Genomic DNA, 57,671 nt, shown 5'->3' with positions numbered 1-57,671 from the left:
AAGGGTAATGAGAAAAATCTTTATCCTGTAATACGGTCTACATCATTTCCAACAGAGTTAGAGGACGGACGTAAGCTATTGTATAAAGATCATACAGCAGAAACTCGAATTTTCTATGCAGTCGATCAAGGCGCCTCGTTTTCGCTTATTGATGAAGAAACATTGAAAAATGAAGAAAAAACGTTTAAGGAAATCGAAGAAGCTGCTTTATTTAACGTAAGGTCATTAAAAAATCCAATGAAACAAGATGAAGTAGCAGGGAATATCTTTTATTTCTTAAACAATGATGATGGCTATGATGCTAGCCGCATTTTAAATGAAACATTACTTAAAGAAATGAAAACGAAAGTATCAGGAGACCTAGCTGTAGCAGTTCCTCACCAAGATGTATTAATTTTTGCAGATATTCGTAATGAAGTTGGATACGATATTCTTGCGCAGATGGTTTTTCAATTTTTCTCAGAAGGACGTGTACCAATAACAGCACTACCGTTTATGTACGAGAATGAGGACCTTGAACCTATTTTTATTTTGGCACAAAGAAAACCTAAAGGGTCGACAAAAAAATAAAACAAATTCGAAGGATATAATAGAAGTTAAATGAGGCTGTCTCAAGAGCGTAGTGTTAGGCACCTCCATTTAGAAAGAATAGGCCAATAGGTTTGCTCTTTCTCTTTAAGATAATGGAGGAACTTAAACACATGTGAGGCTGCCTTATTTTTTGTATGGAAGCCTTATCCATGAAAGTGAATATTTCTGATATACTTTGTGATGGTAATGAAAAAGTGACCCGTTCTATTGAACGAATCTATAAATCTAAGTTGAAAAGGTGATGACATTGAATAAAAGACTACCAAAGTTATTTTCAACGCTTAAAGGATGGTTATTTCCTACAAATGAAGAAAAGGACATGAGCCGATATGAAAATGATCAAATTCATAATGAAAATGAAATGGGTAGGAAAGTACCTATAACAAAAAATCCAGAGGCGAAAGTGATTCATCAGTATCCAAAACAAGGAGCTTTTCGTTTTCCTCTTATTGAAGATGATGAGGATGTCGTTGAAGACATAGATCAGCGAGCGCGTCGAAACGTTCGATCGATGAACGAGTATAAAACAAAGCAACAAGAGGAGAAGGTAGAGGTTAAAAACTTAACAAAAAATCAAGATACGAATGATAGTGAAAAGGTTCATTCTAATAAAGAGAAGGAGAAGGAAAAAGCGAAATTTCAAGGTGTAGATTTTAAACCACAAGAAACCCCTTCACCAATTTATGGTTATCAAAAAACGATCAAACAAACTAAGATCGATGAAGCTGAGAATGAAGCGCAACGCATTTTATATCAATATGATCGCAAAGAACATGACGACCCGTTACCTTATAAAGATGTGGCTTCCGCATCAAATATGGAAAATGATAAAAAAGTAGATGATGAGCATGAGGCAATGCCTGAAGAAACAGAGATTCAACAAGATAGGCAAAATGAACGAGAATACTTGAATGATTCGTATAACGAACCTAATGATGAGGAAGAATTACATAATGAAGAAAGTAATATAAAAGTAGAAAATACTCAAAGTCTTTTAAAAGAAAATAAACATCTGAATGAACAAAGTGAACTACAAGACGATAACGAACAAACAGAGCCTCTAGAGGAACAATCAGAACGTCAATATGAACAAACTGAATTACAAGAGGATCATGAACAAACTGAATTACAAGAGGATCATGAACAAACTGAATTACAAGAGGATCATGAACAAAGTAAAAATAAGCATATTGAAAATAGACAGTTGTCCTCACACCAGAACAAACATAAAAGTAATATAGTAAAGAAGGAAACAAAAAATCATAACAAACCAGTTACACCATACAATGTGTTAATGCTGCCTAGCGACAAGAGGAAACAAGAAAAGCGTACGAAAGTTAAAGAGGACCAATACGAGGCACCGGGTATACACTTACTTGATATTCCTCCAAGAAAAGAGCAAGGGGATGACGAATGGCTTCATCAACAAGCAGAAAAGCTGAATGAAACTTTTGAATACTTTCACATTCGCGCCAGTGTTGTTCATTACACAAAAGGGCCCTCAGTTACAAGGTTTGAAATCCAGCCTGAACCAGGGGTGAAGGTAAGTAAGATCACAAACTTAACAGATGACTTAAAACTAAGCCTTGCAGCAAAAGAAATTCGTATTGAAGCACCGATTCCTGGTAAAACAACAGTAGGTATTGAAGTACCGAATGCTAAATCTGAGCCTGTTTTTTTACGAGAGATATTACATTCACCGGTTTTTCAAAAAGCTGAATCCCCTTTAACGGTTGCATTAGGAATGGATATTTCAGGCGAGGCTGTTGTTACAGACTTACAAAAGATGCCCCATGGGTTAATTGCTGGTGCGACTGGTTCTGGTAAAAGTGTATGTGTCAATTCTATATTAGTAAGCTTACTGTATAACGCAACTCCAAAGGATGTTCGTCTATTACTCATCGACCCTAAGATGGTGGAGTTAGCGCCGTACAATAATGTTCCCCATTTAGCTGCTCCAGTTATTAATGACCCAAAACAAGCAACTGAAGGATTGAAGTGGGCTGTTGAAGAAATGGAGCGTCGTTACGAGCAATTAGCTCAAACAGGTGCAAGGGATATTGGAAGGTACAATGAGAAAATGAAGCAACAAGGAAAAGAAGATGAAACACTCCCATACATCGTTATTATTGTAGATGAATTAGCGGATTTAATGATGGTATCGCCTTCTGATGTAGAAAGTGCAATATGTAGAATTGCTCAAAAAGCAAGAGCATGTGGCATTCACTTGTTAGTCGCAACGCAAAGACCGTCGGTTGATGTTATTACTGGATTGATTAAAGCGAACATCCCAACAAGAATTGCATTTTCGGTGTCTTCACAGGCTGATTCTAGAACGATCCTTGATAGTGGCGGAGCAGAACGGTTACTCGGTAGGGGAGACATGCTTCTATTAGAAAATGGTTCATCCAAACCTGTAAGGTTGCAAGGAACATTTGTTACCGACGATGAGATCGATCGTGTTACTGAATTTGTAAAAAAAGATGGGCAATCTAATTTTCTATTTAAAAAAGAAGATTTACAACAACAGGTTGATGAAGAAGATAGTGATGACATGTTTGATGAAGTATGTGAATTTGTTGTTGAACAGCAAGCAGCGTCAACTTCCTTGTTGCAACGGCATTTTAGAATGGGTTATAACCGTGCCGCGAGACTCATTGATCTACTTGAGGCAAAAGGTATCGTTTCACCTGCAAAAGGGAGTAAGCCAAGAGATGTTTATTTGACAAAATCAGAGATGAACGAAAAAAAAATGACAAAAGGGGAAATTTAGACTACAAAGATCCCAAGATTTTATATACAATGATGTTGTTAGGATAAATTTCATAAATGAAGAAGGGCAAAAAGATTTCATGTTTTGCTCAGGTGTAAAAAGATTCATAGTATGGAGATCTGCCATTCTACGTTCCATTTAGATGCGGTCGTTTTTCCATACTGGCAAGATGATGTTGAACTTTAAAAACCTTAGGAGGGATGTTTTATGCAACAAGTTCCTTTGGAAAACCTGGTTCACCATGTATCACCAGAATGGATTCACCTGTTAACAGAACAAGAAAGAACACAATGGATTGTACTTCGTAATGGCATTGCTCAAGTTGACCAAACAGATTTGGCAGAAATTATGGAAGCGGTCATTGAAGAAAACCGTGCAAGCCCTTTTTACCAATAACAAACAATGAAGAAAATGTCTTAGGTGCACAAGGAGCATTTGAAATGGTTACAATGAAAGAGATTAAATTAAAATTAGAGGGGAAAATTAACCGTCTCACAAATAAAACATTTAAATTTGATGAACGAGTTGGAGAAGGTTGGTTTTCAGCTGTTTATTTTCTGAAAACGAAAAAAATCGCAGAAAGATTCAAAAAAGATAACATTGTGACGATGCAATTTTTCCAAAAAAAGCATGCTGTTTTATGTGGAACGGATGAAGTGATTGCTCTCATTCATACGTTTGCAGAAAACCCTGAAGAGTTAGAGATTCATTCATTAAGAGATGGCGATAAAATCGAACCTCATGAAACCGTGCTAACGATTCGTGGCCCTTACCAGAATTTTGGCTTTTTAGAGGGAATCATTGATGGGATTTTAGGTCGTCGTACGTCAGTTGCAACAAATGTTTACAAAGTAGTAAAAGCGGCAAAATCATCAGGAAAAGAAAAGCCAGTTATTTTTATGGGCGATCGTGATGATCACTTTACACAGCAAGCTGGAGACGGTTATGCTGCATTTATCGGAGGATCACAAGCACAAGCTACTCATGCGATGAATGAATGGTGGGGAAAAAGAGGAATCGGCACGATGCCTCATGCATTAATCCAATTGTTTGAAGGCGATGTTGTTGAAGCGTCACGTGCTTATCATGAAACATTTCCAGAAGATGATTTAATCGCTCTTGTGGACTATAATAATGATGTCATAACTGATTCATTAAAAGTTGCTAGAGACTTTGGTGATACGTTAAAAGGTGTACGTGTCGATACGTCCAAAAACCTTGTCGATCAATATTTCACAAGGAACCCTGAATTACTAGGTACATTTGACCCTCGAGGGGTAAACCCTCCACTGTTATTTGCATTACGTAAAGCACTTGATGATGAAGGCTTTCAACATGTAAAGATTGTCGTTTCAGGTGGGTTTGATGCTGAGCGTATTGAAACCTATGAGAAATTAAATGTACCTGTTGATATGTATGGTGTAGGAAGCAGTTTGTTAAATATTCATATCGGCTTTACAGGTGATAACGTTCTTTTAAATGATAAAGAGGAAGCAAAGACAGGAAGAAAATATCGTGAAAACCCAAAACTAGAACGAATTGAATATACAGAATAAGATCAAAAGCAAGGGTCTGATATTCTAATTAAAAATACAGTCGACCTTTTATACTCAAAGTGACTTGTGTTTTATAGAATATCGGCCCTTTTATCTATATTACGTAAGATGCAGCAAGACCCAACATCGTTTGGGAAAAGAGGTGATGGTTCATGAAAGATGGAAAGGCTACGTTTATTATTGACTTTGAAAAAATGAAGGAAAAAAAGCAAATAGATGCTGAAAATTCATTACTTGACGTATATGATGAGCTTTTTCAATATATTGAGAAGAAAGCGAATTTACGAGAAAAGGTTCGAGCGAAGCATATTTTCTCATATAAAGCAGGTATCCCAAAAAGTGAAGTGATGGACCCTGATATGCATATGCATTTTGAGCATTGGTTTGCCTTTGATTATGTAACAGTATTTGGTTCAAGAATGTTTGATTTGTTTATTCGAGACAAAAAGGACAAAATGTCAAAATCGATGCTGGAACTTAGCGGCTTTTTATTATTAATGTCACTAGAGCCTGTACGATTAAAAAAAGTTGAAAAAAGCGTTATCATATATGATTCATTGTTAAAAAATGAAACGAAGGAAGCTACTCCGTTTATTTTCCCTGCTGAAGGAGAAGCTGGAGAACTTGTCTTAATGCGAACAGTGCAAGTTGGATATAAGCAAATGAAGATCGGTCCAACGATTCGCCTAAACGATGAGGGGCAACAAAAAATCCTAAAAGATTTTCATATTGATGAGCATACAAATATTCTCAACCAAAGAAAGCATCTAAAAGAATATGGGATTGATTATTTACGTAATAAAAAGACATAATGAGTAATAATAGATAAAAAGAGGTTATTTTTTTGTTAAAAGAGGTATAGTTTATACAAAATCTCCTTCTTTTGCCCAGGGTAAAGAGTGTGATAGCTTCACTGAATAATTTTTGCTATAATAACCTAGTATGTTTAATAGGTATTCTAAGGATGGCTTGAATGAACGTTGTTTTAGCCATTCGCAATTTTCAAAGCTTAGGCATATACTTTATTGATAACCATCATGAGTGATCCATGAAAATGGTGCCCTCAGAACCAATGGATTTGTGGAGGTTCAACAAATGACAGTTTATCACTTTATAGGAATTAAAGGATCAGGAATGAGCGCACTTGCGCAAATATTAAGCGATATGCAATTTGATGTTCAAGGGTCTGATGTGGAAAAAGTCTTTTTCACACAAAAGCCGCTTGAGAAAAAGGGCATTCCATTGCTACCGTTTAAAAAGGAGAATATAAGAGAGAATCAAACGATTATCGCTTCTCCAGCTTACAATGAAGAAAATGAAGAAATTCGTGAGGCAAATGATCAAAATATTAAAGTTCATCAATACCCAACTTTTCTAGGTGAGTTTATCCAACAATTTACGAGCATTGCTGTTACAGGATCTCACGGAAAAACCTCAACAACAGGTTTAATGGCACATGTGCTACAAGATGCCAAGCCTACCTCTTACTTGATAGGGGATGGTACCGGTAAAGGTGAAAAAGAAAGTGAATATTTTGTATTTGAAGCTTGTGAGTACAGGCGACACTTCCTTCATTACAACCCAGATTATGCAATTATGACGAACATCGATTTTGACCATCCGGATTATTTTAAAGATGTGAATGATGTTTTTCAAGCATTTCAAGAAATGGCTATGCAAGTAAATAAAGCAATTATTGCTTGTGGAGATGATGAGTATTTACAAAAGCTCAATGCTCAAGTTCCTGTTTTATATTACGGGCTAAATGAAGATAATGACTTTTATGCAAAGGATATAAAAACAGATGAAGAAGGTACACATTTCGATGTGTATGTAAGAAGCTCCTTTTACGGAAACTTTACAATTCCAGGCTATGGAACACATAATGTTATGAACGCGTTAGCAGTAATTGCATTATGTCATTATGAACAAGTGGAATTAGAGGTTGTTCAGAAACAGTTAAACACATTTGAAGGGGTAAAACGTCGGTTTAGTGAAAAAGAATTTGGAAGTCAAGTGTTAATTGATGACTATGCTCATCATCCAACTGAGATTTCTGCAACGATTGAATCGGCAAAACAGAAGTACCCTAATAAAGAAGTTGTTGCTATTTTTCAACCACACACGTTTACAAGGACAAAAACATTTTTAGATGAGTTTGCCGAGAGTTTAAAATTAGCAGACCGCGTTTATTTATGTGATATTTTCTCCTCGGCTCGTGAACAAAGTGGTGACTTAACGATTGATGATCTCATTGAAAGAGTTCCTGGATCTGAACTTATTAAAGAGGAAACAATTCAGCACTTATTAAAGCATGAAAATGCTGTATTACTTTTCATGGGTGCTGGAGACGTTCAGAAGTTCCAGGCAGCGTACGAACAATCAGTTGAAAAAGAAGGTGCCTAAGCACCTTTGATAAGATACAAGAAGCCGGTATGAATGATTGTTCATACCGGCTTTCTTGTCGTTTATTTCAAGTTTTCAGGGTTTAATGGCATTAAGTCATTAACGACGAACCTTCCGTTCTCTCGAATTAATTCGCCATCAAAGTAAATGTTCCCTCCACCATATTCAGGGCGCTGAATATTAACAATATCCCAATGGATTGCAGAGTCATTCCCGTTGTAGGCATTTTCATAAGCTTGACCTGGTGTGAAGTGGAAGCTTCCATCAATTTTTTCATCAAAAAGAATGTCTTGCATTGGATGTAAAATAAAAGGATTAACGCCAATTGCAAATTCGCCAATAAAACGTGCTCCTTCATCCGTATCAAAAATCTCATTAATTTTTTCTGTGTTATTTGCAGTTGCTTCTACGATCTTACCGTTCTCAAATGTTAGCTGAATATTTTCGAATGTAAAGCCTTGATATGGTGAAGCTGTATTATATGTGATTGTGCCGTTTACAGAGTCCTTTACTGGAGCGGAATATACCTCTCCATCAGGAATGTTTAGTCGACCTGCACATTTAATAGCAGGGATATCTTTAATGGAGAATGTAAGGTCAGTTCCTTCACCTGTAATTCGAACTTCATTTGTCTTGTTCATTCTTGTGACTAAAGCATCCATTGCTTTGTCCATTTTGCTATAATCTAAATTACAAACGTTAAAATAGAAGTCTTCAAATCCAACTGTGCTCATTTTTGCTAGCTGTGCCATTGAAGAGCTAGGATAACGAAGTACTACCCACTTCGTATTTGGAACACGGATTTCACGGTGTACTTTTGTTCCGACTGTTTTTTGGTGAAGGCTCATTTTATCAGCTGGTACGTCTGATAATTCATTAATGTTATCACCTGCTCGTAGGCCAATATAAGCGTCCATTTCTTTCATAACATTTGCTTCAAATTGAGCGGTAAGCTGTTGTTGTTCTTCAGATGCACCCATTAAGAGTGTACGGTTTACTTCATGTTCTTTTAGGGAAACAAAAGGAATACCACCAGCTTCATAGGCAGATTCAACTAAAGCGTTCACTAGTTCCTTTTGTACACCGAAATTTTCGATAAGAATTTTTTCACCTTTTTGCAGGTCAACAGAATAATTAATTAAATTCTTGGCTAATGTTTGAATACGTGGATCTCTCATGAAGAATCCTCCTTCGATATGTACTGATTTCATTTATTATTGTACACGCGTTTTTGAGGTGAGGCTAGTACAAGCCTTTTAGCCAATTACCTCTAATTCTTGAAGGGACGAGATAGAATATTCTAAAAACATCAGATAAAAAGGAATTTTGCTGAATGATGTAGAAGAGGTTGGGTAGGTGAATGGTTGAGCATGAGTTGTAAGCGTTGTTCTCAAAAAAAGAATTATTGAGATAAAGGTGAAACGATTCAAACTAATACAAATTCGTAAACAAGAAAAGCAAAAAACCTTTCACCAATAATCATAAATTGTTAAAGTTAAGAGGAGGTAGATCAATCATGGAATGGCTTTTATACGTTAGTGTAGCAATCATCGCAGTCGCATTTGCTTTTCTCGTCTTTTATTTAATTCAAACGCTTATATCTATGCGAAAAACGATTGAAAATATTGGTTCAACAGTAGATGGGCTTCAAAAGCAAGTTGAAGATTTGTCAGAGGAATCGACACAACTATTACATAAGACGAATCGTTTAGCAGATGATATACAACAGAAATCAGATTCTTTGAATACGGTGTTTTTAGCTGCAAAAGATTTAGGAGACTCATTACAAAGAGTAAATCATTCTGTTAGGAAAGTATCAGATGCAGTTTCTAGTAAAGCAAATAACCAATCTGAACAGATGGCTCAAGCTGTACAATGGGGGAATGTTGCCTTAAACTTATGGGAGAAGTGGAAAATAAAAAAATCTGAAACTGAAAAACGTCAAGCTAGAGAAACTAATAATGAGAAGGAGGAATTATAATGAGTGAACAAAATCAAGGTGTAAACACAAAGGACTTTTTAATCGGAAGTTTAGTTGGTGGGATTATCGGAGCATCAACAGCCCTTTTACTAGCTCCAAAATCAGGTAGAGAGCTTCGTCATGATCTAAATGAACAAGCGAAGGTTGCAAAGGAGAGAACAGCTGATTGGACGACACAAGCTGTTGAGAAAGGGAATGAATTTGCTTCAACCGCTAGAGAGAATACGTCTCAGATTGCAAGGCAAGTATCAGATCAATCGATTTCGCTTATTGACAAAGTAAAAGACGTTGCAAGTTCTGTTCGTAAAGATGTTGAAGAGTTAACTGAAAGTGCTGATGACCTTGCAAGTGACCTTGAAGGGGTTAGTCAGGAAATTGCTGATTCTGTAAAAAAAGAAGTAGAGGATTTACAACGCTCTGTTGAACAATTAGTAAAAGAAGTAGAAGAGAAAGAAAAACAAAGAGCACAACAAACAACAGAAACTGAAGAAGGTTAAAGGAGACGTTTGTATGGGCATCAAGAAAATAGAGTCAATTGATCAATTTGATGAACTTTATAATGAAAAGACTGCTTACTTTTTTTTGAAAAACAGTACAACATGTCCAATTAGTCATGAGGGTTACAAAGAAGTTGAAAAGTTTTCAGCTGACCATGAAGACCTTCCTGTTTATTATTTAAATGTACAGGATTCACGAGAGCTATCTAATCACATTGCTGAGAAATTTGGAGTGAAACATGAATCTCCACAAGTGTTATTATTTGATGATGGAGATGTCATATGGCATGACTCACATTGGAACATTACGAAGAAAAGTTTAACAAATGCATGGGCCAATAAATAAAGAAAAGCAGCTGGTAATCACCAGCTGCTTTTTATCTTAGTTCCCTTGCCTCACTGGAAGTAGACGCTACTACCTTTCACGTCTAGACACAAGGGCGACATCTGTTCATGTAACACTTCGTTTGTATTCACGGTAAAATTTATAAATCTACCCATTTTAATGTTAACGTATCTCCTTGAATAATGGGGGAGGAAAACGTTGTTTCATGGTTGTTTCTTAAAATAACGGGCTTTTTATTTCTTTCCTTTGGACGTTCAACATCCACTTTAGCAAAGATATCTTGGTAGATGAATGATACATCTTCTTTTTCCACAACATGAAGCTCATCGCTATTGAATACTGTTGAGTGATCTGAAAGCTTCTCACCATTACGGTACACATTGAATTTCGCTTTTTTTAATGTGACCGCCTTTTCATTGAAGGTAACGGCGATTTCTTTATACATTTGCCAATCAAATTGTGCGAAAACATCTTGTAATTGTAACGATTCAGAACCACTTTGTTCATACGAAACATGGTCACCATCTTTAATTTTTGAATCTAGTGTTGCAATATGACCATTGATTAATAACTCGGCTCCAGGTTTTGTTACATGAACTTCTTCCCTATCAATAAAAAGCTTCCATGATGTCGTTTGAAACTCGTGTTCGTCTTGTTGTAATGAATAAAGCAGTTCGGATAAAGTTTGCGGTATTCGGTATTCAATTTGATCACGATCTTTGACTTCACTTTCCATAAAAGATACTTCACCGTTAATTCGAACAATTGGTTCTATTTTTACTTGCTCATCATTGACTGTTACCGTTATATGATCCGTATGTTCAATAAGATATTTCACAGTCGCGATTGCATTTTTGCCATCTTGTCCTTTTTCAACTGTAATTTCATCATTATGGGAAAGGAGCTCATCTAATTTAGCAGGCTGCCCATTTCTTTTTATGATTGGCGGAGTTCCGTGATCTCCTGGAATCGAAACAACTTTGCCATTTAATTTTACCATCATTGCCATCCCGGGTTTCCCATAAAGCTTAGTCAGTTCGAGTCCACTAGATATTAATGCATCTCCAATTGTTAACTGCTTAATGTCAAAGAGACGAATGTCTTGTTCATTTACTTTCACACTTACATATTCAACAGGACTTTCTTTTGCAGCAATTGCAATCCCAATCGGTGTTACAAGCTCAGGTGTTTCTTCCCACTCTTTTTCAAATTGAAGACCTTTAATTGCGTCAATACCTCGAACAGCAACGCGGTTTTCTGGTAAGGAAAGTTTTTCTGCAAGTAATGTTGTTAGACTTGGCGTTAAACTGCCTCCCCCAACAAGCATTACAGCCTTCGGTGGTTTGTTATTTAAAGAGATGATTTCATGACTGATTTTTTCTGCTAACCGATCTACCGCGCTTTGAATGGTAGCAACGACATCAGTTTTTTCATATTTTGATTCGAAGCCAAGAATATCTGTAATTGTGACTGTATCTTTAGTCATTAAATCTCTTTTAAAAATTTCAGCGTCTGGGAAGTCTAATAAATAGTGGTCACTAATCGCTTCAGTGATTTCATCACCTGCGACAGGGACCATGCCATATGCAGTTACTGTACCGAGTTCTGTAATGGCGATATCTGATGTTCCAGCTCCTATGTCAACTAAAGCAACGTTTAATCGGCGCATTGACGGCGGGATTAGAACATTAATAGCAGCTATTGGCTCAAGAGTTAATGCTTCTAGCTCTAATTCGGCGCGTTTTAAAGCAGAGATTAATGATTCTACGACAACTTTTGGAAGGAAAGTAGCAATAACCTCGGCAGAAGCTGCCTCACCTTGGTGGTCAATTAAACTTCCGATTTGTTCACCATCTAAGCGGTAATCAATGACTGAATACCCAACACAATAATCAGTGACTTGTTTATCTGACTCAGAATACGTTTGAGCTAATTTAAATTGCGCCTTTTGGACAGCACTAAGTTCTAAATGTAAGACTGACTCTTTGTCAAATATCGGATTACCTGATATATTCATTTCTGCTTTTGCCCGTTTTGTTTTTAAGGAACGGCCAGCAGCGGCTACACATACTTTTTTTAGTGGTCCGTGGCTTTTTTCAAGTTTACTTTTTACTTGATTAATAACAGATGAAACAGCTACTATATTATGGATTTGTCCATCTAGCATTGACCGCTCATTATGTTCGAGGCGTTCAACATCAACGACGTGATAATGATCGTCTTTTTTATGTAAAATAAGTCCAACAACAGAGCGTGTCCCAATGTCTAATGCGAAAATAGATTGTTCTTTTGTGCGATGCAAACGACATCACCTCATTCAAAAATAGTCATTTATCTAAATTTATTATACAGCAATTGGATAAGTTTTTGAGGAAAAATGTCGGATTGTTATTAGAATAGTCTCTATACAACCCATCACGCGCTTTAATGCTTAAAAGCGTTTAATTAATGAAGAAAAAGTGGTGACAATCTAAAGATGATCGTATATAATAGTCGGTAACTGAAAAATGAATAAACAGACTGAGTAGCAGAGAGGAGTTTTTTGAATGGGTAATGATCAGTTAGAAGAGTTGAGAGACCAGTTGGATAATGTGAACCTCCAATTGGTAGAGCTTATTAATGAGCGAGCTAGGCTAGCGCAAGAAATAGGGAGAGTGAAGAGTGCACAAGGTCTGAATCGATTTGATCCAGTTAGAGAAAGGAAAATGCTTGATCTTATAGCTGCAAATAATCGAGGGCCTTTTGAAACATCCACCCTTCAACATATTTTTAAACAAATCTTTAAAGCAAGCTTAGAACTGCAAGAAGATGACCACCGTAAAGCATTACTTGTATCACGTAAAAAGCACCCGGATAATACAATTGTTAAGGTAAATCAAGAAACAGTTGGGGATGGGAAACAGCGACTCATTGCAGGTCCATGTTCTGTTGAAAGCTATGAACAAGTTGAAGAAGTTGCAAAAGCTCTTAAAAAGCAAGGTGTGAAATTCTTACGTGGAGGAGCATTTAAACCTCGGACATCACCTTATGATTTCCAAGGGTTAGGTGAGGAAGGCTTAAAAATATTAAAAGATGTCGGCCAGAAATATAATCTTGCGGTAATCAGTGAAATTGTTAGTCCTCATGATATTGAAATGGCATTACAATATGTAGATGTTATTCAAATTGGGGCAAGAAATATGCAAAACTTTGAATTATTAAAAGCTGCAGGAAGTGTAGATAAACCAGTCTTATTAAAGAGAGGTTTATCAGCAACGATTGAAGAATTTATAAATGCAGCAGAGTATATTCACTCTAAAGGGAACGGAAATATTATGCTTTGTGAACGAGGAATTCGCACATATGAAAAAGCAACTCGTAACACGCTGGATATTTCAGCGGTACCAATCTTAAAGCAAGAAACACATTTACCAGTTTGGGTTGATGTTACCCACTCAACAGGGCGTAGAGATTTATTACTGCCTACAGCGAAAGCGGCGTTAGCTATTGGAGCTGATGGTGTCATGGCAGAAGTACATCCAGACCCAGCAGTTGCGTTATCAGATTCAGCCCAGCAAATGGATATTCCTCAATTTGAAGAATTCATTACCAACCTTGCTGATTCAGGGTTATATAATAAAGAAAACGTAGCTATAACGAAATAAAGAGATTGTGACGAGAGTGTTCAAACATAGGACACTCTCGTCTTTCCTTTTTTAAGGATAAGAAAGTATAAAATTTTTGTCCTGGATAGTTGTCTAGCTCAGCGACGAACAATGCACCTTCGAATATGCGTTGAGCTGTGCCGACGGATAAGCAACCGAGAGAGACTTGTAGAGGAAGGCACAACGAGCACATCACGAGTAAGCTACGAGTTGTCTCGACGGACAGGACGTCCTAATGCCGCGCATGCCACAGGACGTGGCGTATGCGAGGTGGACGGACAGGACGTCCTAATGCCGCGCATGCCACAGGACGTGGCGTATTGCGCGGTGGACGGATACACTGCGAAGCAATACTAGCAGAGGAAGAGGCAGTTTTCATGGTCGATAAGCGAGGGCGCTTGCGCTTTTCTTAATACACGTCATATAAATAAATTGGTACTGTATGAAATTACTCTCTATTTGCCTAGAATAGAGAATATAGAATAGGTTTATTCTATAAGTAATGGCTTTTATTGTATAAAACTTCACGTACTAAGCCGATAATCAAGGAAAAAATAGGTCTTTTTTCGATAAAAAACGAGATTTTTCATGATATGCTCAAATCGTTGGGGCAAAATGCCGATATAATTAAAGAATTTGCGCCCCTTCTTAAAGTGTCGTATCATATCATTACGTTATGAAAGTATGAAAGCTAACAGTTGTTAATATATGAAGGAGGAGCAATAGATCAATGAATATTACAATTTACGATGTAGCACGAGAAGCTGGGGTGTCAATGGCGACAGTTTCCCGCGTAGTAAATGGGAACCCTAATGTAAAGCCAACAACTCGAAAACGAGTCTTAGAAGCGATTGAACGATTAGGATATCGTCCAAATGCTGTAGCTAGGGGATTAGCTAGTAAACGTACAACGACAGTTGGAGTCATCATCCCCGACATATCAAGCATCTTCTTTTCAGAGCTGGCACGAGGAATAGAAGACATTGCAACAATGTACAAGTATAACATTATTTTATGTAATTCTGACCAAAACAAAGAAAAGGAAATACACTTAATAAATACGTTGTTGGAAAAGCAAGTAGACGGCATTGTGTTTATGGGTGGGGAGATTACGGAAGAACATAAAGAGACATTTGAAAGGTCACCAGTTCCTATTGTGTTATCTGCAACAATGGATGATGCAAAGACTTTGCCATCAGTAAATATTAATTATGAACAAGCTACTTTTGATGCGATAACTGCACTTATTGAAGAAGGACATAAAGATATTGCCATGCTCTCAGGCACGTTAGAAGATCCAGTGAATGGTTATCAAAAATTTGCAGGATATAAGAGAGCATTAGAAAGTGCAGGTTTATCAATGAATGATGATTATGTTGTTATTGGCGATTACACGTATGATTCTGGTTTGGAAGCGATGGGGAACTTACTAAGCTTAAACAATAGGCCAACCGCGATCTTTGCATCGACTGATGAAATGGCATTAGGTGTCATTCATGGTGCACAAGATGCAGGTTATCATGTACCAAATGATTTTGAAATCATCGGTTTTGATAATACACGCTTAGCAACGATGGTTCGCCCAACATTAACCTCTGTCGTTCAACCGATGTATGACATTGGTGCTGTCTCTATGCGTTTATTAACGAAGCTGATGAACAAAGAAGAGGTTGAAGAGCACGCTGTTTTATTACCTCACCGAATCGAATATCGCCAATCAACAAAGATTGAACAATAAATAGAAACAAACGCTGTTTTGTACTATCAAAATAAAGGTTGATAGGATAACGACGAATATGGCTTTAATTCCACAAGAAGTGGTGACTTCTGTTTTGTCCAAAGGGTATGGATGTTCTTAGCAGAAGTTCCTTAAATCTGGCGATAAGCCAAGTTTTGTTTACACTATCGCTTTTTAAGAAATTGCGGATGATAGTATAACAGCAACTAAGCCTTTCGCCATTTAGATCTGGCGATAAGCCAAGTTTTGTTTACAGGGTTAGGGAGAGGATTATGAAGAAACTAGATTTGTTAACACCTATTGGTATTTTTATTGGACTTACCAGTATATTTGCTGCGGTATATATGAATGCAATTGAAGGCGGAGGAAGTATTGTTTTTCTTTTTCAATGGTCATCAATTTTTATTGTTTTAGGGGGGCTTTCGGCTGCAATTTTAGTAAACTTTTCTAATCATGATTTGAAGCTACTGCCGAAAGTTTTCAAAGAAAGCTTTAAAACAAGTAATAATAACTTAGAAGACTTGATCGGAAATTTTGTAGACTTGTCTACTAAAGCTCGTAGAGAAGGTTTATTAGCATTAGAGGCAGGAATCGAAGAGGTAGATGACCCTTTTATTGAAAAGGGGGTTCTTCTTGCTGTTGATGGAATTGAGCCAGATACTATTAAAGATATAATGATGGCCGAAGTTGTTGCAATGGAAGAGCGTCATCGTAAAGGGAGGCTTATTATTGAAAAAGCCGGAGAATACGCACCTGCTTGGGGAATGATTGGAACACTCGTAGGACTTGTTTTAATGCTGCAAAATTTAAATGATCCTTCAACACTTGGTCCAAATATGGCAGTTGCATTATTAACGACACTTTACGGGACGTTGTTAGCTAACTTAGTCTTTATACCAATGTCCAATAAACTAGCAAATAGTACGGAAGATGAAGTGTTTATTAAGCAGATTATTGTAGAAGGTGTTATTGGTGTACAATCTGGCCAAAATCCTAAAATTCTTCAAGAAAAATTAAGTGCTTTTCTCCCAAGCCAAAAGAAAGGTGAGGAAGAGGAAGAGGAGTCAGGAGAGAATTTAAATGTATAGAAGAAAACAAGGACGAACAGAAAAAGGTGCACCAAAATGGATGGTCACTTTTTCTGATATGATGACGCTCATTCTCGTTTTTTTCATACTTCTCTTTTCCATGTCCGTAGTAGATGCAAATAAATTTAGAGCTATTGCAGACTCGTTCCAAGAGCGAGCAATGTTTGAATTTTACCCGTCTCTTATACCTTTTGAAAACCCTGCAGAAGATCGGGATATAAAAGATGATCCTTTTGAGAAAGAAGCAGATCCTTTTGAGACCCACCTTGAACTTGAGGAAGAAGAAGTGGACCAACAACTTGATCAATTATTAGAAGAGGTACTAGAGTACTTAGAAGCCAATCAATTAACTGAAGAAGTTTCAGCAACGAGGGATGATCGCGGTGTTGTTCTAGTATTGCAAGAGCAAACATTATTTGAAACTGCTCGTGCTAACATTATTTCTGATGCTGAACCGTTCTTAGGGAAAGTAGGAACACTTTTAGAGACGATACCAAATGTTGTAAAGGTTGAAGGACATACAGATAGTAGACCAATTAATACAGCACAATATCCGTCAAACTGGGAGTTGTCTGGAGCTAGAGCAAGTAGTGTTATACGTTTTCTTGTAAATAACCATGATTTAGAACCAGGGCGTTTTATTTCTGTCGGTTACGGTGATACAAGACCAATAGCACCAAATACAACACAAGAGAACCTACAGCAAAACCGTCGAGTTGTTGTCGTTATCTCTGATCCTTCTTATCATGAAGGAGACTTATATTAATCTGTCGATTTCCGGGGGAATCTCCCGGATTTTCTTTTTATACATAACATGATCAATTCATACAGAATATGGCTTGTAGAGGAAGAGACAACAAACTTTGTCAGCACCATTAAATAAGATGAAGAAAGGGGAATAAAATATGAAAATTGGAATTATCGGTGCAATGAAAGAAGAGATTCAATATTTTAAAGAGCAAACAATTGATTTAAGAACTGAAGTTATTGGAAAGAAAGAGTTCCTTGTCGGGAGCTGGCAAGATCATGAAGTTGTAATTAGCCAAAGTGGTGTAGGCAAAGTAAATGGCGCAATTACGAGTCAAATGATGATTGATGTGTTTAAAGTAGAGGCGATTATTTTTACCGGTGTAGCAGGTGCCATGAATCCATCGCTTGAAATAGGTGATGTTGTTATTTCAACAAGTTGTCAGCAACATGATATAGATGCTAGTTCTTTAGGATTTGCGAAAGGGACAATCCCGATGTCAGGTGGTCCTTCTGATTTTGTTGCAGATGAAAATTTAGTTGGAAAAGCATATGAAAGTGCTAAAGAAGTATTAAAGGAAAAAAATAAAGTAATCAAAGGGAAAATTTTAAGTGGGGACCAATTTATATCAAATAAAGAAGAAGTGCGCGAGTTAAGAGATATGTTTCATGGGGATTGTGTAGAGATGGAAGGCGCAGCTGTTGCTCACGTTTCATATACAAGTAATATTCCGTATGTTATCATTCGTTCAATATCAGATAAAGCAAATGGTGATGCACCATCAAACTTTGAAAGCTTTGTCACTGAATCAGCAAAGAAATCAGCAGAAATCGTAGAAAGAGTCATTTCAAGCATTCAGCCTTAGTGAGAGTCTAACGATAAAAGCTCATTTAAAAGAAGAGGACAACTAATGGTTGTCCTCTTTTGTTTACTCGTTGTTAATCGGAAAGATTTTGACCAAGAAGTGTGGGATTCCACGTATTAAGTATGAACTGACTTTTTTACATTATGAATGTTTCTTCGGTTATAGTGAAATGATTATAAGTGCGCTTCATTAATAGGCTTTAACCCATTTTTTAGTGTACGTTCATTCTTTTTATTGATTTCCTCTTTGCGAGGAATATTCGGATATATGTTCCGATCGTCGTACCACGTTTTTGGTAAATCATAAAGTGCATCTTTTTGCCAACGATTTATCCATTCACTTGGAATAGGTTGCTTTGTTAAATGAGTCTGTTCAGTCATTGCTAGCCATATTAGTGACCAAGCTCTCGGTACAACTCTCCATATATCATAACCACCACCGCCTACAGCAATCCATCTTCCTTCACAATACTCATGGGCTAAATCATGAGCAAGCTTTGGAATTTCGTGATAAATGTTCATCGTACCACACAGATGTGTAAGAGGGTCAAAATGGTGGGCGTCAGCACCATTTTGAGTCAAAATAACATCAGGGTTAAAGTATTCAATAATTGAACGAAAAGCCTTTTCATATGAAGCTAAGAAGGAGTCATCTTCAGTAAATGCTTCTAATGGAATATTAAATGAATAGCCGTGGCCCTCTCCATGTCCACGTTCATTGACATTGCCCGTACCTGGAAATAAAAACCGTCCATTTTCATGAAGAGATAATGTACATACATTGGGGTCATCATAAAATGCCCATTGTACACCATCGCCATGGTGAGCATCTGTATCAATATATAGTACTCGTGCTTTATATTTATTTCGTATATACTGAATCGCTATGGAACTATCATTATATACACAAAAGCCAGATGCTTTTCCGCGGAAGCCGTGATGAAGGCCTCCGCCTAAATTTAAAGCGTGTTTGTATCCATGTTCAAAGATAAAGTCAACAGCAGTTAACGTTCCCCCTACTAGCCAAGCAGCTGCATCATGCATGTTCGAAAAGGAAGGTGTATCTTCTGTACCAATTCCATAAGTTGTCGCAAATGAAGAGCGGTGCTTACCATTACTTGCTTCTTTTACCGCTTCAACATATTCACGGTCGTGAACAAGTAGGAGTTCTTGATCGGATGCTTTTCGAGCTGGAAACATCGACTGCTCCTGTAACGCACCAATTTCTTTTAATAAATCATTAGTAATGACTAATCGTTTTTGGTTGAATGGATGATTTTCGTTAAACTTATATGCGAGTTGTTCTGGAGAATAAATATAAACAGCTTCATTACTCATGATTTCAACTCCATATCGATTGGCCATACAACATCATATTGTTCATTAGTCAGTTCTTTGGATAACAAACGTAAATCCATTGTTTGGAGCCGGAAGACTAATATTTTTTTATTAGGATCTTTCGCAGGGTAGACGAGGGCACTTTGAATATTGATATTGTGTTTTTTTATAATTGATGCAATATCACTAAGCATTCCTTTTTTATTAGGCACTTTTACTTCTAACCTTGAAGTGGGTTGATCCGCTCCAGTTAGTGTAACAAGTGTTTGGAGCAGGTCTGTTTCTGTAATAATTCCAATAAGCTTTCCTGCATCTTCAATGGGAAGGCAGCTTATTTGGTGTTCAATCATTGTATTTGCAGCTTCTTCAACAAAATCATAAGGAAGAGCGGTCAATACATCACTTATCATGACCTTTTCAACAGATGTTAAGAGAAGTGATTCATTATTTTCTTGGAAAATGGACGGACTGGCTTCTTTTAAGTCTCGATCAGATATAATACCGATTATTTCATCACTTTCATTAACTATCGGAAGGTGTCTAATCCGGTGCTGTTTCATTAAATTTAGTGCTGCTTGAATGGAAGTATTTTTTTGTATATAGATCACATCTTTTTGCATGATATCTTGAATGATCATGAATATAACTCCTTCCTTTTATATGGTGGAAAGTAACTGCGCGATTCATATACTGTTTTGTTTATTTCTTTAAAACATATATTTGTGTTTAAAACGGACTCGGTTAAATTCATGAACAGCTTCTGGACCAACTCTTTTTCCGATCCTTGCCATCAAACAATTAGCAGGGTGCGAACAGATTTCTGGATCATCGGTTGCATACCATTCTAGTCCACCTGATTTCATGACTTTTTCCATGACATCACGATATTGCCATACGGTAAGACCAGTTCCCTTTAAGTCCCAATGCCAATAATATTCGGTCGTGATGATGATGTAATCTTCCATTGTGTCATCCATCATAGAAACTTTTAGAAGGTGCTTTGCTAGTTTGTAACCACGGTAATTTGCAGAAACTTCAATAGCACCAAGTTCTAACAAATTGTCTAATTGGACTTCTGACCATCTTTCTAGGGGATCAGGGAATAAATATATCGCATAACCTATAATTTTATTGTTTTCTCTTGCTATAATAATTCTACTTTCAGGCAACTCTGCTACTTTTAATAAGGCTTCCTTTTGTTTTTTTGGTGGACGAAAAGCGACGAGACCTTCATCAAATTCATGTGAAGCTAATTCCTCTTTTTGAATGGGACCTTCAACTATAAATTTTTCTTCTTTCACTAAAATTTGTAAAGATTTGTAATTTTTTTTATGGTTCATGCGCATTCCACCTTCGTCAATCTTAAAAAATGCATTTTGAAAAAAGAAGTTGTAGTATCACTATAACATAATTAAGAAAATTCAGAGAAGGGGAGACGAGTAAAGATGTGATTAATCATGAAAAAAGACATGAATCTTTTTGATCCATGTCTTCTTTAAATAAATTATTCATTATTTTCTTCTTCATCGTCACCGTTCTCATCATCGTCACCGTTCTCATCATCGTCTTCATCGTCTTCATCATCTTCGTCTTCGTCTTCCTCATCGTCATTATCGTTATCATTGTCGTTTTCATCTTCTTCGTTACCATTATTGTTGTCACTGTCATCTTCTTCATCTTCATCTTCATCTTCGTCTTCGTCTTCACGTGTTCCGTTATCATTGCCAGACCCTTGATCATTCTCATCATCTCTATCTTGTTCAGGATCTTCATAAGTGCCGATAACGACTTGTTCGCTAGGTGCTGATTCTCTGCCGGCCACATCAACTGATGTGACATAGTAAGCTCCTGTGTTTCCAGAATAGTTTAATGGTTCATCCCAAATAACACTGTCTACTAAGCTGAAGGTTGCTCCTTCAGATGGAGAATAGTAGACACGGTAACCGATGACATCTCCTTCATGATGCTCATCCCAAAGAATTGAGTTATCTGATACCGCTAATGATGTTAGTGGATCTGGTGTTTTTTCATTGTCAGGTGCATCTTCGTCAGGTATCAAAGTATCCCAACTATCTGGAATGTACTCTGATATATCTCCATCTTCAGCAAAGTCGAAGTATTCCTCTTTAACTGAAATTCCTTCTTTCGTAAATTCTGCTGGAGTAGTCTCTAATGCTTTATATAAGCTGTCGTCCACTCTAACATAATTGACTCGTTCAAGGCTATCATCAACTTCAGTTGGAACAAATTGTGAGTTAAATAAGTCTTCTGTTACTAAGCCTGCTTCACGGCATAGGTCAGATGGTAATTTACCCGAAATTCCACAAATCGATTGACGAACAATCCCACCAGGTGATTCAAATCGCTTTGAAGGTGCAATTAATTCTTGGTCAATGTCATAAATCGCATTTGCCAGTCGTGCCCACAACATTTGCGTACGTTGTCCATAGCTGTATCCATGAGCATTTTCAATTCGATCGTTATTATCATAACCGATCCAAATACTTAATGTTACGTTAGGGTTTAAGCCGACAAACCAATAATCCCAAGGACCACCTGTTGTCCCTGTTTTACCTGCCCAATCAGCTGAAAAGTTTAATTGACTAGGAAGGCCAGAGGCGGTACCAGGAGAACGTAATACATCTCTCATCATATCGATCATTAAGTAGGCAGTTTGTGGAGTAAATACTTCAAACTCTTCTGGTTCATGTTCATAAAGTAATTCTCCATTTGAGTCTTCAATTCGTTCGATCATATAACTATCAACGCGATTTCCTCCATTACCAAATAAAGAAAAAGCATTTGTATTTCTTTCTATCGACATTGCTAAAGTACCTAGCGTTGTTGCTTCATATGGTTCATTTCCACCAAAATAACGTTCGAATCCCATATTAATTAACGCTTCTTGTGCAACCCCGTGCTCTACTTTTCTAAACTCTCTAACTGCAGGCGTATTTCTTGAACGCTGTAGTGCCTCTCGAGCAGTCATTAGTCCTAAATAACGATTATCAAAGTTTGTAACAGGTTGTCCGTGAGGATATTCTGTCGGAACGTCTGGGGTAATAAAACCCGGCTGAATTGCTCCAGTTTCAAACCCGACACCATATGTTAATAATGGTTTCATTGTTGAACCAGTTTGTCGAGTTGACTGTGTGGCGATATTATAATTTAATTTTTCATAGTCGCGCCCTGCTACAAAACTAATAATTTTTCCAGTGTGGTTTTCTTGTAAAACAGAAGAAGCTTCTTCTAGATAAGTGATTGTTTCTTCTTCACCTTCATCGTTTGTAATGGTTTTTTCTTTGGTGCGACCAAAGTATTCATATTCTGCAACGACTTGGTTGTGTGCATCGTAAATGTCTTTATTAATCGTCGTGTGAATACGGTATCCATCTCTGTGTAATGAACGGTGAGCTTCTTCACGATAACGGTTTATAAGCAGTTGTCTTTGATCATCATCTTCAATTTCTTCAATGTTTATCTCATCTTGTTCTATCAATACATACATTAACTTATTTATTGCACGTCTTCTTACTTCATCAGTAATAAAAGGATACTCATCTAAACTAGAAGGTTGTGGTTCAGCTAAGTTTTCACGAATGTCATAAGCTAGTGCTTCTTCTAGTTCTTCATCAGTAATATAACCTCCTGAGTGCATACGATTTAAAACCGTTTGCATTCGGTTCAATCCTGCATCAAAGCTTTCTTTTTGTACACCTTGGGATGTAAATGGTGTATAAGCAAAGGGGCTTTGAGGTAGACCGGCTATAAAAGCAGATTGTGCAATATTTAACTCAGAAACATCTACATCAAAGATTCCTTGAGCTGCAGATTGAGCACCTGCTATTTGCCTTCCAGATGCATTTCGTCCAAATGGAACGACGTTTAAGTATGCTTCAAGTATCTCATTTTTTTCAAAGAAGTTTTCAAGTCTCATTGCTAGTAATATTTCTGCTGCTTTTCGGTCATGGGTCACTTCACTCGTTAAAATTTGGTTTTTAATAAGTTGCTGTGTGAGTGTACTACCACCCGTTTGTGTTGATGCATTAGAAAAGTCTTGATAGACTGCTCGTAATAAGGCTTTCGGCACGATTCCGTCATGCTCAAAAAAATATTCGTCTTCTGTTGCAATGACAGCGTTAATTAGATGTTCAGAAACATCTTCTAGACCGACTTCACGTCTTTCTAAAGGACTAGGTAAGTCACCTAAATAGATTTCATCTGCAAAGAAGATTTCTGTTGCTTCTTCATAGTCATATATGTCACGTTTCATGTCATCATAGCTTCGGATAGGTTCATCTTTAACTAGTGATGCGAAATAACCTGCTCCAGCACCACCTACAAAAAATAGAGCCATGAGTCCGAGAATAGAAAATATTAAAAATAAGTTCCAAAATACACCAGAGGTCACTCTGACGCCCTTCAAAACAGTTTGCGACTCTTTTCTTTCTATCAATTTACGAAATGAATATTTCTGATCACTCATATTTTAAAACCCTCCTAAAAAGTCATGAATATTATAGCATACAAAAAGTCCGAATATATATATGAACGTGTAAAATCTTAAACAGAAGTTGACAATAAATATAAGAATATGATAAAAATGTGTAATGATAAGTGTTCTTGGTCTAGAGAAAGTATTAATAACTGATTTTAAACAAATAAATAAGGTCACTAGACGTTGAATTGGAAAAAGTAGTTTTCGTCTCACTGTCTCAGAGAATCGGTGGATGCTGCGAACCGGAACAAAGACGTAAAATGAATTACTTCCTTGGAGTCTTTTCCTGTCATAAATCATTTAATTTATGCTGGAACGCGAAATGAGGCGTTATTCATCGAGCCGGGAATATTTTTATTCCAATCAGGGTGGTACCGCGATCAACTCGTCCCTACTTTTAGGGAACGAGTTTTTTGTTTTTCATTAATTTAATATTTAAATATGAGGTGACGAAAGATGGCATTATTAGAAGATTTACAATACCGTGGGTTAGTCAATCAAATGACAGATGAAGAAGGGTTAACAGAGTTACTCGAAAAGGAATCCGTCACACTATATTGCGGATTCGATCCAACCGGAGATAGCTTACACATCGGCCACTTATTAACGATCTTAACGCTAAGACGCTTTCAATTAGCTGGTCATAAACCACTTGCATTAGTTGGTGGTGCAACAGGACTTATTGGCGACCCAAGTGGTAAGAAAGCGGAGCGGACGTTAAATGAGGAAAATACGGTTGAAGAATTTAGTAACAAAATCAAAGGACAGCTTTCTCGCTTTTTAGACTTTGATGGAAATAGTGGAGCGAAACTTGTTAATAACTACGAGTGGATTGGTTCAATGTCAGTCATTGATTTCCTTCGCGATGTCGGGAAAAACTTTGGGTTAAATTACATGCTGGCGAAAGATTCTGTAGAATCTCGAATTACTTCTGGTATTTCATTTACCGAATTCAGCTACATGATCCTACAATCCTACGATTTTTATGAACTATACAAAAATGAAGGATGTAAGCTTCAAATTGGCGGCAGTGACCAATGGGGGAATATTACTGCAGGACTAGAGCTCATCCGTAAAATGTATGGTGAAGAAGAGGATGAAAAGGAAAAAGCATTCGGATTTACGATTCCCCTTGTAACAAAAGCAGATGGTACGAAATTTGGTAAAACTGAAGGAGGTGCTATCTGGCTCGATCCAGAAAAAACGTCACCATATGAGTTCTACCAATTCTTAATTAATACAGATGATCAAGATGTCATTAAGTTTTTGAGATACTTCACATTCTTATCAAAAGATGAAATTGACGCATTAGAAGTTGAATTACAAGAGCGTCCGCATGAACGAGCAGCTCAGAAAAAATTAGCAGAAGAACTAACAAAATTTGTTCACGATGAAAAAGCATTAGAACAAGCAGAAAACATTTCTTCTGCATTGTTTGGTGGAGGAGATTTGAAGAGCCTTTCGGCAGACGAAGTACTTCAAGGTTTTAAAGACGTTCCTTCTCATACGGTTGAAGAAGAGGGGAAAGGTCTTATTGACCTACTTGTTGAAGCAAACATTTCACCCTCAAAACGTCAAGCTCGTGAAGATATTAAAAATGGTGCAGTATATATTAATGGGGATCGTTGCCAAGAAATGGATAAAACAATTAGTAGTGACGATAAAATCGATGGTAAGTTTACAATTATTCGTCGTGGAAAGAAAAAGTTTTTCTTAATTCGTTACGCAAATTAAATATTATTATGTTCGTAGCCCGAAGTAACAGTTGTAGTTACTTCGGTTTTTTTTGTTGTGAAACGGTGAATATGGAATAGGAAATGGAACTTAAGCGTTCATGGAGCCTGTGGAGGAGAAAATAATTATGAATGTTGTTATGAAGCGTTCGTGGAACTGTAGATGGTGAAACAGATGTAGGTAGGCGCCATAATGAGTTGCAGAGCTCATGTAGGTGAAAAATGAATAAAGATCACTATGAAGTGTTTATGAAGCACGTAAAATTCATCACAAAAGGATGTGATTTAGACAATCGATATTTGAAAATATGAGAACATAAAAAACCACAGCCATAATGACTGTGGTTTTCGTAATCAACCTATTAACGAGAGTAGTACTCAACGATAAGCTGTTCGCTGATTTCAGCAGGTAATTCACTACGCTCAGGAAGGCGAGTGTAAGTACCTTCTAATTTCTCAGCATCGAACTCTAAGTAACCAGGAACGAAGTCTGTAACTTCTACAGATTCTTTCACGATATCAAGGTTACGAGATTTTTCGCGGATACCGATAACTTGACCAGGTTTAACACGGTAAGATGGAATGTCAACACGTCCTCCGTCTACAGTTACGTGACCGTGGTTAACAAGCTGACGAGCTTGACGACGAGTACGTGCAAGACCTAAACGGTAAACAAGGTTGTCTAGACGAGACTCAAGAAGGATCATGAAGTTTTCACCATGGATACCTTCACGGTTACCAGCTTCTTCGAACAAACGACGGAATTGACGTTCGTTCATTCCGTACATGTGACGAAGCTTTTGCTTCTCTTGAAGTTGTAGTCCGTACTCAGACATTTTTTTACGTTGATTTGGACCATGTTCTCCTGGTCCATAAGGGCGCTTTTGAAGCTCTTTTCCAGTTCCGCTAAGAGAAATTCCTAGACGGCGGGAAAGCTTCCAGCTTGGTCCTGTATAGCGAGCCATAATTAGCTCCTCCTTTATTATTTATATTCTGTGAAAATAAATAACAGTGGTAATCCCAATCATATAGTCATTTTATTTTCATGCACCCTCGCCTCGACAGCTAGAGGTTACACGGTACACCTCGTATATAACGGGAATAAAATGAACAATATGCTGTTTACCTTGGCTGTCTTATTTGCACAAAGAATAGTGTATAATTTTTTGTAATAGAAGTCAAGGGCATTGTGAAAAATGCATCTTAGGAGTCATCGTGTAAAAAAACTCACCAGTTGGTGAGTCTTTCGATTAATTATTTCGTTAAGTAATTTTGTAACGTAGAAACAAATAGTTCTAATCCTTTTTCATCAACTTCTGAAAAGCGGTTCTTTGATGGACTATCAATATCTAGCACTCCGTATAGGGTGTCGTTAACAATAATTGGAACAACGATCTCAGAGTTTGAAGCGGCATCACAAGCGATATGACCAGGGAATTGATGCACATCTTCCACACGTAGTGTTTCTTTATTTTGAGCAACGGTACCACATACACCTTTTCCTGATTTAATTCTTACGCATGCTGGTAACCCCTGAAAAGGCCCTAGGATAAGCTCTTCTTCTTTCCATAAATAGAATCCTACCCAGTTGACATCATTTAAAAATTGGTTAAGAAGAGCAGAGGCATTACTTAAGTTAGCGACATTATCTGTTTCTCCCTCTAATAGTGCAGCAAGTTGCTTTGATAAAAACTTGTATTGTTCTTCTAGCGAGCCTTTGTATTGTTCAACTTGAAACATTTTCATTCCCCCATTATTTTTTATATAGCTTGCTTTCATAAATAGTTATGTGAAACTCGAATAAACCAACGGAGACGACTCCACCATTAAAAATAGCAAAGAAGACACCATGAAAGCGAACAAAGTGAAGCTTTCATGGATGTCGCACTTGTGCCCAGAGGTGCAAAGAAGACACCATGAAAGCGAACGAAGAGAAGCTTAAAAGGATGTCGCACTTGTGCCCAGAGGTGCAAAGAAGACACCATGAAAGCTAAAAACGTCGACCTGGAACAAAATTCGAATGTTTCACATCCTTATAAAAGCAACAATTTTTTATGAATCCTTTTCCTAAAAGATTATAAAAATTTACTATTTCCCTTATTGAAGATGAATTATATCATGGTTTATAAAATATTTAAAAAATCAAAACTTATGTCGATAAATTTATAAAGGAATTTTCGCACTTTCTGATGAATTTACATAGTAAATGACGTTATGTTGAACAAGAAAGAATAATATCTTGAAAGGTGGTGGATTCTCGTGAAAAAACAAGCATCAAAAGAAAAGATGATGAACGCAGCAATTGAACTATTCAATGTCAATGGTTATAGCGGAACGTCAGTTCGCGATATTGCAAATAAAGCAGAAGCAAATGTCGCATTAATCTCTTATTACTTCGGTAGTAAAAAAGGGTTGTTAGAACATTTAATGACTAGCTTTCTTGAAGGGTACCTTTCATCAATAGAGACTCAAGTACATATGGCTAAATCAAAAGAAAGTGAAGTTTATGATTGTTTGCTGCAAGCAATATGGGACGGTATGGTCTATCAACAGGAGAACCTCCACCTTGCTCGTTTTGTTCATCGTGAAATTACCTTAGACTCAACATTGATTCGAGAATTAATGACAACGTATTTAGCTAAAGAAAAACATTTATTTCAAACGTTAATGAAAATTGGTTATGAGAATGGAGAAATTGCACAATTACCAAGCTCATATTTTGTTTTACAACTCCGTGGAATGATGACGATGCCATTTTTACATCCGCAATATATTCGAGAAGTGTACCATCTTATGCCTCATGATACGAACTTCTTAGATGAATACTTTACGGAATTAGCAAGGTGGGTAGCTTCTCATTTCAAAGAAGAAGTTAAGAATTAATAAATAGATTGACGTAAGATTTCCCACCCTTGTCCAAGCCCATTCGAGCTGTGAGCATCTGAGCCATATACTAAGGGAATGTTTAATGCTTTTGCTTCTTTTATCCATCGTTCGGGAGGGTAGGGTTCTTTACAATAAGGCTTTATAATGCCTGCACCATTTACATCAAGAGTTAGATTGTAATCCTTCATTTTATTTAATGTTTTATTCATGTATTTTGAGTCATCAAATTGACGAGGGAATAGCTCTTGGAATTTCCTTACAAGTGTTATATGGCCAATTCTTTTTGGTTTGTATTTACCTAAATCACAAGAAATTGATTTTTCAATCGTATCGTAATAAAGTTCGTAAACGTCTTTTGTAGACCCGAGTGATTTTTGTAAGTGGTGAAATGAGTGCTCATCAAAATCTAAGCAAACGTAATTGACACTTGTGATTTTCAAAAAATGCACGGATAAAATGCTGTCATCGAGGTGCTGCCCCCATTCGTTTAGGAAATCTGTAATTTCCTCTTCGAACCCTTCGATATAATCGACTTCTAACCCGACGTTAATTTTTATTTGCCCATCATATTTGTCTTTTAACTCGTTTAGGTCTTTTATGTAAGAGTCGAGATGTCTTTTATCCATGGCACTGTCTTTATCTGGTACTGGATCAGAAAAGCTTTTTGGAAGTGGTGCATGTTCTGTAAATGTCATTTCAGTGTAGCCAAGCTGCAATGCTTTTTCGACGTATTTTTTTAGTGTGTCATTTGACCCGTGTGGACAATAAGGTGTATGAATATGCCCGTCATATATACTCATATTTATCAACTCCAATGAAAAAAGATTCAAAAATCCTAAGAAAATTGAAAGAAAAATCATCCAAAGATGCTCTTTCCATGATATTATAAAGGGGAAGAAATTTATCAAATTTAGATAATTTTTGTATTTTCCTTAGGGAATTTGTATATTGAATGAAATGATGATATTTTTCAAGAGAAAACGATCACTGTCGTTTTCTTTCACGTTTTTTTATAACAAAAAAGGGAATAAGCACAAAACAAATTAGTGGAGGAGGCCTCATATGTATGCTTATATTATATATGGATTAATTGTAGTTTTTGTATGTATCGTTGTTTATGGGGCGTGGTCACGGAAGCGAATCTATAAACAAGTCGACCGCATTGAAAATAAAAAGGTTCAATTAATGAACAGACCAGTTACAGAGGAATTATCAAAGATAAAAGGGTTAAAAATGTCGGGTGAAACGGAAGAACGTTTTGAACAGTGGCGTTCTAAATGGGATGAGATTATTACTGTCCAGCTCCCAAATATTGAAGAAAAGTTATTTGATATTGAAGAGCTCGGAAATAAATACCGCTTTGGTAAGGCCAAGTCAGTAATTATATCGGTTGAGAAAGATCTTGAACGTATTGAAAAGCATATCGACGAAATGGTTGCCGAAGTTGACCAACTCATACATAGTGAAGAACAAAACCGTGAGAATATCCATAAAGTGAAGGACTTATATGACGAGACAAAAAAGAAATTATGGGTACAAAAAGGTACGCTTGGAAATGCAAGTCAAGTCATCGAAAAGAATTTAAAATGTATGCAAGATGAGTTTACACAGTTTGAACAACATATGGAAGAAGGAAACTACTTTCAAGCAAAAGAAATTCTTGTAAGTCTTGAATCAACATTAAATGAAGCGGTTGAGTCGATGGATGAAATTCCGCAATATCTCGTACTCGTTGAAAAAGAATTACCGAAACAAGTTCAAGAATTAGAAAACGGATTAGAAGAGATGGAAGAGGATGGATATGTATTGGAGCATTTCTCCTTTTCATGGCAAATAAAAGAAATGAAAAGGCGATTATTTGCTTTACTACCTCTTATAGAAAGCCTAAAACTAACTGAAGTAAAAGAGCCAGTAGAAGCGATTCAAAATGAGATTGATGAAATTTACGAAAAGCTTGAACACGAGGTATTATCACGCAATTTTGTTGAGAATGAAATTGCTGAACTTGAAGTGTTGACTGAACAATTGCCACATCAGTTTCAGGAACTAAGAACAGATACTGAAACGGTAAAATTAAATTATCGCCTTCCAGAAGACGAAGATAAAAAACAGTTAAAAATGGAAAAACAATTAAAGGATCTTTTGAGCCAGTTTAGTGTCATTAAAGACGCTGCAGAAGAAAAGAAGCAATCCTTTACGTCACTTCGAAAAATGATTCAAACTTTTAGAGAAGATGCGAATGCATTTGAAATAGAATTAAAGGAAGCGAAAGAAGGGCTTAACCACTTAAGAAGTGATGAAAGAAAAGCTTCTGATATGATCGGTGAATTACGGAACGAACTATTGACTGCCCAAAAAAAATTACACAAAAGTAATTTACCGGGTGTTCCAGAAAGCTTACTTTACAAAATGGATGAAGCCGAAAAATTACTTGGCCAAGCTTCTAATAAATTAAATGAAATACCTTTATCACTTGACGATGTATTAAATAAAGTGAATGAAGCGAAGGAACAAGTGAAAAATTGTGTAGAAAAGCTTTATGCAACGATGGACGATGCGAACTTAGCAGAACAAGTTATCCAATATGGGAATCGTTATCGTAGTCAAAATAATGATTTAAATATAAAACTCCTTCAAGCAGAAGATAAGTTTAGACAATATCAATATGATGAAGCGTTAGAGATTGCATTACATGCTGTTGAGCCTGTGGACCCTGATGTACTAAAAAAAGTTACAGGTAAAAAAGAACTTCAAGAAACTTATTAGTGAAGGAGATTATAGAGTTGAAGAAGAAAGTATTAGTATTATCAAGTGTACTTATTTTATGTGCAACTGTTTGGTCATTTTTACTCCTAACGGTTTTACAACCAAGTGAAAAGCAAGTGTCTTTTGATAGAGAAAATAATAATGGAATCACGGATATAGTTAATAAGGAAAATGAATCTATTGCCGTTGATGAGAGTGAACATTCTCAGGAAAATAATAATAAAGAGAATGAACGTAATAATTACGAGTTCATTCGTTTAGATGATATAGGGAAACGGGGGATTCATAAAGGAGATTTTGATCACATTGCTCCAGATAAACTCATCTCTGTAGATGTATTACTAGAAGAAGTTCTAGCCTTAGCTGAAAGTGATTAAATGAATAGGATATAAGAAAGGCTGACACAAAGGACACTTAATAGGTGACTTTGAATGTCAGTCTTTTTTTATATTATCAGGTTTTAAAATTGTTTAGAGCGTATTACAACACAGAGAGCATGAGCAGATGTCGTACTTGTGCCAATAGGGGCAAGCGTCCGCTTTGGGCAATTCATTAAATCAACAACGAATGTGGATTCACGAATAAACTATGTGCTGTGCCGACGGATACACAACCTAGAATGGTAGGTACAACGAGTAATTCCGAAATGAACAGGCTAAAAACTGGATATTTATGTTAAAATAGCTGCAGGTTAGCGTTAGGAGAGGGCGGAAATTGACTGTTTTTTTCTTTTACTTAATATTAAATAGCTTATTTTGTGTAGTTCTTACTTATGTTCATGAAACAGGCCATTATATCATGGGCCGATATATAGGTATACCAAAAGACAAATTGAACATTGAAATGAAAAAATTCCCACCTCATGTTGCCATTAAAAAAGAAGGTGAGTTCATATCACCCGTGCGGTATGAACAATATATAGAGGCTTATTTTGAGTACGATCCTGAAGGTTACTATTCATATCGTTTTATTAATGCTGGCTTCGCTTCAGAATTTGTATTTATTGTTATCCTATTTCTAATTTTTAACCTTGTTCTTGAGATACCAGTACTCAGTATCTCATTAATTTTGACATCATTAGTTGTGTATATTGTATATTTGGTAATCAGTATCGTCATGACAGTAAAAACTAAAAATCCGTGGGGAGACTTTGGAGCTATGTGGAGGATATCGAAACCGCTTTCATTTTGTATCATCACTTTATTTATAATCATGAAATCCATACTTCTTATATATTCAATTTCAAATGTTTAATAACTGATATAAGTTAGTTGAGAATTTAATTAAAGAAGAAATTGTTTACGCTATATTAAACGAACTATTGATTATAAAAGGGACGAAGAGCAGTCTTCGTCCCTTTTTCTATGCGATTTATACTGTGGTTTTGGTTGTGAATGTTGTTTAGTATTTGAATTTATCAGTGTCTCTTTAATAAATGGTTTTTATTTATTTTTCTTTCTTGGAAAGAAAATAACCAATAAGCGCACCGATCAAAGCAGGGATAATCCATGCAATACCCATCTCACCTAACGGCAAGCTTACAATGAATTCAGAAAGGTTCGCAAACGTTTCTGTATTGCTTAAGCCATCTGGAATACTAACGATTGCAGCACCGATTACAGCACCTTTGAATACACGAGAGTCTTCATTGAAAGTATTCTTAAAAATCGTCAGAACAATGAGTACGATTGCTACAGGATAAATCATGATTAGCATTGGCAATGAGAATTGAAGAAGTTGCGTTAATCCCATATTCGCCATTAATAAACTGAATAAAGAAATGACCCCAATTGTTACTGTATAAGGGAAGCGAGGTGCGACTCGCTGAATATATTCACCAAAGGCAGATGTGAGCCCTACAGAAGTTGTCAAACAAGCAATTGTAATTACGAATGACAGAAGAAGTAGCCCTATAGTACCTAATAGTTGATCAGCAATTCCAGTTAAAATAACTCCACCATTTGCTTGATAACCAACAGTTTCAACACTTGTAGATCCTAAGAATGCAAGGGATAAGTATACGAGCGCTAAGCCAATTCCTGCAATGACACCAACTTGAATCGCTTTTTTTGTTGTCTCCTCAGTTGAAGTGATACCACGCTCTTTCATACGAGCAATAACAACGATACCAAATACAAGAGCAGCAATGGCATCCATTGTAAAGTAACCTTCTTGGAACCCAGTAAAAAATGCAAATTGTTCATATCCACCAACTGGTGACTCTGGGGATCCTAAGGGGGAAATGATTCCTGTAAAAGCTAATACCCCTAACAAAATAACAAGAAGTGGTGTTAACCCTTTACCGATACGTCCAACTAATTTCGATGGATTTAAACTAAGCCAGAAAGTAAGACTAAAGAAAATGAGGGTAAAAATAAATAATGATAACGTAGATGCTCCGTTTGTTAAATATGGCAATAACCCAATTTCATATGCAACAGACCCTGTTCTAGGAATTCCAAATAAAGGTCCGATTGCCAAATAAACAACTAATGGAAAGATAATTGCAAATAATGGTCCTACTCGTTCAGAAACTTTCTTAAGATCTCCACCAGATTTTGCAATTGCAATAATTGCAAGGATCGGTAGCCCCACACCTGTAACTAAAAATCCGATTGTTGCTGACCAGACGGAAGTTCCAGCTTCTTGTCCAAGCGCAGGAGGGAAAATGAGGTTTCCAGCACCTAAAAATAACGCAAACATCATAAAGCCAATCGCTAATGTTTCGTTTCTAGATAATGTCTTATTGTTCATCGTGATGCCTCCCTATCACACTGTAGTCTGTTTATCATGGTGAAATAAAATGTGAAACAGGGTGTGTAAGCGCTTTCCGGAATGGCTAAAAGTATGAATACGCATTTACATGTACACGTTAACGTTCTTATTTATTTCCCATGATGAACTGTTTGGTTCGAGATTTTATTTTCTTTTAAAAATATTGTCGAATTGAATTCTACCATAGAAATAAAGATTGTAAAGAGTGAAAATTATAAGAAAATAATTCTTTTCAGAAAACTCCTTACTATAACAAGAAAGTTAAATTTATTGAAGATTTTTCTCATTGCCATATTGTTTTTAATTATGGTAAGATAGATTGTTGCAGAGATAGAGATATTAAGGGATTTAAAGGAGCTTTTGCGATGATATATTTCGATAATAGTGCGACGACAAAACCTTTCGAGGAAGTCGTTGAAACATATACAAAAGTGGCAACAGAATATTTTGGTAACCCTTCATCCCTTCACCCGCTAGGGAAATCGGCAGAACGATTGTTAGTTCAATCGCGTGATCGCATGGCCAAGCTATTACAAGTGAAACCTAGTGAAGTATTGTTTACTTCAGGTGGAACTGAAGGTAATAACCTAAGCATTAAAGGAACGGCCAAGCAATTAAAAAACAGGGGTAATCATTTAATAACGACGAATGTTGAACACGCTTCAAGCATAGAGGCGTTTCGCCAACTTGAAAGAGAAGGATTTCGTGTTACTTATTTGAAAGCAGATCATACTGGGAAGGTCAGTAAGGAACAAGTAGCAAGTGCAATAACTGATGAAACAATTTTAGTCTCAATGATTCATGTAAATAACGAATTAGGAAGCATTCAGCCGATTGAAGAAATTGGTGAAGTATTAAAGAAATATCCAAAAATTATTTTTCATGTTGATCATGTTCAAGGAGTAGGAAAAGTCCCGTTAAATTTCTCGCATTCACTTATCGACTTATGTACATTATCAGCTCATAAATTCCATGGAATGAAAGGGACTGGATTATTATATATTCGTGATGGAGTCACAGTTTCTCCATTATTATCAGGAGGAAGTCAAGAGCGGGGCTTTCGTGCAGGAACAGAAAACGTTCCGGGCGTAGTAGCGATGGTGAAAGCATTAAGAGTGTGTCTCGATAAATCGGATGATATAAAGAAGATACAACACATTAAAAACGAAATTCGTTCTTTCTGTCAAAAGGTAGATGGGATAGTCATTAACTCTCCAGAAGATGGTGCTCCACATATTTTAAATCTGTCTGTACCGAAAGTGAAACCGGAAGTGGTTGTTCAAGCTTTAGCTGAAAAAAACATTTATGTATCGACAAAATCAGCTTGTTCATCGAAGCAATCAGAGCCGAGTCATGTTCTTGAAGCGATAGGCTTAAGTGAGGAAATTGCATCAAGTGCGATTCGAATTTCTTTATCTTATGACAATACGATCGAAGAAGCGAAGCAATTTATGGTAGAGTTTCAAGAAGTTGCTTCATCATTAAAAAAGGTGGTTGAAAAACAGTGAACTATAACCATATATTAATCCGTTATGCCGAGTTGGCATTGAAAGGGAAAAATAGAAAAAGTTTTGAACAAAAGCTTCAATCAAATGTTCGAGAAGCGTTAAGAAGTTTCAAAAATGTTAAAGTAAAACGTTCATTTGGTCGTATGTTTATTGAATTAAATGGTGAAAATGAAGAAGCTGTATCAGAGAGATTGAAAGATATTTTTGGTATTTATTCATTTAGTCCAGCGCTAAAATTAGAGCTTGACCAAGATAAAATTAACGAAGCTTCGTTATGGGCGATTAAAGATGCGTTTCCTAATGAAAAGGGAACATTTAAGATGACTGTAAAAAGACCAAATAAACAGTATCCTTATCGTTCCCAAGAATTAAATCGTACAATTGGCGGCTACATTCTAAAAAATACTGATAATATTACAGTAGATGTTCATAACCCTGATGTTGAAGTAAAAGTAGAAATTCGACAAGAAGCTGCTTATATAATGTGTAAAACGACAAAGGGAGCGGGTGGACTTCCTGTCGGTAGCAGTGGGAAAGTCATGCTTATGTTATCTGGAGGGATTGACAGTCCTGTCGCAGGATATTTGGCATTGAAACGTGGAGTGGAGCTACAGGCAATCCATTTCCATAGCCCTCCATTTACAAATGAAAGAGCTAAACAAAAGGTTGAGGACTTAGCTCGCGTTTTAACAAAGTATGGAAGTTCAATAAAATTGCATATTGTACCATTTACAGATGCGCAAAAAGCCATTCACCAACAAGTTCCCGATAACTATGAAATGACAATTATGCGTAGATTCATGTTACGGATTGCGGAAAAAGCTTCGTACAAAAATGAAGCAATCGCTATTGTAAATGGTGAAAGTTTAGGACAAGTAGCTAGTCAAACATTAGAAAGCATGCACACAATAAATGAAGTTACGAATATTCCAGTTTTACGTCCACTTGTAACGATGGATAAAGAGGAAGTCGTTGATATATCCAAAAAAATTGGAACTTACGAATTGTCAATTTTACCTTTTGAGGATTGCTGTACAATCTTTTTACCACCACAAACAAAAACAAAGCCAGTTCGTGACAAGGCCAATCATTTTGAAACAAATTTAGATATCGATCGTTATGTAAATGATGCTGTTGAAGGCATAGAGACAATCGAAATCACCCCAGAAACAGATATTGATCAAGAGTTTGAAGAGCTCTTTTAATTATTGGAAAAGATTTCCGCTATAACCAAAATTTTAGATTAATTAAATTCCTCCTTTGTGCACACGATATGATTACAAGGGAGGTGATAGAGATGGCGAACAACAGAAGTTCCAATCAATTAGTAGTCCCTGGGGTTCAACAAGCGTTGGATCAAATGAAGTACGAAATCGCACAAGAGTTTGGCGTACAGCTTGGTGCTGATGCAACATCTCGTGCGAACGGTTCAGTAGGTGGAGAAATTACGAAGCGCTTAGTTCAGCAAGCTGAACAGCAATTCGGTGGTTCTCAGCAACAATAATATAAGATGGATGCTAGGGCACTTCAATTGTGAAGTGCCCTTTTTAAGTGTTTAAAGTTTTGGCTTTTTTTGTTCTTAGCTATCGGCGGACGGTTTTACCTCTAGGCACAAGTGCGACATCTGTTCATGCTTCACTTTGATTGCACTCACGGTGTCTTCTTTGCCGCAGGCACGGCACGGGCTTCCCAAAACTCATTTCATTCGTTTTGGGTGATTTTTGCATGCAGCTAGAAAGAACGAAAAAAGAGAAAGTTTTTGAACTCGTAAATAGAAATAGGGTATGATAGGAGAGGAAAAGGACAAATTTGGAAAAGTGATGGAATAAAGTTATGCTAATTCCAGAAAATGAACGTATTTGCTAGGAGGGGAAGATTTAATGGGCACACTTTGGTACGGTGGAAAAGTCCGTACGTTACTTGATAAGAATGACGTACACGAGGCAGTTTATGTTAAAGATGGCATCATTCAAGCTGTCGGTAATACTGTTGACTTAAGAAACTCTTATAAAAGTGAAATGGATGATGAACACGATTTAAATGGAGCGACAATGTATCCTGGATTTGTCGATAGCCATCTTCATATGATCGGGCATGGTGAAAAACTCTTAAGGCTTGATTTATCTAATGTATCGAGTATAGAGGAATTAAAAAAAATACTTAAAAATGCGGTAAAAGATATAAAGCAAGGAGATTGGTTAATAGGTGAAGGTTTTAATGAAAACTTATTTTCCGATCGACAAATTCCAGACCGACACGTGTTAGATGAGGTTACGACAGAACACCCAGTTATGTTAACGAGGGTGTGTCGTCATGCACTAGTGACGAATACATATGGGTTAACGTTGGCAAAGATTGATTCAGAGACAATTAACCCACCAGGTGGAAAGATCGAAAAAGATTGTAAAGGTATTCCGACTGGTTATTTACATGATCAAGCTCAAGAATTAATTAGAGAAGTAATGCCAGAAGAAGGTTTTCGTTATGTGAAAAAAGCATTAGAACGTTCTCTTGATGATTTATATCGTCATGGGTTTGTTGGTGCACATTCAGAAGATTTGAATTACTATGGTGATCCGATTAAGACGTTAGAAACGTTCTATGAGGTCATCGATGGGACAGAAAAGAAGTTTCGAACAAACTTACTCGTTCATCATGAGGTGGCTTTAGAAGTATTCTCTAAATTAGATGATTTTGCCCCTCATTCGTTTATTGATTTAGGTTCAGTGAAGATTTTTGCCGATGGGGCTTTAGGAGGAAGAACAGCACTCTTAAGTAGTCCGTATGCGGATGATTCTGATACAACTGGAGTTGCGATTCATGAGCCAGAAATCCTTGAAAATATTGTAGCAGATGCGAGAAAGCTTGACATGCCTGTTGCGATCCATGCGATTGGGGATTTAGCACTTGAATATGCGATTAATGCAATTGAGAAGTACCCGGTACCTCCGAATAAACGTGACAGACTCATCCATATACAAGTTGCACGAAAAGACTTAATAGAAAGGTTGAAAAAACTTCCAGTTATTTTAGATGTACAACCAAGGTTTGTTGCTTCTGATTTTCCATGGGTGATGGATCGAATTGGTAAAGCCAGACTTAATTACGCTTTTGCTTGGAAAACATTACTTGATGCAGACCTTATATGTGCAGGTGGATCAGATGCTCCAATTGAACCAATAAGCCCTCTGTTAGGAATTCATGCTGCTGTGACAAGGAGAAAACCAGAAGAAAATCATGATGGCTATTTACCAGAACAAAAGCTTTCCTTATTTGAAGCTGTGAAACTTTTCACTTATGGTAGTGCCCAGGCTATATGTCAAGAAGACAATCGTGGGGTAATTAAAGTAGGGAATGTTGCAGATTTTACAGTTTTAGATTGTGATTTATTTAAGTTAGAGCCAGATGAATGGTTAAAGGCAAATGTAGAAAAAACGATTGTTGATAATACGGTCATGTTTGAGAGAAGAAGATAAAAGAAAAGAGCAATGCACATGATCTGTGCATTGCTCCACTTTAGCTATACAGTAAATTTATAAAAAGCTTCGTTTTACTTTGTGTAAGAAAGAATTATCTTTCATTTTTAATGTTTTGATTTGCTTTGAAGCAAGTTTAATATGAATTTCGTGACAATGACGGATACTCAATGCTTCATTGTCAGCACCGATAATCGGATGGTCATTGCCGTCTTGAATTACTTTTAATACAAGATTACGATCTCCATTAAGGAGTAGTGGTGCGCCTAATGTACGATATTCATTATTATTTAACGAGGCAATTTCTGTTAATTGCATACCTTTAAGGCGAGGGTCTACAACAGCTCCTTTTAATGACTTATTATATGCCGTGCTTCCAGTCGGTGTTGAAATGACCATGCCGTCACCACGGAATGTTTCAAAATATAAATCATCAATATAAACATCTAGAGCAAATGTTTTAATAACGTTTGAACGAATTGAACATTCATTTAAACATTGGAAAGTTTTCAATCCATCGACGGTGACATCGATTACAGGATAGCGAAGGACTTCAATGATATCTGACTGTAAGCCTTCTTCAATACGGTCCATATCATCTAAGCTAAAGTCTGTGTAGAAACCAAGGTGACCATCATTAATGCCAACATACAAGCAATCATCACGAAAGTTTGTTTTTCGAATCGCTTGTAAAAAGGTACCATCACCACCAATACTGGCAATAATGTTCGCTTCGGTATAATCTTTTACGAGTTCGAAGTCGTACTTCCTACCTAGAGTTCGTAATTGCTCAATTTTTGGCTCTAGCTCTTCGGAGGGTTTGTAATAAAGGTACACTTTTCTTCTGTCTGTCATGGCGGATCTTCCTTTCTGTAAACAAGCATTTGGTGCTATATGAAAATATTCTCTATAGAGCTTATATTTCCTGCAAAAGATATTGAATAAACGGTGAACATTTAAATAACTACTTTAGTAAATAAGTTCGCATACAACAACTACCTAAACATATAGTGGGATGTGTATGGGTGACCTTACCGTCGTCGGTTTCCACAGCAAGTAATGAAAAAGAGCTACAGGTGCTGCTTATAATATCAACACTCACCTTGAAGAGAGACAACCTTTAAAAGTAATCATCTTTGAAAATTTTAAGGAGGAAAAGAACATGAACACAAAACGCTGGGTAGCAATTTTTTTAGCAGCTGCATTGTTTTTAACTGGTAGTGCAGTTTCATTAATATCAACTGTATTTTCAACAAATCTAGAAGATTTATTCGCTACTCCTGAGAGGGGATTTGAAGAAAACATCATTGAAGAGGGGAATGGACAGGGAAAAATAGCTGTTATTCATTTAAGTGGGGTCATTCAAAGTAATTATGATACACCTTCATTATTTCAATCTCCCGGATATAACCACCGAACATTTTTGAAAAAATTAGATGCAGCAGCTGAAGATCCAAATGTACACGGAGTTGTCATAAGAGTGAATACTCCGGGTGGCGGTGTTGTTGAAAGTCAGGAAATCCACGATATGATTGTTGATATTCAAGACGATTATGAAAAACCTGTATATATTTCGATGGGGAGTATGGCTGCAAGTGGAGGATATTATATAGCGGCCCCAGCTGAAAGAATTTATGCAAACCCGCAAACGTTAACTGGATCAATTGGAGTCATTATGCAGTCGATTAATGTAGCGGAGTTAGCTGAAGATTTAGGAATTCATTCAGAAGTCATTAAAAGCGGTCCTTATAAAGACATTATGTCTGTAACTAGAGAAATGACAGAAGATGAGCGAGCAATTTTACAAGAACTTATCGATGAATCACATGAACTGTTTGTTGATGTCATCGACAACGGCCGTGAAAACTTATCGAGAGACGAAGTTTATGAATTGGCAGATGGACGTATTTATAGTGGCTCTCAAGCGCTTGAAGCAGGCTTAATTGATGGATTAGGTCATTTTGAAGAAGTGCTAGACGACATTCGTGAAGATGTAGGTCGTGGCAATTTAGATGTTGTAGAATATCAGTCACACTTAGGTTTACCTTCCTTGTTTTCGGTTGCGGCCAAAAGTGTTTTCTCAGATCAGCTCCAGTTATATGGAATGAAAGAATGGATGCAACAAAACCAGGGACCACAATTGTTATATTTGTACACGAATTGAGGTGAGTGAATTGGCCTATGAAAATGAAACATCAACACAAGTCAATGAAGAAACGAAAGTATTTGAAGAACCTTCATCAGAAGAACATGTTTTAGCTGGGTTTTGGATGAGATTATGGGCGTATTTGATTGATCTACTAGTCGTAACAAGTTTAAATGGGATTGTTCTCACACCGGCTCTTGCTTTTACAGATTTGAGTGAATGGGGCTGGGGGATTTATACATTGGGCGGTTTATTAACGGCTGTCATCAGTTTTGGTTACTTTACGGTTATGACAAAAGTTTACCGACAAACGATTGGTAAAATGATCATAGGTGTGAAGGTACTCTCCGAAAAGAAAGAACTAACTTGGCGTGATGTAATAATACGTGAAGTGTTCGGCCGCTACATTCATCAATCTATATTTATTACAAACATTCTTTATTTAATTGTTGCATTCCATCCGCTAAAGAAAGGATTGCATGATTACTTTGCAGATACGTTTGTTGTTTTAGAGCCTAGAAAAAAACACGCAGTAAAAACGGAAAATATATAACCTAAAAATACCCAGGTGCCAGGCACTTGGGTATTTTTGGATATTATTTTGTATGTATCACGTTCTCTTGGTCGATACTTTGACAAGGAGGGACTTACAATGAAATGGATACTCATTATTCTATTAGTTATTATTATTTTCATGTTTATTCTCGCCATTTTAAAACTTACGTTGTATGTATCATATAGTCATAATGGTCAAGACGATGAGGGGCTTATTCAATTTCGATTATTGTTTGGTTTTATTAGATATACAGTTAAAATTCCACTCTTAGCAATTGATAAAGAATCTCCCTCTCTTGTCATCGAAGAAGAAACAGGCATAGGTTCCGATGTTGAAAAGAAACGAAAATTTAATGTGTTTGAATTTATTTATGACCTTGAACAATTTGAACGTTTTTTAACACATGTTTTTGGCTTTCATACGATTGTAAGGAATTTTATGGCTAAAATACACGTGAATAAATTGAGTTGGTATACAGAGATTGGGACAGGAGATGCGGCATTGACTGGTTCGATAAGTGGAGTGGTATGGGGAATCAAAGGGAATGTAGTTGGATTTGCTGCTCATTTATTTCAATTAAACGTATCTCCCTCTATCGATGTTGTACCAAAGTTTCAAGAAATGGAACTTGCGACCAAATTTGAATGCATGGTTTCCTTTAGAATCGGACATGCTATCCTTGCGGGATTAAAGGTTATCCGTCATTGGCAAAAAGGCAAACCTTTTTTACAAAATCCAGTACGGAATGCAAGGAGGGATATGAATGTCTGATCATCATCCAATTGAAGGTTTAATGAAAACAGCCATGGAAAATTTAAAAGCAATGGTCGATGTCAACACGATCATAGGTGACCCTGTTGAAACTCCAGACGGTAGTGTTATACTCCCGGTCTCAAAGGTAGGGTTTGGTTTTGCAGCAGGGGGAAGTGAGTTTGTATTAAAGAACACGGGACAATCCTCTTCTAGTACGCCTGAGAAAAAGCACCCATTTGGTGGAGGTAGTGGTGGTGGAGTCTCCATTACACCAATTGCCTTTTTGATCGTTGGTACTCATGGCGTAAAAATGATTCACCTGGATCAACAAGCGCATTTTTACGAAAAGCTGATGGAATTTGCACCACAAGTCGTGGAAAAAATTCAGCAAATGATTCAAACTTCACCAACGGCAAATAACCAAACAACACAGCAGGCGACAAATACAAACCGTAACCCTGGTGAACCACTTGATTTTTAACACTCGGTTATCCCGAGTGTTTTTATTTTACTTTAAGAATTTTTAACTTTGCTAAGGGGGTTAAAGTATAACTGCAACTAAGGCTTACTTCCACAGGAGGTGGTGACTTCGGCGTTGATCACAGGACGTGATCGAAATTAGCCGAAGTTCATTATAAGGGCTTGCACTAAAGCATAAGAGCTTCTAAGTAAGCACACTTCGCTTGCTCCTGCGGTTACTCGTCGCAGATAATAATTGCTCCTGCGGTTACTCGTCGCAGATAATAATTGCTCCTGCGGTTACTCGTCGCAGATAATAATTGCTCCTGCGGTTACTCGTCGCAGATAATAATTGCTCCTGCGGTTACTCGTCGCAGGTGAAGAGTACTAAGGATCTCTTTAACGATAAGCCAAGTTTTGTTTATGTAAAACGTATTTAAATGAAAGTTAAAGCGGTTCACCATTTTTGTAATGTTCCAATTCGTTTTGCTGTTTAACAAGAGCAATGTGTGGTATTTTAAGTATGTAGATCCAATTTTTTTCGAGGAGGAGATTTCTCAAATGACAGAAGTAACATTTAAAGGAAACCCAGTAACACTTACAGGAAACCAAGTGAAAGTCGGTGACAAAGCACCTGATTTCACAGTTTTAGCAAATGATCTATCAGAAGTGGCACTATCTGATTCTTCAGGAAAGGTTCGACTCATTAGTGTTGTCCCATCAATTGATACAGGTGTTTGTGAACAACAAACGCGCAAGTTCAATGAAGAAGCAGCCAAGCTTGATGGTGTTGAAGTGTTAACAATAAGCGTTGACCTGCCGTTTGCACAAAAGCGTTGGTGTGCTGCTGAAGGAATTGATAATTTACAAGTCCTTTCTGACCACAGAGATTTGTCATTTGGGGAAAACTATGGTGTTGCAATAAAAGAACTACGTCTACTATCTCGTTCGATCTTCGTTGTTGATAGTTCAGACAAGGTAACTTACGTTGAATATGTTCCAGAAGTAACAGAGCATCCAGATTATAATGCGGCGTTAGAAGCAGCAACAAGTGCAAAATAAAATTGAAGAGTTGGTAAAAGCATCTCTCTTAATTACCAAAACCTCCAGGTTATTTAAACCTCGGAGGTTTTTTTGCGCTTATTATTGACGATTTCCCTTTATTGAGTTCCATGTTTTACCGTCAACAGTATGTGCAACAATCTCTCTTTCAAATGCTGACAATGAATCACTTTCGACCAACTGTTCATTCTGTCCAGGGTATTGTTCGAATTCATTGTTAACAACATCGTTTAAGATCGCTGAATTCATTGTTTCAGATTGGATACTTCTAATTTGCTCTTTTCTTGAACGATCATCTTTCAATATTATTATGCCTCCCAATTTTTTGAGTGTGTATTTAGTATTTTCTTGTGTTTGCTTTTTATGATGTGAATTTTATCAGACATTAATTACCTCGTTTGATTTTCTCGTGTTATCGCAAAATAAAGGGTAACAAAGTGAAAAAGGGGGATGGTCATGAGAAAGCGAAAAGCACAAAAAAATGCTGCATTAACGAATAACAATACACCAGAGGAAAGTTTGCCAGATGTAAAGGAAGAATATAAAAGAAGCAATCATCATCGTCCAAAGTCTGGTCCTGGTTCAAAAGGGTAAACAAAATAAATAACTGAGAGAAAGTGTGGTTAAATGAAAAAGGATGAGAAAAGAAGAAATAATGAAATTGAAAAAATTGATATACCTGAAATTGAACATGAGACACCACATCCAGGAACAAAGGAATATAGCCTTCAAGATACTAAATACTCCCCTGGTGAAAATGAATATTTAAATGAATATACAGGGACGGATAAATCGTAATGGCTAGAAATAAAGCCTCGCGATTAACAAAAATATCTCATGATGTAAAGATCAACTTTAATATAGACTCTTCAAAAGGTGTGAAAAAAAGAACGGAGAAAAAAACAAAGCGTTCTTGTGGTGGACTATAGGTGAAGGAGGTTTCTATTATAACCTCCTTCTTCCAATGACATTACTGCTCGGGGACAAAGTAAGTGTTAAAAATTCTGCATTTTCTCTTCAAAAATATAATTTATGCTCAGCATAAGCATATTCATTCACTTTTTGGTACAATACTTGAATGAATAAAAGATCTAGAAATGATTGGAGAGGAAGTAAATGCAGGCAGAAACAAAGACAGAGAAACTATACCAAGCTTTAGATGAAGGCGCAATATTGTTAAAAAGTGAACGGAATATTCCTTATTTAGACGCATTAGGTGAAATGGGTGAAGTGCTTTATTATCCAGAAATGGCTGATTCATTATCACTAGATGAATTGAAAAAGAAAAAGTTACAAAACATTGTCGAACAAGCTCCTGCACTTGAAAACTTACATAAAGAGGAAAGTCGCAGAGCTGTTCAGCTAGCTGTTTTAAAAGGGATGAAGGAAGGCACTCAACCTCACCATGCTATGACTCCGGATGCAGTAAGTTTATTTGTCGGTTATTTAGTAGAGAAAGTTCTCAGTTATGAAAGCAGCGACAAACCAAAAGTACTATTAGACCCAGCAGTAGGTGCGGGTAACCTTTTAATGGGTGTCATGAATCAATTAAAAAAAGAATCTCATGCGATCGGAGCAGAAGCTGATGAAACATTATTAAAGCTTGCCTACGTAAATGCAAACTTACAATCACATAATATTGATCTTTTCCATCAAGATAGTGTTGCATCACCTTTTGTACAAAATGTAGATGCTGTTATTTCTGATCTTCCTGTTGGTTTTTACCCAAATGACGATATTTCAGAGAAATATTCACTTAAAGCAGATGAAGGACATTCATATGTACACCATTTATTGATTGAACAATCGATGAACCATGTAAAAGAAGGCGGCTTTTTATTTTTTATCGTGCCGAACTTTCTCTTTGAATCAGAAGAAGCAAAAAAGTTACATGATTATTTGAAGAGTGAAGGGTATATATACTCGCTTATGCAGCTTCCAAAAACAATGTTTAAAAATGACCAGTGGGGAAAAAGTATACTCATACTAAGGAAAAGAAAAGAAGGGGTCCAAGGTCCAAAACAAGCATTATTAGCAGAACTTCCTTCATTTTCAAATGAAAAATCTCTGCAAGATATGATGAAGCGCATTTCAGATTGGTTTGATGATCATTTATCAAAATAAAAGGCTCTTTTCGTAAACTTTGTTGCTATAAAAAAAATTTGGTTGTGTGAAAGGCGGCGACTCCAGCGACGAGCGTAGCATCATGAATAAGCTACGAGTTGTCTCGACGGACAAAGCTGCATAGCGTTGCTCGCAGAGGAAGAGACAGGAAACATATTGGCTGAAGCGTTGCCCGCGGCAAAGAAGACACCGTGAATGCAAGTGAAGCGCAGCTTGAACGGATGTCGCGCTTGTGCCTAGAGGTGCAAAGAAGACACCGTGAATGCAAGTGAAGCGCAGCTTGAACGGATGTCACACTTGTGCCTAGAGGTGAAAGCGTCCGTCTGTAACGTAAACCAAGCCCGAAAAATTTCTCGAAAACAACAATCTATGCGAGAAGAGCCAAACAAAAAGGTTCATAAAACTGTCAATATTCAATAAAACTGTTGCAATAATTGACCGTTTATTTATAAACAGATTATATACTCCTTTGTAAACATTATAATGACAGTGTTTATAATTCATCCTGTGTTATATTTCTGTTAATGCGCTTTCATGAAACAGAGGTTGCAAAACCTTGGAACTTGTTGTTTAATAGTGTATGGTGAAATGAAAAGAGACGCTAAAATATAGAAGGGTTAAATCTCTTCTGTTTTCATGTTTGTACATTACAAAGACGTTTCAATTAATTTTTTTCGATAACAAAGGAGCGGTTAACAGATGTCAAAAATTATGGCGATAAACGCAGGGAGCTCATCGTTAAAATTTCAATTGTTAGAGATGCCTGAAGAAGCAGTTGTCACGAAAGGGATTGTCGAACGAATTGGTTTAGATGATGCAATCTTTACAATTGAAGTTGATGGCGAAAAGAAAGAAGAAACAACGGTTATTGAAGATCATGCAAAGGCAGTAAAAATATTGTTAGATAAACTTGTTTCTTATAGTATTATTTCTTCATTAGATGAGATTCAAGGAATTGGTCACCGTGTTGTTCACGGTGGAGAAAAGTTTAATGACTCAGTTGTTATTAATGATGAAGTTATTAAAGGAATTGAGGAAGTTTCAGAATTGGCACCTCTTCATAACCCAGCAAACTTAGTAGGAATTCGTGCATTCCAAGAAGTATTACCGAATGTTCCAGCTGTAGCAGTCTTTGATACAGCGTTCCACCAAACAATGCCGAAGGAATCTTATTTGTACAGCCTTCCTTATGAATACTATGAAGATTATGGTATTCGTAAGTACGGTTTCCACGGAACATCGCATAAATATGTTTCTGAACGTGCGGCTGAAATTTTAGGTCGTCCGGTTGATCATCTTCGCTTAATTTCTTGTCACTTAGGTAATGGTGCAAGTATTGCTGCTATTGATGGTGGTAAATCAATCGATACTTCTATGGGTTTTACACCTTTAGCAGGTGTAACAATGGGAACTCGTTCTGGAAACATTGATCCTGCTTTAATTCCATATATCATGGATAAAACGGATCAAAGTGCAGAAGAAGTCATTAATGTATTAAACAAGAAAAGTGGTATGTTAGCGTTATCTGGTTTTTCAAGTGATTTACGTGATATTGAATTACAAGCAGAAGAAGGAAATGAACGTGCGGAATTAGCTCTTCAAGTATTTACGTCACGTATTCATAAATATATTGGTTCATATGCAGCGCGTATGCACGGTTTAGACGCTGTTGTATTTACAGCTGGAATTGGTGAAAATAGTGACACAATTCGTGCTCAAGTTTTAAAGGGTCTTGAATTCATGGGGATTTATTGGGACCCAAGCTTAAACAAAGTGCGTGGGAAAGAAGCCTTCTTAAACTATCCACACTCTCCAGTAAAAGTAATAGTTATTCCAACAAATGAAGAAGTAATGCTAGCAAGAGATACAGTTCGTTTAACTTAATAATGTACAACTAACCGTACTTATGCGTATGTCGCTTAAGTACGGTTTTTTATGTGCAAAGTCATTGTGATCCATTTATAATGGTTTTATATGGATCAAAAAATACACCAAGTTCGTTGGGACCAATGAAAAGTAATGAGGTCCGTTCAAAAATTCCTTCGCTTTCACCCTAGGGCACAAGCGCGACATCCGTTCATCCTTCACTTCGTTCGAATTCACGGTAGGGTACCGCACGGGAAAACGAGCAAAAGTCCACTTTGATCTCATTACGATGGTTTATAACGGAATGAAACTGGCAAGTAGTCGATTGAATCAGCAATTGAATACGAATGTAGCAACTTAAAATGAATACTGTTTTAGAAAAGGTTGTTTCTTTAAATACAAATGAACAAGATATTCGTTGATAGAAGCAGTAGAAATATACGCAGACTGTCTCTTCCTCTACTAGCTTTGCTCTGATGTTTTTTCCGTCGAGACAAATCGATGCACCTCGGAGAAGTAACCCTCTTTCCTGCGGGAACAGCGACGAGCATTACTGCTTCGAACTGCGACGAGTAACCGCAGGAGCACTGTTTATCTGCGACGAGTAACCGCAGGAGCACTGTTTATCTGCGACGAGTAACCGCAGGAGCAACGAGCTGAAGATCCACTTTGGAAAGAAATGAGTTTTCTTTCCAAAGTTAGCTGAAGCCGTGCCCGTGGAAAGCGTAGTGTATTTCTACTGCGATCAAAATATAAAATGATATTTCCGAAAATTTAAAAACAAATTATGGAGCTGTCATCATTATTAGTAAGGTGATTATGAAATCGGTCAAACGATTAATCTTTATAAAAAGTGAAAAGAGGGAGTTGACGAAAAGAAAATGAGTTGGACAAATCGAGAAGATGCTGTTTGGAATGAAATTGTTGAGTGGGAAAGTGCGCAGTTTGAGCGAGAAGGAACAGATTTCTCACTTACATATCAAAAGTGGTTAAATAAAAGTATCGAAATGCTTGATTCAAAATGGAAAAAAAATATGCTTACAACATTAGATAGTATATTATTTCATCTTCATGCAACTGTTCAGCAAGGGCGTTTTGACCAGCAAGCAACAGATTTTTTATTAACGCAAGCAAGAGTCTTTAGAGATGATATTAATACAGTAGAGGATATGAAAAAGCTATCAATTGACCAGTTACGTTTTATTGCGAAGAAGCAATTAGCTAAACAACGACTTACCTCATTTGCACAAGGTGGAATAACAGGAGTGGGAGGGATTATGTTTACATTAAGTGATCTACCACTGATGCTAGCAATTAATTTACGCACGATCCAACTTACAGCATTAACATATGGGTATGATTTAAGGAAACCATATGAAATGATGCTCGTTTTAAAGTTGTTTCATGCCATATCGTTGCCTTCTCATTTAAGAAAAGAAGCGTGGGAACAGTTGTTTTTTGAACTAGGTTCAACTGATGATAGCTTTATGTTTTACGAAGGAGAAGAAGATATTATGTCAGAAGCATGGATGCAGCAGCCGTTAAATAATGTTGCAAAACTTATCTTCCTTTCCTTTGCTCGCAAAAAGGTGATTCAAGGAATACCGGTCTTAGGGATTGCGTTTGGCGCATCGGTGAATTATCAATTTACAAGGAGAGTATCGGAAGCTGCGCATATGTTTTATCAAAAAAGAGCGTTATTAGAAAGAAGAGAAGAAGATTAAACAAAAAAGCGGAAGAGGCTAGCCCTCTCCGCTTTTTATGCGTGTTTCTTTTGTTGCGAAATGGTTGCTCCTGTCCTGTACCAAATCCATAAATCATTAATAGTTGATGCGAGCTCACTAATTTCATCGTTTAGTTTACAGCTCATTACAAAATCATTTTCATCATATAAACGTTGCTGAAGGTGATTGATTTCATCTTCAAGTTCTTTTACACGGTCAGGGATATCTCCTCGGCTTTTTTCCCATTCCGCTAAAATTGCCTCTTGTTCAGCCTTGTTAATTGTTTCCCATTCACAAGCCATATGAGGAATGGAAATACCGAGGCGCTTGTCATATACAAATGTGACTGACAAGGATACCCCTCCTTGTTTTATAAAAGATCAACTTTTTTAAGATTCTGTACGTACAATTAAAACATCGCAACGAGCATTACGTGCAATGTGTTCGGAGACACTACCGATAACAAAACGTTCAACAGCGTTTAAGCCTGTTGCACCTGTTACAATTAAATCTACTTCATGTTTCTTCGCGACGTCTTTTGTAATTTTTACTTTCGGAGAACCGTAATCAATAATCATTGTAACATCTTCCACGCCAGCACTTAATGCTTGTTCCTTATATTCTTTCAGCATCGTATCAGCTTGTTTTTCCGTTTCTGAAAGAATGGTTCTGTCATAGTGCTCTACAGATGCGAATGAACGAGTATCAACAATGTGTACAATTAGTAATTTAGCTTCATGTTCAGTTGCAAGAGCTGAAGCTTTTCTAAATGCCCGCTTTGCCTCCTCTGAACCATCTACTGCGACAAGAATATTATTATAACGAACTCCCATTTTTGTCGACCTCCTTTAATTGTAAGCATTGTCCTAACTTACTTACATTTATTATAACAAAACGTTGCCGACAATATAAAATAAGATGATATTCGTACAAAAATTGTCACATACTATTTATGAGTCAAAAAGAGGAGGTTTAATGATGGCAAATAGAAAAAATCCACAACAAAATTATTATGATGATGAAAAAGGAGAAAATTTTGTTCACGATCAGCTAATTAGTTCTTATTATCAGCATTCACAAAAAGTGGATGACGAAAAACTACAATCTCAGCAAGGACAATCAACTGAGATGAATGATCGTCAGTAAAAAATGATGTAAGAGGGGCTGTCAATTTCATGGTGCAAAACGCACTGGTTGGCAGCTCTTTTTATATGTGAATACAATCAACTTTTTTTTACAAGTAAATGGTGAAAGAGATATAATAAAAGATAATACAACATATATCAGTTACGTATATTATAAAAAATTATGGATGTTGTGGAGGAGTTGGGCCCATGCGGCATGCATTGATTACAGCGGGTTCTAAAGGATTAGGAAAAAAAGTGACAGAGAAACTACTTCATGAAGGCTATAGTGTAACCATTCACTATCGCAGCGATGAACATGCTGTACAAAAATTTAGACAAGAATGGAAGTCACAATTAAACCGAATTCAATTTGTTCAAGGAGATATGACAAATAAAGAAGACCTTCTTCGTATTGTTGAAGAAACGCTTCAACGGTGGGGGAAAATAGACGTACTCATTATGAATGCAGGCCCTTATATTTTTGAACGAAAAAAACTTGTTGATTATTCAGAAGAAGAATGGTTATCAATGGTTAATGGGAACTTAAATGCGGCCTTTTACTTATTTAAGGAAGTTATTCCATTAATGAGAGAAGAGAGGTTTGGCCGTATTATTACATATGGATTTCAAGAGGCTGATCATTCACCGGGTTGGTTATACCGTTCTGCGTTTGCGGCAGCGAAGGTAGGCTTAGTTTCGTTAACAAAAACGATCTCGATTGAAGAAGCAGAGTATGGTATTACAGCTAACATGATATGTCCAGGTAAAATTGTCGGTGATATGAAAGAGGCTTCGATTGAGGAATCGAGAAAAATAAAAGATGAAGAAACGCCAATAGGCAGATCGGGAACAGGGGAAGACATGGCAAGAACGGTTAGTTTCTTATGCAATGAAAATGCTGATATGATAACTGGATCGGTCATTGAGGTTACTGGGGGATTAGATGTATTACATCGATTCAGATAATCATGTTTATTAACGATTATTTCTTTAGGTATAATTTTCTATTTGTTCCCTCAAACTACTGTTGAGGTGAATCGAATGATTAAAGGTAGGATCATATTCATTTTCATTGTTTTGTTAAGTTTTTTTATCAGTAGCCATCATACACTAGCTTTTGACTGGTATGAAAATATAGAGATGAAAGTAACAATCTTAACCACTGATATAGAATATGAATGGGAATATGAAAACCCTAATGACTTTGAATATGAAAAAGGGCAAACAATTATTAAAGGGAAAAAGGCGAAAGAGGAGTATGAACAGCTCTTGAGCCATTTAGATTTGTCTAATGAGAAATTTGATGATCAACATATTCTCAAATTAGAGGAAATAGGAATAAAGAACATAGAGCGGGTAGAAGTTCACCTTGTTGATGGTGAAGGAAATTACAAAACGTGGTTATGGAAAAAAGGTACTTGATTTAAGAAAAGCGCAAGCGCCTATGCACACGAGTGACAAGCACTGGAGCCCCGGCAAGAAGAAGTCGCTCTATCAAGACTTCAATTGACGGGGCGACGTGACCTCGAGCGAAGCTACGGCATTGAGTTTGCTTCCTTGCAGCTTTGCGACGAGTAAAACGAAGTGACGCAGGAGTCAAGTTGGCGCCGAGCTATACATCTATCCAGAGCTGAAATTTTATACTTTCTTACTTTTGTATAAAGACCGAGGACGAATGTCACCTCGGTCTTTTAAATTGAACTTGCTGATAAGCCAAGTTTAGCTATTATTTACTTGGAACAACTGTTAGTGCTTTTGGAAACTGTGTTAATGTTTCAAAGCCGTCCTCTGTTATGACAACATCATCTTCAATGCGAACTCCGAGTTTGTTAGGCACATAAATACCAGGTTCGATGGTAAAGGTCATTCCTGGTTTTAGTGTGTCATTGTTTTGGTCATTAAGAGATGGAAACTCATGTACTTCAATTCCTAATCCATGACCGATTCGATGTGGGAAGAATTCCCCATACCCATTATTGGTGATGATATCCCTTGCTGTATTATCAAGTAATGAAATTTTGTTTCCTGGTTTACAAGCGAATAGAGAAGCTTCTTGAGCTTGTAGGACCGTTTCATAAACAACTTGATCCTCTTCTTTGACATGGTCGAAGAAAACTGTACGTGTAATATCTGAACAGTACCCTTCCCAGACGACCCCTAAGTCAAACAGTACTGAATCGCCTTTTTTAAGCTTTCGATCTCCTGGATTACCGTGTGGGTCGCCGCCTTTTTCTCCGAATAATACCATCGTAGAAAAAGACATTTCTCGTACACCCTTTTTCTTTAGTTCATATTCGATTTTTGCAAGAACTTCCATCTCAGATACGCCTTCTTCTAATGCAGCGATCCCAGTTTCGACCCCAAAGTCTGCTAATTTTGCAGCAGCTCTTAAGACTTTCAACTCTTCATCTGTTTTGAGGACACGCTCATTTAAGATGGCTTCATTTACTTCAACGAGTTCAACTAATGGAAAAATACCTTCGACCGCTTTTACACGTTGCCAAGATAATTCGTTTTCAACAGCAACTTTTTTTGGAGAGATATTCACCTTCAAAAACTGCTCTTGTATTTTCTCCCAAGGATCTTCGGAGTCATTGTATCCGATAATATCTCCGATTTTGAAAACCTCTTGAATTTGGTTGATTTCCATTCCGGGGCAAATGATAAATGGAGCTTTCTCTTGAAATAAAAAGACGGCTAATAAACGTTCGTGTGGATCTGTATCAAACCCTGTTACATAAAACGTATTTGGTCTTGATTGCAGCATAATGCTATCAACATCGTTTTCTTTCATCCATTTTTGCAATGAAGAGATTCGTTGTTCGATCATTTGGGCACCTCCAAGTATATTTAATCTTATTTGATGTCAAGCATAGCGAAAGGGAGAACCTCAAAGTGGCAGTAAACGCTTGTGCTTAACTTTATATGTATCACTTATCTTATCACTATCAAATGGGCATTGAAACAAAGATAGATAAAATTTTCTGAATAAGAAGGAGATTTCTAGGGTATCTAGTAATTGTGTGTAGAAAGGAAAAATTCTGAAGGAGAGGATCTTCATGAAAGTTTCATTCCACGGACATTCTGTTGTGAAAATTGAAACGAATGGTACAAATATTTTAATCGATCCATTTATTACTGGAAATGGGACGACGGATTTAAAAGCAGATAATGTGAGAGCAGACGTTATTTTGCTAACGCATGGTCATAATGATCATGTTGGAGATACGGTTGATATTGCAAAAGCAAATGATGCATTAGTTGTTGCTCCATTTGAATTGGCGACATATTTAGGGTGGAAAGGTGTCAATACACACCCAATGCATATTGGTGGTGCACATGAATTTGGTTTTGGAAAAGTAAAACTCACACAGGCGTTTCATGGTTCTTCATATACAGAAGAGGAAAACCATAATATCGTTTATACAGGTATGCCGTCAGGAATTCTCTTTAGTGCAGAAGGGAAGACGGTTTATCATGCAGGTGATACGGCGCTTTTTTCAGATATGAAGCTTATTGGGGAGCGTAATCAGATTGATTTAGCTTTTCTACCAATAGGAGATAATTTCACGATGGGTCCAGAAGATGCATTAGTTGCAGCAGAATGGCTGAATGCAAGTCGAGTTGTTCCAGTTCACTATAATACCTTCCCTGTTATTGAGCAAGATGCGAAGGCATTTGCAGAGCAAGTAAAAGCTGGAGAGGGGGTTGCCTTGAAAGCAGGCGAATATTTAGAGTTATAAAGAAGGATTACTTAATGATTCAAAAAAACGCACAGATTTCAAAAGCTGTGCGTTTTTGCATGTTTTCTCATAGTTTTTAATAAAATATTATATTTTTAGTTTTCATTGTATTCTTCCTTACTGTTCACCATGGCTTTGAGTTTCCATATACTCCCGCACTTCCTCTTCAAATTTTTTACCTAAGTATACACCGTCTAACCGTTCAGCCGATTCATTTCGGTGTTTTTCAAGTAATATTGGCATTAACTTCTGCCATGTGACGGTTCTTTCTACGTGGTCACGATCAAATTCTATTAAATATTCTTCGATTGTTATATCTAAACCGCTAGAGATTCCTTGTATAGCAGGTGGAAGGCTGTTGCGATAAACTTCTAAGTTATATTGGATTTGTGATTCAATTGCTTCTTCAGTTGCTGAAATACCATATTCTAAATAAGCATACGCTTTCCATGCTTTTTCATAGTCAACACGTTCTTCTGCCATTTTTAGCATTTCGTCATTTGTCCAAGTTTCCCGGCTCTCTTCCTTTTGAATATAATAACGAATAAACCATCTTTCTGCTTCTTCACTGCTAACTGGATTTTCTTCTAAAATATTTGTTGCCTCTTCCGTTAATTCTTGATATTCGAATTCCGTAAGAGAACTAACTTCATTTTCAAAAATAATATTCACTTCTTTTTCACCATTAGACACAACAATTGGTGGTTCGGATTTCGACTGGCTACATGATGTTATTAAGAGAAATGAGGTGAGAATAAGTAGGAATGGAAACCTCATTGGAAAGCCTCCTTAAATAATAGATCGGCTACGAGTAGACATAGATTTGCAAGAGATATAGGATTATTCTTACACATTAAGAAAATTTTAGCGGAGAAGAAGAACGACGTAAAGGGAAACTTTTAAGAATAAAATGTTTATCGGCTAAAACGCGATGTCCTATCGCAGTGCCGGTACTAGCACGTTCTGTGCGTTGCACCTGCGCCACCTTGCTTGCTCGATGTAGCTCGAAGAATGCTCGTTTCATGTGACGCCTTTGTCTTCGCCTAAAAGGATCGCCAATAGGCGAGTTTTGTTTTGGTCTAGGAAATTATAAAATATGTGCTTGTGGATAAATACCTAGCAAGTTGTTACGTCTAGCTCCAGCGACGAGCGTTACTTTTCAGAGGTACTTCGAGTTGTCTCGACGGATAAAGCTTCGAAGGAAAGCTAGTAGAGGAAGAGACAGCTACGCGCCTACTTGACTCTTGCGTCACTTCGTTTTACTCGTCGCAAAGCTGCAAGGAAGCAAACTCAATGCCGTAGCTTCGCTCGAGGTCGCTTCGCCCCGTCATTTGAAGTCTTGAGCGACTTCTACATGCCGGCTAATCCAACGAGCGTTTACTTCACGAATGTGCGTCGAGTTGCCTCGACGGATACACTACAACGCTTCGCTAGTAGAGGAAGAGGCAGCGATGAGCATAGCTTCATCGAGTAACTACGAATTGTCTCGACGGACAAAGCTGCATAGCGATACTGGAAGAGGAAGAGACACGTTTTCCTTGTTCCTGCGCCGCTACGCTTGCTCGTCACAACTCGCCGTAATTTCAAAGAAGCTGTTGCTCGTTGCTCCTGCGATTACTCGTCGCAAAAGTGTCGCTCGTGTGCAGCCCACAAAGCTTCGTCGAATAAGCTATGAGTTGTCTCGACGGATTCAGCTACAAAGTGATACTTGGAGAGGAAGAGACAAGGCGCTTGCGCTTTTGTTCAAAGCTAATTCAATTATACTCAATTTTCAAACAGAAAGAATCCCTCTGTAGTAACATTTATTTTAATCTAATATTTTCATACCTATTCTTAAAAAGATGATACACGAAATTATCGTCCAATCTTCACTTAAGGCTGTTTTGGTAAACTTTGTTGCTTTTTCTGGTGAAACGAACGGATGTCGCACTTGTACCTAGAGGTGAAAAAGCATCCACCTGTTGTGTATCAAAGCCACAGTATAACCTCTCTAAGAGCAACAATCTTTTAGCAAAGAGCCTAAGTTAAAAATGCCATATATAAAACAGGGGGAGTGTTCTCTCCTACATAAGAATGTTATCCCTTCTTGAAGTCCAGCTGTTGCAAGATTATACTTGTAGTAGAACAGAAATAAAAAAATAATAAAACAGCTTTAATTTAATTAAATATTACATGAATCAATTTCATAATTACGTTTTTTGCGTAATGAAACGAATGATATTATAATTTTTCATTAAATGTACGTTTTATTTGAAAGTGAACGTAACAAAAAACGGCGAATCCCGGAGGATCAGCGACGAGCAATACTTCTTCGAACTGCTTCGAGCTGCGACGAGTAACCGCAGGAGCAACGACGAGCAATACTTCTTCGAACTGCTTCGAGCTGCGACGAGTAACCGCAGGAGCACTCTTTACCTGCGACGAGCAAGCGTAGTGGCGCAGGAGCAACGAGCTGAAGATCCACTTAGGCAAAGAGTTGTCGAGCCTAAGTTAGCTGAAGACAAGCCCTCGGGAAAGTGTCCGTCTGAAGTGAAGTTCACGCTCATCATTCAGAATTTAGTATCTTGAGTAAGAAATTGATTCACATAATAGCCAAATATATAAAGGATGTGGCGACTCGTGACGAAACATGAGCAAATATTACAACATATTCGTTCTCTTGATGTCGGAAGTAAAATATCAGTAAGGCAAATAGCGAAAGCGTTAAATGTGAGTGAAGGAACAGCGTACAGAGCGATAAAAGATGCAGAAAATCAAGGACTTGTCAGTACAATTGAAAGAGTTGGAACAATTCGTATTGAAAAGAAACAAAAAGATAATATTGAACGGCTAACGTATGCAGAAGTGATTAATATTGTAGATGGACAAGTCTTAGGTGGGCGAGATGGTCTATATAAAA

At 37.0% G+C, this 57,671-nt stretch carries 55 protein-coding genes and 1 other annotated feature (2 of these 56 running past the window's edge); of the genes, 39 read left to right on the top strand and 16 right to left on the bottom strand.

All coding sequences use genetic code 11. The features are described from left to right. The 6 genes from LGQ02_RS15940 to murC all read left to right on the top strand — a co-directional run. Positions 1-570, top strand: the 3' portion of a protein-coding gene (locus LGQ02_RS15940) for a DUF1444 domain-containing protein (protein ID WP_226515330.1). Its footprint begins 240 nt before the window's first position; 570 of the gene's 810 nt are visible here — the last part of the coding sequence; its start codon lies off the left edge, out of view; the stop codon is at positions 568-570. 268 nt (positions 571-838) lie between these two features. Next, entirely contained in the window at positions 839-3,364 is a 2,526-nt protein-coding gene (locus LGQ02_RS15935) for a DNA translocase FtsK (protein WP_226515329.1), read from the top strand. 207 nt (positions 3,365-3,571) lie between these two features. Continuing rightward, complete coding sequence (locus tag LGQ02_RS15930; RefSeq protein WP_226515328.1) at positions 3,572-3,760, top strand: hypothetical protein; 189 nt, start codon at positions 3,572-3,574, stop codon at positions 3,758-3,760. Positions 3,761-3,813: 53 nt separating this feature from the next. After that, positions 3,814-4,920 carry a nicotinate phosphoribosyltransferase gene (locus LGQ02_RS15925; RefSeq protein WP_226518343.1) on the top strand — a complete coding sequence of 369 codons (1,107 nt, stop codon included), beginning with the start codon at positions 3,814-3,816 and terminating at the stop codon, positions 4,918-4,920. A 152-nt stretch (positions 4,921-5,072) separates the two neighbouring features. Continuing rightward, positions 5,073-5,732 carry a hypothetical protein gene (locus tag LGQ02_RS15920; RefSeq protein ID WP_226515327.1) on the top strand — a complete coding sequence of 220 codons (660 nt, stop codon included), beginning with the start codon at positions 5,073-5,075 and terminating at the stop codon, positions 5,730-5,732. Between the two features lie 283 nt (positions 5,733-6,015). Then, complete coding sequence (gene murC / locus LGQ02_RS15915) at positions 6,016-7,326, top strand: UDP-N-acetylmuramate--L-alanine ligase (RefSeq protein ID WP_226515326.1); 1,311 nt, start codon at positions 6,016-6,018, stop codon at positions 7,324-7,326. Between the two features lie 62 nt (positions 7,327-7,388). On the opposite strand, the gene LGQ02_RS15910 is transcribed toward murC, so the two are convergent. After that, complete coding sequence (locus LGQ02_RS15910; RefSeq protein WP_226515325.1) at positions 7,389-8,504, bottom strand: aminopeptidase; 1,116 nt, start codon at positions 8,502-8,504, stop codon at positions 7,389-7,391. Between the two features lie 338 nt (positions 8,505-8,842). On the opposite strand from LGQ02_RS15910, the gene LGQ02_RS15905 reads away from it, so the two are divergent. The 3 genes from LGQ02_RS15905 to ytxJ are packed head-to-tail and all read left to right on the top strand — an operon-like array spanning position 8,843 to position 10,150. Beyond that, entirely contained in the window at positions 8,843-9,307 is a 465-nt protein-coding gene (locus tag LGQ02_RS15905) for a DUF948 domain-containing protein (RefSeq protein WP_226515324.1), read from the top strand. Continuing rightward, the gene (locus LGQ02_RS15900; protein ID WP_226515323.1) at positions 9,307-9,804 is read left to right on the top strand and encodes a YtxH domain-containing protein; all 498 of its coding nucleotides are present in this window, start codon (positions 9,307-9,309) and stop codon (positions 9,802-9,804) included. The genes LGQ02_RS15905 and LGQ02_RS15900 overlap by 1 nt, the downstream gene beginning before the upstream one ends. 13 nt (positions 9,805-9,817) lie before the next feature. Then, entirely contained in the window at positions 9,818-10,150 is a 333-nt protein-coding gene (gene ytxJ / locus LGQ02_RS15895) for a bacillithiol system redox-active protein YtxJ (protein ID WP_226515322.1), read from the top strand. A 139-nt stretch (positions 10,151-10,289) separates the two neighbouring features. On the opposite strand, the gene pilM is transcribed toward ytxJ, so the two are convergent. Then, positions 10,290-12,452: a pilus assembly protein PilM gene (gene pilM / locus LGQ02_RS15890; RefSeq protein ID WP_226515321.1), complete on the bottom strand. Its 2,163-nt coding sequence runs from the start codon at positions 12,450-12,452 to the stop codon at positions 10,290-10,292. A gap of 244 nt (positions 12,453-12,696) precedes the next feature. Here pilM and LGQ02_RS15885 point away from each other — a divergent pair, with 244 nt between their 5' ends. From LGQ02_RS15885 to LGQ02_RS15860, 6 genes are all read left to right on the top strand, one after another. Continuing rightward, positions 12,697-13,794 carry a bifunctional 3-deoxy-7-phosphoheptulonate synthase/chorismate mutase gene (locus LGQ02_RS15885; protein ID WP_226515320.1) on the top strand — a complete coding sequence of 366 codons (1,098 nt, stop codon included), beginning with the start codon at positions 12,697-12,699 and terminating at the stop codon, positions 13,792-13,794. Positions 13,795-14,057: 263 nt separating this feature from the next. Then, complete coding sequence (locus LGQ02_RS15880) at positions 14,058-14,207, top strand: hypothetical protein (protein WP_226515319.1); 150 nt, start codon at positions 14,058-14,060, stop codon at positions 14,205-14,207. 317 nt (positions 14,208-14,524) lie between these two features. Beyond that, positions 14,525-15,532, top strand: coding sequence for a catabolite control protein A (ccpA, locus tag LGQ02_RS15875; protein WP_226515318.1), 1,008 nt, complete (start codon positions 14,525-14,527; stop codon positions 15,530-15,532). 272 nt (positions 15,533-15,804) lie between these two features. Then, positions 15,805-16,620, top strand: a complete 816-nt coding sequence (gene motP / locus LGQ02_RS15870) for a flagellar motor protein MotP (protein WP_226515317.1) — start codon at positions 15,805-15,807, stop codon at positions 16,618-16,620. Continuing rightward, on the top strand, positions 16,613-17,386 hold the full coding sequence (motS, locus tag LGQ02_RS15865; protein ID WP_226515316.1) for a flagellar motor protein MotS: 774 nt from the start codon (positions 16,613-16,615) through the stop codon (positions 17,384-17,386). The genes motP and motS overlap by 8 nt, the downstream gene beginning before the upstream one ends. A gap of 139 nt (positions 17,387-17,525) precedes the next feature. After that, positions 17,526-18,233, top strand: coding sequence for a 5'-methylthioadenosine/adenosylhomocysteine nucleosidase (locus LGQ02_RS15860; RefSeq protein ID WP_226515315.1), 708 nt, complete (start codon positions 17,526-17,528; stop codon positions 18,231-18,233). A 173-nt stretch (positions 18,234-18,406) separates the two neighbouring features. Here LGQ02_RS15860 and LGQ02_RS15855 read toward each other — a convergent pair whose 3' ends face one another. The 4 genes from LGQ02_RS15855 to LGQ02_RS15840 all read right to left on the bottom strand — a co-directional run bounded on the left by LGQ02_RS15855 (position 18,407) and on the right by LGQ02_RS15840 (position 24,056). Then, complete coding sequence (locus tag LGQ02_RS15855; RefSeq protein ID WP_226515314.1) at positions 18,407-19,570, bottom strand: acetoin utilization protein AcuC; 1,164 nt, start codon at positions 19,568-19,570, stop codon at positions 18,407-18,409. Then, positions 19,567-20,208 carry an acetoin utilization AcuB family protein gene (locus LGQ02_RS15850; RefSeq protein ID WP_226515313.1) on the bottom strand — a complete coding sequence of 214 codons (642 nt, stop codon included), beginning with the start codon at positions 20,206-20,208 and terminating at the stop codon, positions 19,567-19,569. Before LGQ02_RS15850 ends, LGQ02_RS15855 begins: the two co-directional genes overlap by 4 nt. 69 nt (positions 20,209-20,277) lie before the next feature. Next, positions 20,278-20,910: a GNAT family N-acetyltransferase gene (locus tag LGQ02_RS15845; protein ID WP_226515312.1), complete on the bottom strand. Its 633-nt coding sequence runs from the start codon at positions 20,908-20,910 to the stop codon at positions 20,278-20,280. 164 nt (positions 20,911-21,074) lie between these two features. Further along, positions 21,075-24,056: a transglycosylase domain-containing protein gene (locus LGQ02_RS15840; RefSeq protein WP_226515311.1), complete on the bottom strand. Its 2,982-nt coding sequence runs from the start codon at positions 24,054-24,056 to the stop codon at positions 21,075-21,077. A gap of 186 nt (positions 24,057-24,242) precedes the next feature. Next, positions 24,243-24,464, top strand: a binding site (T-box leader). A gap of 60 nt (positions 24,465-24,524) precedes the next feature. Here LGQ02_RS15840 and tyrS point away from each other — a divergent pair. Next, positions 24,525-25,802: a tyrosine--tRNA ligase gene (gene tyrS, locus LGQ02_RS15835; RefSeq protein WP_226515310.1), complete on the top strand. Its 1,278-nt coding sequence runs from the start codon at positions 24,525-24,527 to the stop codon at positions 25,800-25,802. A gap of 361 nt (positions 25,803-26,163) precedes the next feature. Here tyrS and rpsD read toward each other — a convergent pair whose 3' ends face one another. Both rpsD and LGQ02_RS15825 read right to left on the bottom strand, forming a co-directional pair. Next, positions 26,164-26,766, bottom strand: coding sequence for a 30S ribosomal protein S4 (rpsD, locus tag LGQ02_RS15830; RefSeq protein WP_226515309.1), 603 nt, complete (start codon positions 26,764-26,766; stop codon positions 26,164-26,166). Between the two features lie 289 nt (positions 26,767-27,055). Then, the gene (locus LGQ02_RS15825) at positions 27,056-27,541 is read right to left on the bottom strand and encodes a GAF domain-containing protein (RefSeq protein ID WP_226515308.1); all 486 of its coding nucleotides are present in this window, start codon (positions 27,539-27,541) and stop codon (positions 27,056-27,058) included. A 519-nt stretch (positions 27,542-28,060) separates the two neighbouring features. Between LGQ02_RS15825 and refZ the strand changes: the two genes are divergently transcribed. Continuing rightward, positions 28,061-28,684, top strand: a complete 624-nt coding sequence (refZ, locus tag LGQ02_RS15820; protein WP_226515307.1) for a forespore capture DNA-binding protein RefZ — start codon at positions 28,061-28,063, stop codon at positions 28,682-28,684. Here refZ and hisJ read toward each other — a convergent pair. Beyond that, positions 28,681-29,487: a histidinol-phosphatase HisJ gene (gene hisJ, locus LGQ02_RS15815; protein ID WP_226515306.1), complete on the bottom strand. Its 807-nt coding sequence runs from the start codon at positions 29,485-29,487 to the stop codon at positions 28,681-28,683. The genes refZ and hisJ overlap by 4 nt on opposite strands. 262 nt (positions 29,488-29,749) lie before the next feature. On the opposite strand from hisJ, the gene ezrA reads away from it, so the two are divergent. The 3 genes from ezrA (at position 29,750) to LGQ02_RS15800 (ending at position 32,707) form a co-directional block, all read left to right on the top strand. Then, positions 29,750-31,453 (top strand): septation ring formation regulator EzrA, encoded by a 1,704-nt coding sequence (gene ezrA / locus LGQ02_RS15810; protein ID WP_226515305.1) that lies wholly within the window; start codon positions 29,750-29,752, stop codon positions 31,451-31,453. Positions 31,454-31,470: 17 nt separating this feature from the next. Continuing rightward, complete coding sequence (locus tag LGQ02_RS15805; RefSeq protein ID WP_226515304.1) at positions 31,471-31,830, top strand: hypothetical protein; 360 nt, start codon at positions 31,471-31,473, stop codon at positions 31,828-31,830. Between the two features lie 337 nt (positions 31,831-32,167). Then, a complete protein-coding gene (locus LGQ02_RS15800) occupies positions 32,168-32,707 on the top strand; it encodes a hypothetical protein (protein WP_226515303.1) in 540 nt (179 codons plus the stop codon). A gap of 192 nt (positions 32,708-32,899) precedes the next feature. Here LGQ02_RS15800 and brnQ read toward each other — a convergent pair whose 3' ends face one another. Next, a complete protein-coding gene (gene brnQ / locus LGQ02_RS15795; RefSeq protein WP_226515302.1) occupies positions 32,900-34,207 on the bottom strand; it encodes a branched-chain amino acid transport system II carrier protein in 1,308 nt (435 codons plus the stop codon). A gap of 386 nt (positions 34,208-34,593) precedes the next feature. On the opposite strand from brnQ, the gene LGQ02_RS15790 reads away from it, so the two are divergent. The 4 genes from LGQ02_RS15790 (at position 34,594) to LGQ02_RS15775 (ending at position 39,212) form a co-directional block, all read left to right on the top strand. Continuing rightward, positions 34,594-35,736 carry a cysteine desulfurase family protein gene (locus LGQ02_RS15790; protein ID WP_226515301.1) on the top strand — a complete coding sequence of 381 codons (1,143 nt, stop codon included), beginning with the start codon at positions 34,594-34,596 and terminating at the stop codon, positions 35,734-35,736. Then, positions 35,733-36,941: a tRNA uracil 4-sulfurtransferase ThiI gene (gene thiI, locus LGQ02_RS15785; protein WP_226515300.1), complete on the top strand. Its 1,209-nt coding sequence runs from the start codon at positions 35,733-35,735 to the stop codon at positions 36,939-36,941. Before LGQ02_RS15790 ends, thiI begins: the two co-directional genes overlap by 4 nt. Positions 36,942-37,033: 92 nt before the next feature. Next, positions 37,034-37,240, top strand: a complete 207-nt coding sequence (locus LGQ02_RS15780) for an alpha/beta-type small acid-soluble spore protein (protein ID WP_226515299.1) — start codon at positions 37,034-37,036, stop codon at positions 37,238-37,240. A gap of 376 nt (positions 37,241-37,616) precedes the next feature. Then, complete coding sequence (locus LGQ02_RS15775; RefSeq protein ID WP_226515298.1) at positions 37,617-39,212, top strand: amidohydrolase; 1,596 nt, start codon at positions 37,617-37,619, stop codon at positions 39,210-39,212. A 57-nt stretch (positions 39,213-39,269) separates the two neighbouring features. On the opposite strand, the gene LGQ02_RS15770 is transcribed toward LGQ02_RS15775, so the two are convergent. Further along, the gene (locus LGQ02_RS15770; RefSeq protein ID WP_226515297.1) at positions 39,270-40,067 is read right to left on the bottom strand and encodes an NAD kinase; all 798 of its coding nucleotides are present in this window, start codon (positions 40,065-40,067) and stop codon (positions 39,270-39,272) included. Positions 40,068-40,374: 307 nt separating this feature from the next. On the opposite strand from LGQ02_RS15770, the gene sppA reads away from it, so the two are divergent. From sppA to tpx, 5 genes are all read left to right on the top strand, one after another. Further along, the gene (gene sppA, locus LGQ02_RS15765; RefSeq protein WP_226515296.1) at positions 40,375-41,376 is read left to right on the top strand and encodes a signal peptide peptidase SppA; all 1,002 of its coding nucleotides are present in this window, start codon (positions 40,375-40,377) and stop codon (positions 41,374-41,376) included. A gap of 10 nt (positions 41,377-41,386) precedes the next feature. Next, a complete protein-coding gene (locus LGQ02_RS15760) occupies positions 41,387-41,911 on the top strand; it encodes an RDD family protein (RefSeq protein WP_226515295.1) in 525 nt (174 codons plus the stop codon). A 99-nt stretch (positions 41,912-42,010) separates the two neighbouring features. Beyond that, the gene (locus LGQ02_RS15755; protein ID WP_226515294.1) at positions 42,011-42,685 is read left to right on the top strand and encodes a DUF2953 domain-containing protein; all 675 of its coding nucleotides are present in this window, start codon (positions 42,011-42,013) and stop codon (positions 42,683-42,685) included. Beyond that, the gene (gene ytfJ, locus LGQ02_RS15750) at positions 42,678-43,148 is read left to right on the top strand and encodes a GerW family sporulation protein (protein WP_226515293.1); all 471 of its coding nucleotides are present in this window, start codon (positions 42,678-42,680) and stop codon (positions 43,146-43,148) included. Before LGQ02_RS15755 ends, ytfJ begins: the two co-directional genes overlap by 8 nt. A gap of 539 nt (positions 43,149-43,687) precedes the next feature. Beyond that, entirely contained in the window at positions 43,688-44,188 is a 501-nt protein-coding gene (tpx, locus tag LGQ02_RS15745; protein ID WP_226515292.1) for a thiol peroxidase, read from the top strand. A gap of 81 nt (positions 44,189-44,269) precedes the next feature. Here tpx and LGQ02_RS15740 read toward each other — a convergent pair whose 3' ends face one another. Beyond that, on the bottom strand, positions 44,270-44,491 hold the full coding sequence (locus tag LGQ02_RS15740; protein ID WP_226515291.1) for a hypothetical protein: 222 nt from the start codon (positions 44,489-44,491) through the stop codon (positions 44,270-44,272). A 153-nt stretch (positions 44,492-44,644) separates the two neighbouring features. Here LGQ02_RS15740 and LGQ02_RS15735 point away from each other — a divergent pair, with 153 nt between their 5' ends. The 5 genes from LGQ02_RS15735 to LGQ02_RS15715 all read left to right on the top strand — a co-directional run bounded on the left by LGQ02_RS15735 (position 44,645) and on the right by LGQ02_RS15715 (position 49,902). Further along, positions 44,645-44,782, top strand: coding sequence for a hypothetical protein (locus LGQ02_RS15735; RefSeq protein WP_226518401.1), 138 nt, complete (start codon positions 44,645-44,647; stop codon positions 44,780-44,782). A gap of 33 nt (positions 44,783-44,815) precedes the next feature. Further along, positions 44,816-44,986: a hypothetical protein gene (locus LGQ02_RS15730; RefSeq protein ID WP_226515290.1), complete on the top strand. Its 171-nt coding sequence runs from the start codon at positions 44,816-44,818 to the stop codon at positions 44,984-44,986. Between the two features lie 318 nt (positions 44,987-45,304). Continuing rightward, the gene (locus LGQ02_RS15725) at positions 45,305-46,312 is read left to right on the top strand and encodes a class I SAM-dependent methyltransferase (RefSeq protein WP_226515289.1); all 1,008 of its coding nucleotides are present in this window, start codon (positions 45,305-45,307) and stop codon (positions 46,310-46,312) included. Between the two features lie 699 nt (positions 46,313-47,011). After that, positions 47,012-48,196 carry an acetate kinase gene (locus tag LGQ02_RS15720; protein ID WP_226515288.1) on the top strand — a complete coding sequence of 395 codons (1,185 nt, stop codon included), beginning with the start codon at positions 47,012-47,014 and terminating at the stop codon, positions 48,194-48,196. Between the two features lie 863 nt (positions 48,197-49,059). Continuing rightward, positions 49,060-49,902, top strand: coding sequence for an EcsC family protein (locus tag LGQ02_RS15715; protein WP_226515287.1), 843 nt, complete (start codon positions 49,060-49,062; stop codon positions 49,900-49,902). A 35-nt stretch (positions 49,903-49,937) separates the two neighbouring features. On the opposite strand, the gene LGQ02_RS15710 is transcribed toward LGQ02_RS15715, so the two are convergent. Together LGQ02_RS15710 and LGQ02_RS15705 are read right to left on the bottom strand one after the other, a co-directional pair. Next, positions 49,938-50,255: a hypothetical protein gene (locus LGQ02_RS15710; RefSeq protein ID WP_226515286.1), complete on the bottom strand. Its 318-nt coding sequence runs from the start codon at positions 50,253-50,255 to the stop codon at positions 49,938-49,940. 36 nt (positions 50,256-50,291) lie between these two features. Beyond that, the gene (locus tag LGQ02_RS15705; RefSeq protein WP_226515285.1) at positions 50,292-50,735 is read right to left on the bottom strand and encodes a universal stress protein; all 444 of its coding nucleotides are present in this window, start codon (positions 50,733-50,735) and stop codon (positions 50,292-50,294) included. A gap of 142 nt (positions 50,736-50,877) precedes the next feature. Here LGQ02_RS15705 and LGQ02_RS15700 point away from each other — a divergent pair, with 142 nt between their 5' ends. The 3 genes from LGQ02_RS15700 to LGQ02_RS15690 all read left to right on the top strand — a co-directional run bounded on the left by LGQ02_RS15700 (position 50,878) and on the right by LGQ02_RS15690 (position 52,451). Next, positions 50,878-51,048 (top strand): hypothetical protein, encoded by a 171-nt coding sequence (locus LGQ02_RS15700; protein ID WP_226515284.1) that lies wholly within the window; start codon positions 50,878-50,880, stop codon positions 51,046-51,048. Positions 51,049-51,236: 188 nt separating this feature from the next. After that, the gene (locus tag LGQ02_RS15695) at positions 51,237-51,995 is read left to right on the top strand and encodes an SDR family oxidoreductase (protein WP_226515283.1); all 759 of its coding nucleotides are present in this window, start codon (positions 51,237-51,239) and stop codon (positions 51,993-51,995) included. Positions 51,996-52,070: 75 nt separating this feature from the next. Further along, complete coding sequence (locus LGQ02_RS15690) at positions 52,071-52,451, top strand: hypothetical protein (protein ID WP_226515282.1); 381 nt, start codon at positions 52,071-52,073, stop codon at positions 52,449-52,451. Between the two features lie 304 nt (positions 52,452-52,755). On the opposite strand, the gene LGQ02_RS15685 is transcribed toward LGQ02_RS15690, so the two are convergent. Further along, positions 52,756-53,856, bottom strand: coding sequence for a M24 family metallopeptidase (locus LGQ02_RS15685; RefSeq protein WP_226518342.1), 1,101 nt, complete (start codon positions 53,854-53,856; stop codon positions 52,756-52,758). Between the two features lie 232 nt (positions 53,857-54,088). On the opposite strand from LGQ02_RS15685, the gene LGQ02_RS15680 reads away from it, so the two are divergent. Beyond that, on the top strand, positions 54,089-54,772 hold the full coding sequence (locus LGQ02_RS15680; protein ID WP_226515281.1) for a metal-dependent hydrolase: 684 nt from the start codon (positions 54,089-54,091) through the stop codon (positions 54,770-54,772). Positions 54,773-54,889: 117 nt separating this feature from the next. On the opposite strand, the gene LGQ02_RS15675 is transcribed toward LGQ02_RS15680, so the two are convergent. Beyond that, positions 54,890-55,549 (bottom strand): hypothetical protein, encoded by a 660-nt coding sequence (locus LGQ02_RS15675; RefSeq protein WP_226515280.1) that lies wholly within the window; start codon positions 55,547-55,549, stop codon positions 54,890-54,892. Positions 55,550-57,379: 1,830 nt separating this feature from the next. On the opposite strand from LGQ02_RS15675, the gene LGQ02_RS15670 reads away from it, so the two are divergent. After that, positions 57,380-57,671 carry the 5' end (the start) of a CBS domain-containing protein gene (locus LGQ02_RS15670; protein ID WP_226515279.1) on the top strand. It continues 1,028 nt past the right edge of the window, so only the first 292 of its 1,320 coding nucleotides appear in the window; it begins with the start codon at positions 57,380-57,382; its stop codon lies beyond the right edge, outside the window.

Origin of the sequence: Bacillus shivajii (genome assembly GCF_020519665.1) — a bacterium.
Lineage (GTDB): Bacteria > Bacillota > Bacilli > Bacillales > Salisediminibacteriaceae > Bacillus_CA > Bacillus_CA shivajii.
The sequence above is the reverse complement of the archived record's forward strand: the minus strand, read 5'-3'. Positions and strand labels throughout refer to the sequence as shown.

Coding starts and splice junctions, on each gene's coding strand:
- LGQ02_RS15860 (WP_226515315.1), top strand. CDS start 17,526: ATGAAAATTGGAATTATCGGTGCAATGAAAGAAGAGATTCAATATTTT.
- LGQ02_RS15845 (WP_226515312.1), bottom strand. CDS start 20,910: ATGAACCATAAAAAAAATTACAAATCTTTACAAATTTTAGTGAAAGAA.
- LGQ02_RS15880 (WP_226515319.1), top strand. CDS start 14,058: ATGCGAGGTGGACGGACAGGACGTCCTAATGCCGCGCATGCCACAGGA.
- LGQ02_RS15715 (WP_226515287.1), top strand. CDS start 49,060: ATGAGTTGGACAAATCGAGAAGATGCTGTTTGGAATGAAATTGTTGAG.
- LGQ02_RS15775 (WP_226515298.1), top strand. CDS start 37,617: ATGGGCACACTTTGGTACGGTGGAAAAGTCCGTACGTTACTTGATAAG.
- hisJ (WP_226515306.1), bottom strand. CDS start 29,487: ATGAGTATATATGACGGGCATATTCATACACCTTATTGTCCACACGGG.
- LGQ02_RS15790 (WP_226515301.1), top strand. CDS start 34,594: ATGATATATTTCGATAATAGTGCGACGACAAAACCTTTCGAGGAAGTC.
- LGQ02_RS15825 (WP_226515308.1), bottom strand. CDS start 27,541: ATGTTTCAAGTTGAACAATACAAAGGCTCGCTAGAAGAACAATACAAG.
- ytfJ (WP_226515293.1), top strand. CDS start 42,678: ATGTCTGATCATCATCCAATTGAAGGTTTAATGAAAACAGCCATGGAA.
- LGQ02_RS15725 (WP_226515289.1), top strand. CDS start 45,305: ATGCAGGCAGAAACAAAGACAGAGAAACTATACCAAGCTTTAGATGAA.
- motS (WP_226515316.1), top strand. CDS start 16,613: ATGTATAGAAGAAAACAAGGACGAACAGAAAAAGGTGCACCAAAATGG.
- LGQ02_RS15735 (WP_226518401.1), top strand. CDS start 44,645: ATGAGAAAGCGAAAAGCACAAAAAAATGCTGCATTAACGAATAACAAT.
- brnQ (WP_226515302.1), bottom strand. CDS start 34,207: ATGAACAATAAGACATTATCTAGAAACGAAACATTAGCGATTGGCTTT.
- LGQ02_RS15850 (WP_226515313.1), bottom strand. CDS start 20,208: ATGATCATTCAAGATATCATGCAAAAAGATGTGATCTATATACAAAAA.
- LGQ02_RS15910 (WP_226515325.1), bottom strand. CDS start 8,504: ATGAGAGATCCACGTATTCAAACATTAGCCAAGAATTTAATTAATTAT.
- ytxJ (WP_226515322.1), top strand. CDS start 9,818: ATGGGCATCAAGAAAATAGAGTCAATTGATCAATTTGATGAACTTTAT.
- LGQ02_RS15840 (WP_226515311.1), bottom strand. CDS start 24,056: ATGAGTGATCAGAAATATTCATTTCGTAAATTGATAGAAAGAAAAGAG.
- LGQ02_RS15905 (WP_226515324.1), top strand. CDS start 8,843: ATGGAATGGCTTTTATACGTTAGTGTAGCAATCATCGCAGTCGCATTT.
- murC (WP_226515326.1), top strand. CDS start 6,016: ATGACAGTTTATCACTTTATAGGAATTAAAGGATCAGGAATGAGCGCA.
- LGQ02_RS15730 (WP_226515290.1), top strand. CDS start 44,816: ATGAAAAAGGATGAGAAAAGAAGAAATAATGAAATTGAAAAAATTGAT.
- LGQ02_RS15680 (WP_226515281.1), top strand. CDS start 54,089: ATGAAAGTTTCATTCCACGGACATTCTGTTGTGAAAATTGAAACGAAT.
- LGQ02_RS15855 (WP_226515314.1), bottom strand. CDS start 19,570: ATGAGTAATGAAGCTGTTTATATTTATTCTCCAGAACAACTCGCATAT.
- tyrS (WP_226515310.1), top strand. CDS start 24,525: ATGGCATTATTAGAAGATTTACAATACCGTGGGTTAGTCAATCAAATG.
- LGQ02_RS15900 (WP_226515323.1), top strand. CDS start 9,307: ATGAGTGAACAAAATCAAGGTGTAAACACAAAGGACTTTTTAATCGGA.
- LGQ02_RS15755 (WP_226515294.1), top strand. CDS start 42,011: ATGAAATGGATACTCATTATTCTATTAGTTATTATTATTTTCATGTTT.
- LGQ02_RS15770 (WP_226515297.1), bottom strand. CDS start 40,067: ATGACAGACAGAAGAAAAGTGTACCTTTATTACAAACCCTCCGAAGAG.
- tpx (WP_226515292.1), top strand. CDS start 43,688: ATGACAGAAGTAACATTTAAAGGAAACCCAGTAACACTTACAGGAAAC.
- LGQ02_RS15700 (WP_226515284.1), top strand. CDS start 50,878: ATGATGGCAAATAGAAAAAATCCACAACAAAATTATTATGATGATGAA.
- motP (WP_226515317.1), top strand. CDS start 15,805: ATGAAGAAACTAGATTTGTTAACACCTATTGGTATTTTTATTGGACTT.
- LGQ02_RS15920 (WP_226515327.1), top strand. CDS start 5,073: ATGAAAGATGGAAAGGCTACGTTTATTATTGACTTTGAAAAAATGAAG.
- LGQ02_RS15925 (WP_226518343.1), top strand. CDS start 3,814: ATGAAAGAGATTAAATTAAAATTAGAGGGGAAAATTAACCGTCTCACA.
- rpsD (WP_226515309.1), bottom strand. CDS start 26,766: ATGGCTCGCTATACAGGACCAAGCTGGAAGCTTTCCCGCCGTCTAGGA.
- LGQ02_RS15780 (WP_226515299.1), top strand. CDS start 37,034: ATGGCGAACAACAGAAGTTCCAATCAATTAGTAGTCCCTGGGGTTCAA.
- LGQ02_RS15930 (WP_226515328.1), top strand. CDS start 3,572: ATGCAACAAGTTCCTTTGGAAAACCTGGTTCACCATGTATCACCAGAA.
- LGQ02_RS15720 (WP_226515288.1), top strand. CDS start 47,012: ATGTCAAAAATTATGGCGATAAACGCAGGGAGCTCATCGTTAAAATTT.
- sppA (WP_226515296.1), top strand. CDS start 40,375: ATGAACACAAAACGCTGGGTAGCAATTTTTTTAGCAGCTGCATTGTTT.
- LGQ02_RS15675 (WP_226515280.1), bottom strand. CDS start 55,549: ATGAGGTTTCCATTCCTACTTATTCTCACCTCATTTCTCTTAATAACA.
- LGQ02_RS15885 (WP_226515320.1), top strand. CDS start 12,697: ATGGGTAATGATCAGTTAGAAGAGTTGAGAGACCAGTTGGATAATGTG.
- ezrA (WP_226515305.1), top strand. CDS start 29,750: ATGTATGCTTATATTATATATGGATTAATTGTAGTTTTTGTATGTATC.
- LGQ02_RS15695 (WP_226515283.1), top strand. CDS start 51,237: ATGCGGCATGCATTGATTACAGCGGGTTCTAAAGGATTAGGAAAAAAA.
- LGQ02_RS15690 (WP_226515282.1), top strand. CDS start 52,071: ATGATTAAAGGTAGGATCATATTCATTTTCATTGTTTTGTTAAGTTTT.
- ccpA (WP_226515318.1), top strand. CDS start 14,525: ATGAATATTACAATTTACGATGTAGCACGAGAAGCTGGGGTGTCAATG.
- LGQ02_RS15705 (WP_226515285.1), bottom strand. CDS start 50,735: ATGGGAGTTCGTTATAATAATATTCTTGTCGCAGTAGATGGTTCAGAG.